The organism is Micromonospora sp. WMMD712 (assembly GCF_029581295.1).
Taxonomy (GTDB): Bacteria; Actinomycetota; Actinomycetes; order Mycobacteriales; family Micromonosporaceae; genus Micromonospora; species Micromonospora carbonacea.
Genome location: NZ_CP120743.1, coordinates 2,060,858 through 2,118,528, shown reverse-complemented (window position 1 = coordinate 2,118,528; position 57,671 = coordinate 2,060,858). Strand labels below are relative to the sequence as shown.

Annotated in this window: 49 protein-coding genes (2 of these 49 running past the window's edge); 29 read left to right on the top strand and 20 right to left on the bottom strand. The window is 73.1% G+C overall.

The window, feature by feature from the left end; genetic code table 11:
• Positions 1-803, top strand: the 3' portion of a protein-coding gene (locus O7633_RS08730) for an HAD-IIA family hydrolase (protein ID WP_278127880.1). The gene continues 82 nt to the left of window position 1, outside the view; the window shows 803 of its 885 coding nt (coding positions 83-885); its start codon lies beyond the left edge, outside the window; it ends in the stop codon at positions 801-803.
• 21 nt (positions 804-824) lie between these two features.
• Here O7633_RS08730 and O7633_RS08725 read toward each other — a convergent pair whose 3' ends face one another.
• Positions 825-1,619, bottom strand: a complete 795-nt coding sequence (locus O7633_RS08725) for a hypothetical protein (protein WP_278127878.1) — start codon at positions 1,617-1,619, stop codon at positions 825-827.
• Between the two features lie 209 nt (positions 1,620-1,828).
• On the opposite strand from O7633_RS08725, the gene O7633_RS08720 reads away from it, so the two are divergent.
• Positions 1,829-2,644 (top strand): DUF3097 domain-containing protein, encoded by an 816-nt coding sequence (locus tag O7633_RS08720; protein WP_282327268.1) that lies wholly within the window; start codon positions 1,829-1,831, stop codon positions 2,642-2,644.
• 124 nt (positions 2,645-2,768) lie between these two features.
• Here the strand turns inward: O7633_RS08720 and O7633_RS08715 are convergent, their stop codons facing one another.
• Entirely contained in the window at positions 2,769-4,088 is a 1,320-nt protein-coding gene (locus O7633_RS08715) for a serine hydrolase domain-containing protein (protein WP_282327266.1), read from the bottom strand.
• A gap of 112 nt (positions 4,089-4,200) precedes the next feature.
• Between O7633_RS08715 and O7633_RS08710 the strand changes: the two genes are divergently transcribed.
• From O7633_RS08710 to O7633_RS08700, 3 genes are all read left to right on the top strand, one after another.
• Positions 4,201-4,671 (top strand): NfeD family protein, encoded by a 471-nt coding sequence (locus tag O7633_RS08710; protein ID WP_178065711.1) that lies wholly within the window; start codon positions 4,201-4,203, stop codon positions 4,669-4,671.
• Between the two features lie 5 nt (positions 4,672-4,676).
• Positions 4,677-5,783, top strand: coding sequence for an SPFH domain-containing protein (locus O7633_RS08705; RefSeq protein ID WP_282327263.1), 1,107 nt, complete (start codon positions 4,677-4,679; stop codon positions 5,781-5,783).
• Positions 5,784-5,946: 163 nt separating this feature from the next.
• Positions 5,947-6,771, top strand: a complete 825-nt coding sequence (locus tag O7633_RS08700) for a hypothetical protein (protein WP_282327261.1) — start codon at positions 5,947-5,949, stop codon at positions 6,769-6,771.
• Positions 6,772-6,790: 19 nt separating this feature from the next.
• Here O7633_RS08700 and O7633_RS08695 read toward each other — a convergent pair whose 3' ends face one another.
• Positions 6,791-8,533, bottom strand: a complete 1,743-nt coding sequence (locus O7633_RS08695) for a ricin-type beta-trefoil lectin domain protein (RefSeq protein ID WP_282327260.1) — start codon at positions 8,531-8,533, stop codon at positions 6,791-6,793.
• 234 nt (positions 8,534-8,767) lie between these two features.
• On the opposite strand from O7633_RS08695, the gene O7633_RS08690 reads away from it, so the two are divergent.
• A complete protein-coding gene (locus tag O7633_RS08690) occupies positions 8,768-10,954 on the top strand; it encodes a transglycosylase domain-containing protein (protein ID WP_282327259.1) in 2,187 nt (728 codons plus the stop codon).
• 88 nt (positions 10,955-11,042) lie between these two features.
• Here O7633_RS08690 and O7633_RS08685 read toward each other — a convergent pair whose 3' ends face one another.
• On the bottom strand, positions 11,043-11,660 hold the full coding sequence (locus O7633_RS08685; protein ID WP_282327257.1) for a thymidylate kinase: 618 nt from the start codon (positions 11,658-11,660) through the stop codon (positions 11,043-11,045).
• A 136-nt stretch (positions 11,661-11,796) separates the two neighbouring features.
• Positions 11,797-13,644, bottom strand: coding sequence for a thiamine pyrophosphate-requiring protein (locus O7633_RS08680; protein WP_282327255.1), 1,848 nt, complete (start codon positions 13,642-13,644; stop codon positions 11,797-11,799).
• Positions 13,645-13,764: 120 nt separating this feature from the next.
• Between O7633_RS08680 and O7633_RS08675 the strand changes: the two genes are divergently transcribed.
• The 3 genes from O7633_RS08675 (at position 13,765) to O7633_RS08665 (ending at position 17,972) form a co-directional block, all read left to right on the top strand.
• Positions 13,765-14,583 carry an RNA methyltransferase gene (locus tag O7633_RS08675; RefSeq protein ID WP_282327254.1) on the top strand — a complete coding sequence of 273 codons (819 nt, stop codon included), beginning with the start codon at positions 13,765-13,767 and terminating at the stop codon, positions 14,581-14,583.
• Between the two features lie 78 nt (positions 14,584-14,661).
• The gene (argG, locus tag O7633_RS08670; RefSeq protein WP_074474275.1) at positions 14,662-16,113 is read left to right on the top strand and encodes an argininosuccinate synthase; all 1,452 of its coding nucleotides are present in this window, start codon (positions 14,662-14,664) and stop codon (positions 16,111-16,113) included.
• Between the two features lie 86 nt (positions 16,114-16,199).
• On the top strand, positions 16,200-17,972 hold the full coding sequence (locus O7633_RS08665) for a PucR family transcriptional regulator (RefSeq protein ID WP_282327251.1): 1,773 nt from the start codon (positions 16,200-16,202) through the stop codon (positions 17,970-17,972).
• Between the two features lie 13 nt (positions 17,973-17,985).
• Here O7633_RS08665 and O7633_RS08660 read toward each other — a convergent pair whose 3' ends face one another.
• Positions 17,986-19,332: a hypothetical protein gene (locus O7633_RS08660; protein WP_282327249.1), complete on the bottom strand. Its 1,347-nt coding sequence runs from the start codon at positions 19,330-19,332 to the stop codon at positions 17,986-17,988.
• Between the two features lie 48 nt (positions 19,333-19,380).
• Here O7633_RS08660 and murD point away from each other — a divergent pair, with 48 nt between their 5' ends.
• The 7 genes from murD (at position 19,381) to O7633_RS08625 (ending at position 26,788) form a co-directional block, all read left to right on the top strand.
• Complete coding sequence (gene murD, locus O7633_RS08655; protein ID WP_282327248.1) at positions 19,381-20,730, top strand: UDP-N-acetylmuramoyl-L-alanine--D-glutamate ligase; 1,350 nt, start codon at positions 19,381-19,383, stop codon at positions 20,728-20,730.
• A 79-nt stretch (positions 20,731-20,809) separates the two neighbouring features.
• Positions 20,810-21,589 (top strand): protein phosphatase 2C domain-containing protein, encoded by a 780-nt coding sequence (locus O7633_RS08650; protein ID WP_282327247.1) that lies wholly within the window; start codon positions 20,810-20,812, stop codon positions 21,587-21,589.
• A 170-nt stretch (positions 21,590-21,759) separates the two neighbouring features.
• On the top strand, positions 21,760-22,140 hold the full coding sequence (locus O7633_RS08645) for a hypothetical protein (RefSeq protein ID WP_282327246.1): 381 nt from the start codon (positions 21,760-21,762) through the stop codon (positions 22,138-22,140).
• Between the two features lie 60 nt (positions 22,141-22,200).
• A complete protein-coding gene (locus tag O7633_RS08640; RefSeq protein WP_282327245.1) occupies positions 22,201-23,214 on the top strand; it encodes a UDP-N-acetylmuramate dehydrogenase in 1,014 nt (337 codons plus the stop codon).
• Between the two features lie 346 nt (positions 23,215-23,560).
• Positions 23,561-23,908: a CATRA system-associated protein gene (locus tag O7633_RS08635; protein WP_282327244.1), complete on the top strand. Its 348-nt coding sequence runs from the start codon at positions 23,561-23,563 to the stop codon at positions 23,906-23,908.
• Complete coding sequence (locus tag O7633_RS08630) at positions 23,818-25,365, top strand: CATRA conflict system CASPASE/TPR repeat-associated protein (RefSeq protein ID WP_282327243.1); 1,548 nt, start codon at positions 23,818-23,820, stop codon at positions 25,363-25,365. The genes O7633_RS08635 and O7633_RS08630 overlap by 91 nt, the downstream gene beginning before the upstream one ends.
• A 40-nt stretch (positions 25,366-25,405) precedes the next feature.
• Positions 25,406-26,788 (top strand): hypothetical protein, encoded by a 1,383-nt coding sequence (locus O7633_RS08625; RefSeq protein ID WP_282327242.1) that lies wholly within the window; start codon positions 25,406-25,408, stop codon positions 26,786-26,788.
• On the opposite strand, the gene O7633_RS08620 is transcribed toward O7633_RS08625, so the two are convergent.
• Genes O7633_RS08620 through O7633_RS08610 form a run of 3 tightly spaced genes read right to left on the bottom strand, consistent with a single transcriptional unit; the run spans position 26,781 to position 31,089 of the window.
• Positions 26,781-29,090, bottom strand: a complete 2,310-nt coding sequence (locus O7633_RS08620; RefSeq protein WP_282327241.1) for a CHAT domain-containing protein — start codon at positions 29,088-29,090, stop codon at positions 26,781-26,783. The genes O7633_RS08625 and O7633_RS08620 overlap by 8 nt on opposite strands.
• Positions 29,087-30,247: a VWA domain-containing protein gene (locus tag O7633_RS08615; RefSeq protein ID WP_282327239.1), complete on the bottom strand. Its 1,161-nt coding sequence runs from the start codon at positions 30,245-30,247 to the stop codon at positions 29,087-29,089. Before O7633_RS08615 ends, O7633_RS08620 begins: the two co-directional genes overlap by 4 nt.
• Positions 30,244-31,089, bottom strand: a complete 846-nt coding sequence (locus tag O7633_RS08610; protein WP_282327237.1) for a MoxR family ATPase — start codon at positions 31,087-31,089, stop codon at positions 30,244-30,246. Before O7633_RS08610 ends, O7633_RS08615 begins: the two co-directional genes overlap by 4 nt.
• A gap of 336 nt (positions 31,090-31,425) precedes the next feature.
• Between O7633_RS08610 and O7633_RS08605 the strand changes: the two genes are divergently transcribed.
• Both O7633_RS08605 and O7633_RS08600 read left to right on the top strand, forming a co-directional pair.
• Entirely contained in the window at positions 31,426-32,409 is a 984-nt protein-coding gene (locus O7633_RS08605; protein ID WP_282327235.1) for a hypothetical protein, read from the top strand.
• Positions 32,406-33,404, top strand: coding sequence for a hypothetical protein (locus tag O7633_RS08600; RefSeq protein ID WP_282327233.1), 999 nt, complete (start codon positions 32,406-32,408; stop codon positions 33,402-33,404). Before O7633_RS08605 ends, O7633_RS08600 begins: the two co-directional genes overlap by 4 nt.
• A 182-nt stretch (positions 33,405-33,586) precedes the next feature.
• Here the strand turns inward: O7633_RS08600 and O7633_RS08595 are convergent, their stop codons facing one another.
• The 3 genes from O7633_RS08595 to O7633_RS08585 form a co-directional block, all read right to left on the bottom strand.
• On the bottom strand, positions 33,587-34,144 hold the full coding sequence (locus tag O7633_RS08595; protein WP_282327231.1) for a DUF6114 domain-containing protein: 558 nt from the start codon (positions 34,142-34,144) through the stop codon (positions 33,587-33,589).
• Between the two features lie 25 nt (positions 34,145-34,169).
• A complete protein-coding gene (locus O7633_RS08590) occupies positions 34,170-34,799 on the bottom strand; it encodes a DUF6230 family protein (protein WP_074474272.1) in 630 nt (209 codons plus the stop codon).
• Between the two features lie 234 nt (positions 34,800-35,033).
• Complete coding sequence (locus tag O7633_RS08585; RefSeq protein ID WP_278127852.1) at positions 35,034-35,846, bottom strand: TetR/AcrR family transcriptional regulator; 813 nt, start codon at positions 35,844-35,846, stop codon at positions 35,034-35,036.
• A 474-nt stretch (positions 35,847-36,320) separates the two neighbouring features.
• Here O7633_RS08585 and O7633_RS08580 point away from each other — a divergent pair, with 474 nt between their 5' ends.
• The gene (locus O7633_RS08580; RefSeq protein ID WP_278127851.1) at positions 36,321-36,992 is read left to right on the top strand and encodes a Tat pathway signal sequence domain protein; all 672 of its coding nucleotides are present in this window, start codon (positions 36,321-36,323) and stop codon (positions 36,990-36,992) included.
• A 69-nt stretch (positions 36,993-37,061) separates the two neighbouring features.
• On the opposite strand, the gene O7633_RS08575 is transcribed toward O7633_RS08580, so the two are convergent.
• Positions 37,062-38,105, bottom strand: coding sequence for a hypothetical protein (locus tag O7633_RS08575; RefSeq protein ID WP_282328497.1), 1,044 nt, complete (start codon positions 38,103-38,105; stop codon positions 37,062-37,064).
• Between the two features lie 220 nt (positions 38,106-38,325).
• Here O7633_RS08575 and O7633_RS08570 point away from each other — a divergent pair, with 220 nt between their 5' ends.
• Positions 38,326-39,630, top strand: coding sequence for an aminotransferase class III-fold pyridoxal phosphate-dependent enzyme (locus O7633_RS08570; protein ID WP_282327230.1), 1,305 nt, complete (start codon positions 38,326-38,328; stop codon positions 39,628-39,630).
• Positions 39,627-41,141 carry a CoA-acylating methylmalonate-semialdehyde dehydrogenase gene (locus O7633_RS08565; RefSeq protein WP_282327229.1) on the top strand — a complete coding sequence of 505 codons (1,515 nt, stop codon included), beginning with the start codon at positions 39,627-39,629 and terminating at the stop codon, positions 41,139-41,141. The genes O7633_RS08570 and O7633_RS08565 overlap by 4 nt, the downstream gene beginning before the upstream one ends.
• Here the strand turns inward: O7633_RS08565 and O7633_RS08560 are convergent.
• Complete coding sequence (locus O7633_RS08560) at positions 41,113-42,495, bottom strand: acyltransferase (protein ID WP_282327228.1); 1,383 nt, start codon at positions 42,493-42,495, stop codon at positions 41,113-41,115. The two genes, O7633_RS08565 and O7633_RS08560, sit on opposite strands and share 29 nt — an antisense overlap.
• A gap of 70 nt (positions 42,496-42,565) precedes the next feature.
• Entirely contained in the window at positions 42,566-43,555 is a 990-nt protein-coding gene (locus O7633_RS08555) for a BadF/BadG/BcrA/BcrD ATPase family protein (protein WP_282327227.1), read from the bottom strand.
• A 196-nt stretch (positions 43,556-43,751) separates the two neighbouring features.
• On the opposite strand from O7633_RS08555, the gene O7633_RS08550 reads away from it, so the two are divergent.
• From O7633_RS08550 to O7633_RS08520, 7 genes are all read left to right on the top strand, one after another.
• Positions 43,752-44,708 (top strand): MurR/RpiR family transcriptional regulator, encoded by a 957-nt coding sequence (locus tag O7633_RS08550; protein WP_278127839.1) that lies wholly within the window; start codon positions 43,752-43,754, stop codon positions 44,706-44,708.
• The gene (locus O7633_RS08545; protein ID WP_278127838.1) at positions 44,705-45,454 is read left to right on the top strand and encodes an SIS domain-containing protein; all 750 of its coding nucleotides are present in this window, start codon (positions 44,705-44,707) and stop codon (positions 45,452-45,454) included. The genes O7633_RS08550 and O7633_RS08545 overlap by 4 nt, the downstream gene beginning before the upstream one ends.
• A gap of 25 nt (positions 45,455-45,479) precedes the next feature.
• Entirely contained in the window at positions 45,480-46,892 is a 1,413-nt protein-coding gene (gene ngcE, locus O7633_RS08540) for an N-acetylglucosamine/diacetylchitobiose ABC transporter substrate-binding protein (RefSeq protein ID WP_278127837.1), read from the top strand.
• Between the two features lie 42 nt (positions 46,893-46,934).
• On the top strand, positions 46,935-47,876 hold the full coding sequence (locus O7633_RS08535) for a sugar ABC transporter permease (protein WP_074474262.1): 942 nt from the start codon (positions 46,935-46,937) through the stop codon (positions 47,874-47,876).
• A 168-nt stretch (positions 47,877-48,044) separates the two neighbouring features.
• Positions 48,045-48,848 (top strand): carbohydrate ABC transporter permease, encoded by an 804-nt coding sequence (locus O7633_RS08530; RefSeq protein ID WP_282328496.1) that lies wholly within the window; start codon positions 48,045-48,047, stop codon positions 48,846-48,848.
• A 43-nt stretch (positions 48,849-48,891) separates the two neighbouring features.
• Entirely contained in the window at positions 48,892-50,568 is a 1,677-nt protein-coding gene (locus tag O7633_RS08525) for a bifunctional 3'-5' exonuclease/DNA polymerase (protein ID WP_282327224.1), read from the top strand.
• 142 nt (positions 50,569-50,710) lie between these two features.
• On the top strand, positions 50,711-51,304 hold the full coding sequence (locus tag O7633_RS08520) for a nucleotidyltransferase family protein (RefSeq protein ID WP_282328495.1): 594 nt from the start codon (positions 50,711-50,713) through the stop codon (positions 51,302-51,304).
• Between the two features lie 471 nt (positions 51,305-51,775).
• Here the strand turns inward: O7633_RS08520 and O7633_RS08515 are convergent, their stop codons facing one another.
• Positions 51,776-52,228, bottom strand: a complete 453-nt coding sequence (locus tag O7633_RS08515) for a VOC family protein (RefSeq protein ID WP_282327222.1) — start codon at positions 52,226-52,228, stop codon at positions 51,776-51,778.
• Positions 52,229-52,312: 84 nt separating this feature from the next.
• Here O7633_RS08515 and O7633_RS08510 point away from each other — a divergent pair, with 84 nt between their 5' ends.
• Positions 52,313-52,525, top strand: coding sequence for a WYL domain-containing protein (locus O7633_RS08510; RefSeq protein WP_282327220.1), 213 nt, complete (start codon positions 52,313-52,315; stop codon positions 52,523-52,525).
• Between the two features lie 61 nt (positions 52,526-52,586).
• Here O7633_RS08510 and O7633_RS08505 read toward each other — a convergent pair whose 3' ends face one another.
• The 4 genes in view from O7633_RS08505 to O7633_RS08490 are tightly spaced (at most 5 nt apart) and all read right to left on the bottom strand, a layout consistent with a single transcriptional unit that may run on beyond the window.
• A complete protein-coding gene (locus tag O7633_RS08505; RefSeq protein ID WP_282328494.1) occupies positions 52,587-53,987 on the bottom strand; it encodes a GH1 family beta-glucosidase in 1,401 nt (466 codons plus the stop codon).
• A 5-nt stretch (positions 53,988-53,992) separates the two neighbouring features.
• Entirely contained in the window at positions 53,993-56,230 is a 2,238-nt protein-coding gene (gene yicI / locus O7633_RS08500; protein ID WP_282327218.1) for an alpha-xylosidase, read from the bottom strand.
• Positions 56,227-57,120 (bottom strand): carbohydrate ABC transporter permease, encoded by an 894-nt coding sequence (locus tag O7633_RS08495; protein WP_074474255.1) that lies wholly within the window; start codon positions 57,118-57,120, stop codon positions 56,227-56,229. Before O7633_RS08495 ends, yicI begins: the two co-directional genes overlap by 4 nt.
• A protein-coding gene (locus O7633_RS08490) for a sugar ABC transporter permease (protein WP_282327216.1) crosses the window boundary here: on the bottom strand, positions 57,120-57,671 show its 3' portion. 411 nt of this gene lie beyond the right edge of the window; the window shows 552 of its 963 coding nt (coding positions 412-963); the start codon falls outside the window, past its right edge — the gene reads right to left on this strand; it ends in the stop codon at positions 57,120-57,122. The genes O7633_RS08495 and O7633_RS08490 overlap by 1 nt, the downstream gene beginning before the upstream one ends.

Below are 57,671 nucleotides of genomic sequence, written 5' to 3'. Positions count from 1 at the left end.
GACACACCCCCTGGGACGACGAGATGCACGAACGCAAGCCGGTGCAGAGCTGGCTGACAGACATGGACGGCGTGCTGGTGCACGAGGGCCAGCCGGTGCCCGGCGCACCGGAGTTCATCAACAAGCTGCGCTCCTCCGGCAAGCCGTTCCTGATCCTGACCAACAACTCGATCTACACGCCGCGCGACCTCCAGGCCCGGCTGACCCGGATGGGCTTCGAGGTGCCCGAGCACGCGCTGTGGACGGCGGCGCTGGCCACCGCCCAGTTCCTCGCCGACCAGCGGCCGGGCGGCACCGCGTACGCGATCGGGGAGGCCGGGCTGACCACCGCCCTGCACGCCGTCGGGTACGTGCTGACCGACTTCGCCCCGGACTACGTGGTGCTGGGGGAGACCCGCACGTACAGCTTCGAGGCGATCACCAAGGCGGTCCGCCTGATCAACGACGGGGCCCGGTTCATCTGCACCAACCCGGACGTGACCGGCCCGTCGGTGGAGGGGGCGCTGCCGGCGGCCGGCTCGGTCGCGGCGATGATCTCGAAGGCGACCGGGGTCGAGCCGTACTTCGTCGGCAAGCCGAACCCGATGATGATGCGGTCGGCGCTGAACACCATCAACGCCCACTCCGAGTCGACCGCGATGATCGGCGACCGGATGGACACCGACGTCCTGTGCGGCCTGGAGGCGGGGCTGGAGACGATCCTCGTGCTGACCGGGATCAGCACCCGCACGGAGGCCGAGCGGTACCCGTACCGGCCGTCGCGGATCGTCGGCTCGGTGGCGGACCTGATGGACGAGATCTGACCCCACCCGGGGGCCCGACGGTCAGGGGCGCAGCGGGGCGTTGCAGGCGGCGACGAGGGCCTGCCGGCAGGCGGTGGTGAGCGGGCGCAGCGCCGCGTCGCGCTGCTGGGCCTCGTGGTTGTTGACCGCGCCGCCGGGCGCGCTGTGCCCGGCCAGCGCCAGCACCCGGTCGAGCACGGCGGCGCGGGCGAACAGTCGGCGCGCCCGCGGATCGAAGCCCGGCGGCAGGTCGGTGGTGCCGTCGGGGCGGCGCAGCGCCTCCAGCGCCCCGGCCAGCTCGGGCCGCCACTGGGCGACGTCGAGCCGGGTCAGCGCGGCGGTGGTCTCGGCGAGCGCGGTGGCCAGCTCGGCCTCGGCCTCGGCGGCGCCGGGCGAGCCGAGCGAGGCGGCGGGGGCGTCGGCGGGCAGCGGATAGCACCGCCACAGCACCGTCTCCCACGTCATCCCCGAGCCGGAGGTGTGCGTGCGGACCTCCGGGATCACCCCGATCGGCCCGGCGACGACCGCCTCGCCGGCGAGCAGCGCGGCGCCGCTGAACTCCCCCGGCCCGGGCAGCCCCCGGGGATCGCCCGGCACGGGCAGCACCAGCCGGATCTCGTCCGGCGAGAGCTTCGCCAGGGCGGGCAGCGCGTCGCGCAGCGGGACGTCGGTCCAGGTGCCGGGGGCGTCGGCGACGAGGTGCTCCTCGTCGCCGGCGATCTCCTCGGCGACCTCGTCGTACGGCACGAGCCCGGCGCGCCACGCGCGTATCCAGGCAACGAACCGGCTCGACCGGCGCGGCGCGACCGTGACCGCGCCCGTTGCGGGGAGGGACATGCAAGAGAGGGTACGTGGTGTGCGCCGTCCGTGTCTCGACTGCCGCTCGCCCGGCGTCGGCTGCCCCCGCCTACCCGCTACCGCCCGACCCGTCCCGCCGCCGTCGGGTCCGTCCGGTTCCGCTGCCCACCGCCATGGTCGGCGCGCCCCGCTGCATGATCGGCGCGGCTGCCGCGCGGCCGGGCGCGGCGGGGGCTAGCGTGGCGGGCATGGTGGGGCGCTACGGCGAGGACGTGTTGGCGGGCGACTGGCGGCGGCGCAGGGTCGTCCCCGAGGTGGACGCGGAGGCCGACCTCGTGGTCGAGGACGCCGACTCCGGGTTCTGCGGCGCGGTCGTCGGCTTCGAGTCCGGCGCGGTGGTGCTGGAGGACCGGCACGGCCGGCGGCGCAACTTCCCGCTGCTGCCGGCCGCGTTCCTGCTCGACGGGCAGCCGGTGACGCTGCGCCGCCCGGCCCGGTCGCCGGTGCCGGCCGCCCGGCGGCGCACCGCGTCGGGCTCGATCGCCGTGGCCGGCGTGCGGGCGCAGGTCGCCAAGGCCAGCCGGATCTGGGTCGAGGGCGTGCACGACGCCGCCCTGGTGGAGCGGATCTGGGGCGACGACCTGCGGATCGAGGGCGTGGTGGTGGAGCCGCTGGACGGCATCGACGACCTGGAGTCGCGGGTCCGCGACTTCGGGCCGGGGCCGACCCGGCGGCTCGGGGTGCTCGTCGACCACCTGGTGCCCGGCTCCAAGGAGAGCCGGATCGTGGCCCGGGTGACGTCTGCGCACGTGCTGGTCACCGGGCACCCCTACGTCGACGTGTGGCAGGCGGTGAAGCCGGCCGCGCTGGGCATCGCGGCGTGGCCGGTGGTGCCGCCGGGGCGGCCGTGGAAGGAGGGCGTCTGCGCCGCCCTCGGGGTGGCGTCGCCGGCCGAGATGTGGCGGCGCGTCCTGTCCCGGGTGGACAGCTTCGCCGACGTGGAGACCCCGCTGATCAACGCGATGGAACGCCTGATCGACTTCGTCACCGAACCGTCGGCCTGAGGCCAAGGCCACCGGCCCTTCGGCCTGAGCCCGCCCTTCGGCCTGAGCCCGCCCTTCGGCCTGAGCCCGCCCCTCGGCCTGAGCCCGCCCGTCGGCCGGGGCGGGCCCGGGCCGGTGCGCCGGGTCAGGGCTCCTCGTCGGGGGTGCGGGTGAGCAGGAACGTGGCCACGTCGAGGGCGACCGGCCGGCCCGCGTCGTCGCGGACCACGGTGAGCAGCTCGCCGTCCTGCTCGCCCGAGCGGCCCCGCCAGCGGTCCGGCCCCTCCGGGGTGAACCGCAGCACCGGCTCGTTCTCCGGCGGGCTGGCCCACAGGTCGCCGGTGGCCGGGTCGGCGCGGAACTCGAACTCCCCGCCCATCCACCACCAGCGGCCGGTCAGCTCCGCCACGTCGGCCGGGGGCGGGGCGTCGGCCGGCAGCCACGGCGCGACGGGCTCCGGCAGCGCGTCCAGCACGGTGGTCAGCACCTCCCGGGCGAGCGCGCCGAGGTGGCCGACGCGCAGCCCGTACGAGTTGGCGAAGCCGACCACGGCGGTGCGGGCGGGCCGGTGCACGGCGAGCGTGGCGACGTAGCCGGGCATGGAGCCGCCGTGCCCGACGTGCACCCGCTCGCCCACCCGGTACAGCTCCAGCCCGAGGCCGTGCCCGCTGGTCCAGCCCTGCGGGTCGCTCATCGTCACCGTCGCGCACATCTCGGTCAGCGTGTCCGGGTGCAGCAGCGCCGGGTCGGGGTCGGCCAGGAACGCCGCCCAGCGGCCGAGGTCGGTGACGGTGGACCAGAGCTGCCCGGCCGGCGCCATCGCCCCGGTGTCGGTACGCGGCTCCTCGCGCAGCGTGTCGTGCCACGGGTGCACCACGTACCCCCGGGCGAACGGCTCGACGGGGTCGTAGCTGGTGCGGGTCATGCCCAGCGGCTCCAGCAGCCGCGCCCGCAGCAGGTCGCGCCAGGGCGTGCCGGTGACCGCCTCCAGCGCGCCGCCGAGCAGCCCGTACGCCAGGTTGGAGTAGTGGTAGACCCGGTGCGGCGGGTACGCGATCTTGTGCCCGTCCACCCCGGCCAGCACGGTCGCCAGGTCGCCGACGTCGACCCGTTCCCACCATGCCCCGTCGGGCTCGCGTTGCAGGCCGCTGGCGTGGCCGAGGAGCTGGCGCAGGGTGAGCCGGCCGACGCCGGTGCCCGGCAGGTGCCGCTCCAGGGGGTCGTCGAGGGCGAGCGCGCCGGCGTCGCGCTGCTGCATGATCAGCACGGCGGTCATGGTCTTGGTGATCGAGCCGAGCCGGTACTGCCGGTCGGCGTCGGGGCGGGGCCGCTCCCCGGCGGCGGCGAGGTGGGCCAGTTCGCCGTCGCGCACCACGCCGAGCACGAGCGAGGGGGCGCGCCCCTCGGACTGGGCGCGGGCGACCCGGGCGTCGACGCGGCGGGCGGTCTCCGGTGGCAGCGACACGTGTTCCTCCAGCTCTCGGGGTGGTTCCGCCGGGGCCTCGCGGGGGTGGTCCCGCCGAGCCTACTGATCTTGCCGACGGGCCGCGCGTGCTTTGACGTGTCACCCTTGGGGGGTGGACGCGGTGTTCTGGGTCGTACTGGGCGTGGTGTTGGCGGTCGCCGAGATCTTCACGACGACGCTGTTCCTGATCATGTTCGCGGTCGGCGCGTTCGCCGCCGCGGGCGCGGCGGCCCTGGGCGCCCCGACCGCCGTGCAGGCCGTGGTCTTCGCGGTGGTGTCCGCGCTCACGGTGGCCGTGGCGCGGCCGGCGATCCGCCGGCACGCCCGCTCCACGTCCGACGGCGTCGAGCCGATCGGCCTGGCGGCGATCGAGGGCTCCACCGCGCTGGTGCTCGAACAGGTCGACACCGAGCAGGGCCTCGTCAAGATCGACGGCGAGCTGTGGAGCGCCCGGTCGTACGACGCGACGCAGAGCTTCGCCCCCGGCCGACGGGTACGGGTGATCAAGGTCCAGGGCGCGACGGCCCTGGTGTGGGATGACGACGTTTCCACCTCGGGCGAGCTGCCCGAAGCGAGAGGGTGAAGGGTATGGAGTTTGTGTCGGTGCTGTTGATCGCCGTGGCGTTGATCGCCATGGTGACCCTGATCAAGGCGGTGCGGATCGTGCCGCAGCAGCGCCAGGACGTGGTGGAGCGGCTCGGCCGGTACAAGCGCACCCTCAACCCGGGCCTGAACCTGCTGGTGCCGTTCATCGACGCCGTGCGCACCAAGGTCGACATGCGGGAGCAGGTGGTCAGCTTCCCGCCGCAGCCGGTGATCACCTCCGACAACCTGGTGGTCTCGATCGACACGGTGCTCTACTTCAAGGTCGTCGACTCGGTCCGGGCCACGTACGAGATCTCGAACTTCCTCCAGGCCATCGAGCAGCTCACCGTCACCACGCTGCGTAACGTGATCGGCTCGCTGGACCTGGAGCGGGCGCTGACCAGCCGGGAGGAGATCAACCGGCACCTGTCGGGCGTGCTGGACGAGACGACCGGCCGGTGGGGCATCAAGGTCACCCGGGTGGAGATCAAGGCGATCGAGCCGCCGCCGAGCATCCGCGACTCGATGGAGAAGCAGATGCGCGCCGAGCGGGACCGCCGGGCCGCGATCCTGAACGCCGAGGGGCACAAGCAGTCGCAGATCCTCACGGCCGAGGGCGAGAAGCAGGCGGCGGTCCTGCGCGCCGACGGTGACCGGCAGGCCCGCATCCTCCAGGCGGAGGGCCAGGCGAAGGCGATCCGCACGGTCTTCGACGCGATCCACCAGGCCAACCCGAGCCAGAAGGTGCTCGCCTACCAATACCTCCAGGCCCTCCCGCAGATCGCCAACGGCACGGCGAACAAGGTCTGGATCGTCCCGGCCGAGCTGACCAAGGCCCTGGAGGGGATGGGCGGCGCGCTGGGCGGGCTGAGCCAGATGGTCGGCGACGCGCCGTCACCGGAGGCCGCCGACGGGGCGAGCGCCGTGGAGCGCGAGGCCGCCGAGGCCGCGCAGGCGGCGGCCGCCGCCGCCCGGCAGATCCACGACGAGGTACGCGTCGCCGAGGCGCAGGCCACCGGCGGGAAGGCCCCGCAGGGCCTGCCAGCCCCGGAGCCGGTCTCCCCGGCCAGCCTGCTGACCGACCCGGCCGACCAGCGCGAACGGGGCTGACCTCCGGCGCTCGCGTCGCCCGTCCGCCCGCCGGACGGGAATGCGAATAATCCTCATGCGGCGCTCCGGTGCCTGACACGATCGGTCCGACAGGACGGGTCGTGACCAGGACCGGGGCGCCGCGGCGCGTCCCGCCCCGCCGACGAGCGCAGCGAGGTGTCGCATGAAGGATCCGCTGGACAAGTTCCTCTCCCCGCCGCCGGCGCCCGGCGCGCACGATCCCGCCGGCCCGCTCGGCACCCGCCGCACCGGCGGCGGGTTCGGCGTGCTGCCGTTCGTCACCGAGCCGGGACCGGCCGCCCCCGCCACCAACGCCACCTGGGCCTGGTCGCTGCGCCGCTTCGGTCGCGCGTCGGTCTGGCTCCTGCCGGCGTACGCGCTGCTCTACGGTGCCGTCGCGATGGCCAGCGACGGCGGCGTCGGCAACGACCCGTACCCGGCCGACGGGGGGCAGCTCTACCTCGTCGGCTGGGTCGCCGCCGTCTGGCTCGGCCTGCTGGCCCTGCTGGCCCTGACCGGGCTGCTCGCCGCCACCCGCAGCCGCCGGGTGGCCGCCGCGGGCCTGCTGGCCAGCATCGCCGGCACCGTGCTCATGCTGCCCTTCGCCGGGCTGGCCGAGCAGGCCCCCGTCTTCGGCACCACCGCCCGCACCCTGGTCCTGGTCGGGGCCACCTGCTACACGGTCGGGTGGTTCCTCACCGGGTGGGCGGTGGCCCGCTCGGGCATGTTCAGCCTCGGCGACGGCACGATGATGATGATCGCCGCACCGCTGCTGGGCATCGGCGGCGCGCTGGTCGGCTCGGTGCAGACCTTCGGGGCGGTCTTCGTGCTGGTCGCGGGGATCGGGATCGGCTACCGGTCCGGCCGGCTCGTGCCCGCCGCCATCGCCCGGGACGCGGCCAGCGCCAGCGTCGCGACCGCGACCGGCCCGGCGGGCGGCCCGGCCCCCGGCACCGGGTCGGCCGGCGGCCCGCTCGCCGCCGGCTGACCGGTCGTCGGCTGCCGGGCTAGCGCCAGCTCCACCGCTGGTTGTCGGCGGAGCCGCACGTCCAGAGGACGATCTTCGTGCCGTTCGCCGTGGCGGCTCCCGACGCGTCGACGCACAGGCTGGACTGCGCGCCCCGGATCGTCCCGTCGGCGTTGACGGTCCACTGCTGGTTGGCCTGGCCGTTGCAGTCCCAGATCACCACCCGCGTGCCGTTGGTGGTGCCCGCGTTGTACGCGTCCAGGCACTTGTTGCCGTAGACCCTGAGCTGCCGGGCGGAGGTGTACGTCCAGGTCTGGTTGCTCGCGCCGGTGCAGTCCCACAGCTGGGCCTGGGTGCCGTTGGTGGTGGCGAAGTTGTTGACGTCCAGGCAGCGGCCGGACTGCCGGCCGACCAGCCCCCCGGTGCGGGTGCCGCCGCCGGTGTCCTCGGTGCCGCTGACGACGAGCAGCACGGCCTCGCGGGCGGGGACGCTCGTGGCGTAGCTGGTCGTCCGGGAGCCCAGGTCGGTGGCGGTCCACACGTTGCGTACGCTCGCGGTGCCGCCCAGCCCGAGGTCGGCGAAGCGGGCCGTGACGGTGGCGGCCGACCCGGTGCGGTTGAGCAGCAGGACCGCCCGCTGGCCGCTGGTCGCGAGCACCTTGCTGTAGACCTGGAGCCCGGCGGAGTCCTCGGCGACCTTGACGCCCTGCCGGCTCAGCGGGTCCTGGTCGATGGCGATGACCTCCCGGTTGCCGAGGATGGCCCGGGTCTCGGCGGACATGGTGGCCAGGTTGTTGCCGGCGAGCAGCGGGGCGCCCGAGATCGCCCACAGGGCCAGGTGGGTGCGGTTCTGGGCCGCGTTGAACCCCGGCATGCCGGCGATCAGCATGTCCGGGTCGTTGTAGTGGCCGACGCTCTGCGCGGCGGGGTGCTGGGCGGAGTCGAAGTTGGCCAGCACGCGGTCCATGGACGCCTGCTGGCCGTAGTAGATGATGTCCCCGCTGGTGCGCCACATGGTGGACATGCCGGGCGCCCAGTCCCAGGGGCTCTGCACGCCCCAGTTGCAGACCGACAGCACCATCGGGCGGCCGGTCTGCGCGGTGGCGCGGGCGATGGAGTCGCTGATGGCCTGGTAGGTGGTCCGGGGGTTGAGCCCCTCGGCGGAGCCGCCGCACCAGTCGACCTTGACGAAGTCGAAGCCCCACTGGGAGAACGCGAGGAAGTCCTGGTCGTAGTGCCCCTCGCTGCCGGAGCCGGGGGCGGCCGGTCGGCCGGTCGGGTAGTAGTAGCCGCAGCCGTCGCGGCCGGCGTCGGTGTAGATGCCCGCCTTCAGGCCCTTGCTGTGGATGTAGTCGGCGATGGCCTTCATCCCGCCGGGCCACTCGGTGGTGTCGACGGTGATGTTGCCGGCGGCGTCCCGGGTGCCCTGCCACCAGCCCTCGTCGATGTTGACGTACTCGTAGCCGGCGTCCTTGAGGCCGCTGGAGACGAGGCTGTCGACCTGCGTCTTGATCACGTTGTAGTCGATCTTCGCGGCGAAGGTGTTCCACGACGCCCAGCCCATCGGCGGCCTGGTGACCACCTGGTTCGCGGCGGTCGCCGTCGGCGTCTCGTCCGCGGCCTCCGCCGACGTCGTGCCCGCCGCGGCGACCTCCGCCGGGGCTGCGGTGGCGGGCGCGCCCGCCCCGGCCGCGCCCGCGAGCGCCGCGACCAACGCGAGGGCCACGGCCGTCGCGCCGCGCCTGACCGGTGCCGTGCCGGCCGGCCCTGGAGCTGCTCTCATCTGGCCTTCCCTTCCGTTTCGGGGAGGTTGCCGCGCTCACCTGCCGGCAACCCGATTCATTGTTAGCGCTAACATTGTCGGAAGTCAATCTGTCGAGCCGCTCGGGCCGGAGTCGGACAGGGGTGTCGAGCAGGGGCGATGCGCGCCCAGAACGCCGGCGTCCGCCGGTGAAATAGCCGACAACCCGCCGCCGGGGGTGGTCGGATCGCGGCTTTCGTGGCAACCCTTGGCTGCATGCCGCCACCCCGGTCGCCGCTGTCGCGGCTGCTCACCGTGCTGCTCGCCGGACTGCTCGCCGGCCTCGCGCTGGCCGCCGCCGCGCTGCCGGCCAACCTGCTGCTCGGCTACGCCGCCACGTCGGCCGTCGGGTCCTACGCGGCGCTGCCCGAGGCGCTGCGCACCCCGACCACCCCGCAGCGGTCGTACCTGTACGCCAACGACGGCAAGACGCTGATCACCACGTTCTACGACGTCAACCGCACCGACGTGCCGCTGGCCGAGATCGCCCCGGTGATGCGCGAGGCCATCGTCGCCGCCGAGGACCGGCGCTTCTACTCCCACGGCGGCACCGACCTGCGCGGCATCGCCCGCGCCCTGGTCGCCAACGTCACCGGCGGCGGCACCGAGCAGGGCGGCTCCACGCTGACCATGCAGTACGTGCGCAACGTGCTCAAGACCGACCCGGACCGCACCGCCGAGGAGCGGGCCGCGGCCACCGAGCAGACCGTCGGGCGCAAGCTCCAGGAGATCCGCTACGCCACGGCGCTGGAGCAGCGGCTCAGCAAGGACGAGATCCTCAACCGCTACCTCAACATCGCCTACTTCGGCTCCGGCGCGTACGGCATCGCGGCGGCCAGCCAGCGCTACTTCGCCAAGTCCCCGGCCGAGCTGACCCTGCCCGAGGCGGCCCTGCTCGCCGGCCTGGTGCAGTCGCCCGACGCGTACAGCCCGATCGACGGCGACGCCGACGCGGCCCTGTCCCGGCGGGCGTACGTGCTCGACGCGATGGCCGCGACCGGCAAGATCACCGCCGGGCAGGCCGCCGCCGCGCAGGCCGAGGAGTTGACCCTGCGCCCCACCCAGCAGCCCAACGGCTGCACCGCCGTCGCCGAGGGCCACGACGACTGGGGCTTCTTCTGCGACTACCTGCGCCAGTGGTGGCTCACCCAGCCCGCGTTCGGCGAGACCGTCGCCGAGCGGGAGCAGGCGCTGCGCCGGGGCGGCTACACCGTCGTCACCTCCCTGGACCCGAAGCTCCAGCAGACCGCGCAGCAGCAGGCCACGGCCGTCTACGGGTACGACGACAAGCGGGCCCTGCCCATCGCGGCCGTGCAGCCCGGCACCGGCCGGGTGCTCGCCATGGCGGTCAACCGGCACTACAGCCTCGACGCCAACCCCGACGGGCAGACCAACCACCCCAACACCGTCAACCCGCTGATCTCCGGCGGCGGCAGCGTCGACGGGTACCAGGCGGGGTCGACGTTCAAGCTGTTCACCATGCTCGCCGCGCTGGAGAACGGCAGGCAGCTCGCGACCGGCTTCGACGCGCCCAGCCGGCTGCCCACCCGGTACGCCGCCGAGGGCGAGGCCAGCTGCGGCGGGAAGTGGTGCCCCGCCAACGCCAACCCGCAGTGGATGGACGGCTACCGCACCATGTGGGACGGCTTCGGCCGCTCGGTGAACACGTACTTCGTGTGGCTGTCGGAGCAGGTCGGCCCGGCGAAGGTGGTGGAGATGGCCCAGCGCCTCGGCATCACCTTCCGGGCCGAGGCCGATGCCGCCTTCGCCCGGGACAACGCCGCCAACTGGGGGTCGTTCACCCTCGGGGTGGCCGCCACCACCCCCCTCGACCTCGCCAACGCCTACGCCACCGTGGCCGCCGAGGGGACGTACTGCACGCCGTTGCCCGTGGTGTCGGTGACCGCCGCCGACGGCGACAAGGTCGACGTCGGCGAGCCGTCCTGCCGTCGGGTGCTCGACGCCGACGTGGCCCGCGCGGCCACCGACGCGGCCCGCTGCCCCGTCGGCCAGCAGACCACCTACGGCCAGTGCGACGGCGGCACCGCCACCGCCGTGGACACGATCGTCGGGCGTCCCGTCGCCGGCAAGACCGGCAGCTCGGAGCAGGCCGCCACGGAGACGTTCGTCGGCTTCACCCCGCAGGTCGCCGTCGCCGGCATCGCCGCCAACCCCGACGACCCGGGCGACGCGGTCGGCTCGGCCGTGCAGGCGAAGGTCATCGCCGCCGTGGCCCGGACGATCCGCGCCGCCGTGGACGGCCAGCCGGTGCGCGACTTCACCCCGCCCAGCCGCGAGCTGGCCGGCGAGGTGCGCCGCCCCGCCCCGCAGCCGACGTCCCCGCCCAGCCGGTCGGAGACGGTGCCGCCGGACGCGCTGCGCTGGCTCAACCGGCGCGGCTGAGGCGCAAGGAAGGGCCCCTGCTTAACGCATTCGGTAGAGCAGGGGCCCCTTCTTAACAGTCGTCGTGGCGCCGGAGCCGGTGGCTGTGTCAGCCCGGCGCGGCCTGTCCGCCGAGCAGCGGCGTGACGGCCCGGTCCAGTGCGGCGGCCACCTCGTCGGGGCCGTCGTCGCCGGGCACCACGACGAACCCGCCGAACTCCGGCAGCGCCCGGTAGGCGGCGTCCAGCGCGCGCAGGTGCGTCAGCTCCTCGGTGTCGATGCCCCGCGCCAGCACCCGCCGCTGCGCGACCTCCGGCGCGACGGCCAGGAAGCAGACCACCGTCGGCGCGGGGAACACCCGGTATGCCGCGCGCACCGCCCGCCGGCCCCGGTCGCCCCGGGCCCGCATGATCACATGCTGGCAGTACGTCCACCGGTCCAGCACCGCCGTGCGCCCGGTCGCCCACGACCAGAGCAGGGCGCGGGTCATGGCGGCCGCGCGCACCGTCGCCTCGACGACCGGATAGAGGGTACGGCCGAACAGCGCCACCCCGTCCGGCCGCCCGACCGAGCGGGCCAGCCTGTTCCACAGCGGTCGGCCGCCGGCGTTCTCGAAGTACGTGGCCGGGACGCCCCGCGCGGTCAGCCGTCGCGCCAGCGCCCGCGCCTGGGTGGTCTTGCCCGAGCCGTCGACGCCGACGAGCGCGATCAGCACCGGGCGTCCCATGGCCCGCCACCCTACCCCCGGCCCGCCACCCGCCCCGCCCGCCCCGCCCGGCGGCCCCGCCCGGCGGCCCCGGCCGCCCGGGCGTGCAAGAAGGGGACCCTTCTCTACCGGATGCGTTAAGCAGGGGCCCTTCCTTTCACCGCAGGCGGGGGCGCCAGGTGGAGACGGCGGCGGGCAGGCCGCGCCGGACGATGCCCGCCCGGTCGGGGTCGCGCAGCACCGCCGCCGCCGTCTTGCGCGCCTGCGCGGCGGTGAAGTGCGGCGGCAGCATCAGCTCGGCCGGGTCCACCATCGCGTTGATCACCGTCGGGCGGTCGGCGGCCAGGGCGCGCCGCCAGGCGTCCGGCACCTGGTCGGGGGAGTCGACCAGGATGCCGTGCAGGCCGAGCACCTCCGCCCACCGGTGGTACGCCACGTCGGGCAGGTCCTGGCTGGCCGGGAACATCGGGGTGCCCTCGCCGGAGCGCTGCTCCCAGCTCACGAACGCGAGGTCCCGGTTGTTGAGCACCAGCACCACGAACCGGGGGTCCGGCCAGTTCCGCCAGTGCTTCGCCACGGTGATCAGCTCGTTGACGCCGTTCATCTGCATCGCCCCGTCGCCGAGCAGGGCGACCAGCGGCCGGTCCGGGTGGGCGAGCTTCGCGGCGATCCCGTACGGCATGGCCCCGCCCATCGACAGCAGGGTGCCCGAGAGGCTGGCCAGCATCCCGGGGCGCAGCCGCAGGTGCCGGGCGTACCAGGCGGTGCAGGTGCCGCAGTCCACCGCGAGCATGACGTCACCGGGGAGCTGGTCGTCCAGCGCCGCGAACAGTGCCTGCGGGTTCACCGGGTCGGCGGGCTGGCCGGCGATCTCCCGCTGGGCGCGGTGCCAGCCGGCGGTGGCGTCGGCGATGCGCTGCCGCCAGGCGGTCGGGGCGGCGCCGGGGCCCAGCTCGCGCAGCAGCGCCCGCAGGGTGGGGCCGGCGTCGCCGGTGAGGTTGACCTCGGTGGGGTAGCGCAGCCCCAGCCGGGAGCCGTCCACGTCGATCTGCACGCCCCGGGCCTGCCCCTGCGGCGGGTAGAACTCCGAGTACGGCATGTTGCTGCCGACGATCAGCAGCCGGTCGCAGTCGCGCATGAGCTGCCAGCTCGGCCGGGTGCCGAGCAGCCCGATCGCGCCGGTGACCCACGGCTCGCGGTGGTCCACGGCGGTGAAGCCGAGCAGGGCGGTGGCCACGCCCGCGCCGAGTCGGTCGGCGACCTGCCGCACCTCGGCCTCCGCGCCCAGGGCGCCCTGGCCGACCAGCATCGCCACCCGCTCGCCGCCGCGCAGCACCTCCGCCGCCCGGCGGACGTCCGCCTCCGGCGGCACGGTCGTGGCGCTGCTCGGCACGGCGGAGGTGTGGTAGTAGCCGTGCGCGTGCGGCGGGTCCGGCACGGCCGGCTCGTCCTGCACGTCGGAGGGGAGCACCAGCGCGGTGACCGTGCGCCGGGCCAGCGCCGTCCGGCAGGCCCGGTCCACCAGGTGCCGCACCTGCGACGGGTCGTCGAGCTGGGCCAGGAACGCCGAGGCGACGTCCTTGTAGAGGGCGAGCAGGTCGACCTCCTGGTAGTAGCCGCCGCCCTCGGCGGTCAGCGCGGTGTGCCCCACCAGGGCCACCACCGGCTGGTGGTCGAGCTTCGCGTCGTACAGGCCGTTGAGCAGGTGGATCGCGCCGGGCCCGCTGGTGGCCAGGGCGCAGCCGAGCGGCCCGCCGCCGTACTTGACGTGCGCCGACGCGGCGAAGCCGGCGGTCTCCTCGTGGCGCACCTGGACGAACTCCGCCCGGTCGCCGGCGCGTTGCAGCGCCGAGGTCATGCCGTTGACGCCGTCGCCGGGGTAGCCGAAGTAGCGGCGCACGCCCCACTGGGCCAGCCGGGCCACGATGTGGTCGGCGACGGTGGCGTTCCTGGGCAGCCCGCCGTGCCCGTCCGGTGCCGGCTCGCCGGCCTGGTTCGCGCCCATCCGTGGGTCCCTCCGGTCGCGTCCGCTGTCCCGGAGCACCGTTCCCCGTCGTACGCCGGGAAAACGCCGACCGGGCGACCGGCGCTCGGGGCCGGCGGCCCGGTCCGGCAGAATCGCCGGATGCCCGTGCAGCAGATCACCGACCCCGACGACGAGCGGATCGCCGACTACCGCGCCCTCACCGACGTGGAGCTGCGCACCCGGTGGGAGCCGCCGCACGGCCTGTTCATCGCCGAGGGGGAGCTGGTGCTGCGCCGGGCGCTGCGGGCCGGCTATCCGGCCCGGTCGTTCCTGGTGGACGCCAAGCGGGTCGACCAGCTCGCCGACCTCGACACCGGCGACGCCCCGGTCTACGCGGCCACCCCGGACGTGCTGGAGAAGGCGACCGGCTTCCACGTGCACCGGGGGGTGCTCGCCTCGTTCCACCGCAGGCCGCTGCCGGACGTCGCCGGGATCCTCGCCGCCGCGCGGCGGGTGGCGATCCTGGAGGACGTCAACAACCACACCAACCTCGGCGCGATCTTCCGGGGGGCCGCCGCGCTCGGCGTCGACGCGGTGCTGCTGTCGCCCACCTGCGCCGATCCGCTCTACCGGCGCAGCGTGCGGGTCAGCATGGGCGAGGTCTTCGCGGTGCCGTACGCGAAGTTCGGGAGCTGGCCGGACGGCCTGGACCAGGTGCGCCAGGCGGGCTTCACGGTGCTGGCCCTGACGCCGGCGGTGGACGCGGTGCCGATCCAGCGGGTGACCCCGGCGCAGCGCGCGCGGGCGGCGCTGCTGCTGGGTGCGGAGGGGCCCGGCCTGACGGCGGCGGCCCAGGCCGCCAGCGACGTGCGGGTGGTCGTCCCGATGCGGCGCGGGGTGGACTCGTTGAACGTGGCCGCCGCGGCGGCGGTGGCGTTCTGGGAGCTGGGCCGCGACGACCCGCCGTTGCGCGGGTAGCCGCGGGCGGGGAGTGACGCCCGTCGCGTCGGGCGCGTCCGCTTGCATGACCATGCGGCGTGATGAATAATCTTCCCCGTGTCCAAGGTTCTCACCTCCCTGCCCATCGGCGAACGTGTCGGCATCGCCTTCTCCGGCGGCCTCGACACCTCGGTCGCGGTCGCGTGGATGCGCGACAAGGGCGCCGTCCCCTGCGCCTACACGGCCGACATCGGCCAGTACGACGAGCCCGACATCGCCTCGGTGCCCGGCCGCGCGCTCAGCTACGGCGCCGAGGTCGCCCGGCTGGTCGACTGCCGCGCCGCCCTCGTCGAGGAGGGCCTGGCGGCGCTGACCTGCGGCGCGTTCCACATCCGCTCGGGCGGGCGGGCCTACTTCAACACCACGCCGCTGGGCCGGGCCGTGACCGGGACCCTGCTGGTGCGGGCCATGATCTCCGACGACGTGCAGATCTGGGGCGACGGCTCGACGTTCAAGGGCAACGACATCGAGCGGTTCTACCGCTACGGCCTGCTGGCCAACCCGCAGCTGCGCATCTACAAGCCGTGGCTCGACACCGACTTCGTCACCGAGCTGGGCGGGCGCAAGGAGATGTCGGAGTGGCTGCTGGAGCGCGGCCTGCCCTACCGGGACAGCACCGAGAAGGCCTACTCCACCGACGCCAACATCTGGGGCGCCACGCACGAGGCCAAGACCCTCGAACACCTCGACACCGGCATCGAGACGGTCGAGCCGATCATGGGCGTGAAGTTCTGGGACCCGTCCGTGGAGATCCCCGCCGAGGACGTCACGATCGGCTTCGACCAGGGCCGCCCGGTGACCATCAACGGCAAGGAGTTCGGCAGCCCCGTCGACCTGGTGCTGGAGGCCAACGCCATCGGCGGCCGGCACGGCCTGGGCATGTCCGACCAGATCGAGAACCGGATCATCGAGGCCAAGAGCCGGGGCATCTACGAGGCCCCCGGCATGGCGCTGCTGCACGCCGCGTACGAGCGGCTCGTCAACGCCATCCACAACGAGGACACCCTGGCCAACTACCACAACGAGGGCCGCCGCCTCGGCCGGCTCATGTACGAGGGGCGCTGGCTGGACCCGCAGGCGCTGATGCTGCGCGAGTCGTTGCAGCGCTGGGTCGGCGCGGCGGTCACCGGCGAGGTGACCCTGCGGCTGCGCCGGGGCGAGGACTACTCGATCCTCGACACCACCGGCCCGGCGTTCAGCTACCACCCCGACAAGCTGTCGATGGAGCGCACCGAGGACTCGGCCTTCGGCCCGTCGGACCGCATCGGCCAGCTCACCATGCGCAACCTGGACATCGCCGACTCGCGGGCGAAGCTGGAGCAGTACGCCTCCCTCGGCCTGGTCGGCGGCGCGGCCCCGCAGCGGATGATCGGCGCGGCGCAGGCGGCCTCGACGGGGCTGATCGGCGCGATGCCGCAGGGCGGCGCGGAGGCCATCGCCTCCCGGGGCGTCCCCTCCGCCGACGACGCGGCGCTCGACCGCGCCGCGATGGAGCTCGGCGTCGACTGACGGGCCACGGCGGCCCGGCGCCCGAGCCACCCGGCGCGGGCGGCAGCCTGTTCAGGATCGGAGTCACGGACGGTAGCGTGTCGCGCGTGTTCCCTACCGTCCGTGAGATCCTCGCGCTCGACCCCATCCGCCACGGCGCGCCCCGCCTGGTGGCCGGGGAGTCCGGGCTGGACCGGCCGGTGCGCTGGGTGCACGTGGCGGAGGTGCCCGACATCGCCTCCCTGCTGCGCGGCGGCGAGCTGGTGCTCACCACCGGCATCGGGCTGCCCGGCGAGGACGCCGGGCTGCGCGCGTTCATCGGCGAGTTGGCCGACGTCGGGGTCTCCGGCCTCGTCGTCGAGCTGGGCCGCCGGTACGTCAGCGGCGTCCCCCGGGTGATGGCCGCCGCCGCGGCCCGGCGCGGGCTGCCCCTGGTCGAGCTGCGCCGGGCCACCCCGTTCGTGCGGGTCACCGAGGCCGTGCACGCACTGATCGTCGACGCGCAGCTCACCGAGCTGCGGGCGACCGAGGAGATCCACCAGCGGTTCACCGAGCTGTCGGTCGAGGGCGCCGGCCCGGCCGAGGTGGTCCGGCAGGCCGCCGAGCTGTCCGGCTGCCCGGTGGTGCTGGAGAACCTGTCGCGGCAGGTGCTCGCCTACGACCCGGCGGGGCAGAGCGCCGAGCTGCTGCTGGACGGCTGGGAGCAGCACTCCCGGCGGATCAGCCCGCCCGGGCGGACCGCGTACGACACCGACCGGGGCTGGCTGGTCACCACCGTCGGGGCCCGGGGGCAGGACTGGGGCCGGCTGCTGCTGCGCTGGCCGGGCGGCGGCGAACTGGCCGCCCCCGCGCCGCTGCCGGACCCGGCGGCGGAGCCCGCCGACGCCGCGCCGCGGCCGGTCACCCCGCCGACACGGCTGACGATCCTCGTCGAGCGGGCCGCCTCCACGCTGGCGCTGGGGCGGCTGATCCGGCGCGACGCCGAGGGGCTGGAGCGGCAGATCCACCGTACGCTGCTCACCGCCCTGCTGGACCACTCCCGCCCGGTGGACGAGGTGGCCCTGCGCGCCCGGGCCCTGGGGGTGGTGCTGGACCGCCGGCACCTGGTCGGCGTGGTGGTGCGCTGGCGCACCGACGACCCGGCCGCCGACGGGGCCCCGCCGGAGGAGCCCGGCCCGGCGGACCCGGAGGCGGGACCGGCCCGGCTGCGCGACCTGTCCGAGGCGGTCGGGCAGGCCCTGCGCGAGGCGAAGCTGACGGGGCTGAGCAGCGCCGTCGACGACCAGGCCGTCGGGGTGCTGCTCGCCCTGTCCGACCCGGCGGCCGAGGACCGGGCGCTGGCCGCGTTCGCCGCCGCGCTGCGCCGCAACCGGGTCGACGCCGCCGGGCCGAGGGCCGCCGAGCCCGCCCCGGCGCGGGCCACCGGGGCGGGCGCGGTGATCGTCGCCGCCGGCTCCGGGGTGGGCAGCCTCCGGGAGGCGCGCCGTTCGCTGGTGGAGGCGCGGCAGGTCGCCGACGCGGCCCGCCGGGACCGCCGGGACCTGCCGGTCTTCCGGCTGCCGCACGTCGGGCTGGCCGGCCTGCTGCACCTGCTGCGCGACGAGCCGCGCCTCCAGACGTTCGTCGAGCGCGAGCTGGGCGCCCTGCTGGCGTACGACGCCCGGCACCCCCGCGAGCAGCTGCTGGGCACCCTGCGGGCCTACCTGGAGCAGGGGCGCAACAAGTCGGCGGCGGCGGCCGCCGCGCACCTGTCCCGGCCGGCGTTCTACGAGCGGCTGGCCCGCATCGCCCGGATCCTCGACGCCGACCTCGACTCGGTGGAGGCGTGCCTGTCGCTGCACGTGGCCCTGCTGGCCCTGGACGCCGTCCGCACCCCCTGAGCCGCCGCCCGGCTCAGCCGGGCGAGAGGGCCTTCGCGTAGGCGGGCGGGACGAAGTGCGGGCCGCCGGGGGTGAAGACGTCCGAGGCGGCCGCCGCCGACCAGGCCGTCTCCGGCACCGCGTCGACCAGGGCGCGCACGACCGGCGCGTCGCGCCACTGCTCCTGCTCGGCGAGGATGCTCAACGCCACCACCGACTCCTCGACCTCGCCGACGCACTCGAACGGCTTGTGCCCGTCCACGCCGAGCAGCTCCCGGTAGCCGGGGAGCTGGGACCCGTCGGCCAGCAGGTCGCCGCCGAAGATCCGCACGACCCGCTCGCGCGGCATGAACGGCGCCATGGCCAGGAAGACGAACCGGCACTTCGGGCAGTCGCGGCACCAGCGTTCGCTCGCGTCGCGCAGCTTGAACGCGGCGTTGCAGCTCGTCACCACGTCGTCGTACCTGTCGATCTCGGCGAAGAGCCGGGCGATGTGCAGCTCGGACAGCGGGCGCAGCAGCGAGAAGTACGGCTCGGTGAGCCCGGCGTGCTCGGCCAGCGCCGCCCGCAGCAGTCCTTCGGCCTCCACGCCCTTGGACCACTGGTGGTTGATCTCGTGGCCGTTCCAGACCAGGTTCGGGTCGGACGCGGAGCGCTCGTTGGACATCACCACCGGGCCGAGCCCGTTGAGCACGGCCGTGGCGACCGCGATCAGCGAGTTGATGGCGGTGACCGGGATGTGCCCGTTGCGGGCCCCGGCGGCGTTGAGGTCGAACAGCACCGGGTCGATGCGCCGCCGGGCCGCGAGGGCGGCCAGCCCCGACGCCTCGTTGACCGCGACGATGACGTGGTTCGGGTTGACCGAGAACGGCACCGGGTCGAGGCCGGCGCGGCGCAGCGCCTCCAGGCTGACGATGGAGTCCTTGCCGCCGCCGACGGCCGACAGGGGGCGCAGGTCGGAGTTGTCGTACGCGCGCGCGGGCGGCACCGAGCCCGCCGGGACCTCGGGGACCAGCTCCAGCACGTGCGGGAGCTGGTTGCGGTAGGCGTACTCGGCGAGGCCCTTGGTGTAGACGGCCGTGACCAGCGCGGCGGCGGCCCCGCCCAGCGGCGTCGGCAGCACCAGCCGGCGGGGCGCGGCGGTCTTGTAGTAGCTGACGCCGGCGACCACGTGCAGCAGCTCCAGGACCCGGCCGAGGGTGGCCACCGTGGCGTCGGAGGGCGGCTGCGCGGGCAGCGGGAGGGTGATCGCCTCGGTGAACCGCTGCTCGCCGCCGGGGCCGGTGAGGGCGTAGTCGAACAACGCCTCGCCGGTGGCGAGGTCGATCGAGTAGGACGGGAAGGTGAAGGCGTCCATCCGCCGGAGCTGCTCGTTGGGCACACGCCATACTAGGCCGGAGCGGCTGGCAACCGAGTGAGGAGAACCTAGGTGCACCTGTCTGACCTGCGCGGACGCTCTGTGGCGATCTGGGGTACGGGACGTGAGGGTGTGGCCGTCGCCAGGGCCGTCGTCGCGCACGGCCCGGCTCGTCTCGTCGCCGTGGACGACCGGACCAACTTCCTGTCCCTGCCGTGGGAGGGCGCGTTGGCGCAAACGGCCCCGCTGGTCACCGGCGAGGAAGGGCTCTCTGCGCTCACCGCCGCCGATGTGGTGGTCCGTTCACCCGGAGTGCCGCAGACCCATCCGTGGATGATCGAACTCCGGCGCCGCGGAGTTCTCGTGACGCAGGGCACAGCCTTGTGGATGGCCGATCACGCCAACCGCACTATCGGGGTGACCGGAAGCAAGGGCAAGAGCACCACCTCCAGCTTGATCAGCCATCTGCTCACCGCCGTGCAGCGGCCAAACGTGTTCGGCGGTAACATCGGCGTGCCGACCCTGGATCTGCCCGAGGCGGAGCTGTACGTGCTGGAGCTCTCCAGCTACCAGTGCAGTGACCTGACTGACTCGCCGCGGGTCGCCGTGATCACTGCGCTGTTCCCGGAGCACCTGGACGCACACGGTGGCGAGCGGGATTACTACCGGGACAAGCTGAACCTACTCGCGCACGGTCCGCGCGCGGTGGTCGTCAACGGGGCGGATCCGCGGCTAGCCGTGGAACTGGGCGACCGAGCCGCAGTGCGGGCTGGTTCACCGGAAGCCACCCACGTGGCCACTGGCCCGGACGGTGCACCCTGGTTCCACCTGCGTGATACACCGTTGTTCCCGCGTGCGGCGCTGTCGCTGGTCGGCCGGCACAACGAGGGCAACCTATGCGTTGCTCTCGCCGTGCTCGACGTGCTTGGCGTTGACGTCGCGCAGTGCAGGGACACCCTGGCCGCGGCGGTCGCGGAGTTCGCCGGACTCGCCCATCGGCTCACCGAGATCCCCGACCCATCCGGGCTCACCTTCGTCGATGACACGCTCGCCACCAGCCCCTACGCAGCCATGCATGCCATCGACGCGTACGACGGGAAGCCGTTGACCGTGATCGTCGGCGGCAACGACCGGGGGGTGGACTACACCCCGCTGCGCGACCACCTGGCAGAGCGGGAGATCGCCGTGATCGGCATCCCGGACAGCGGTCCCCGGATCGTCCAGACGCTGGACGGGCTGCCCGGGGTGCGGTGTGAGATCGTCGACGATCTGACGGCCGCCGTACGGCAGGCGCGGAAGATCACCCCGACTGGCGGCGTCGTACTGTTGTCACCGGCCGCGCCCAGCTATGGTCGTTTCCGTAACTACGAGCACCGCTCGGAGGCGTTCCGCGAGGCCATCGCGGAGACCCTGGTCGGCTGACCGGTCAATGGGCCGCCGACCCTTCGACAGTAGCCGGGGCGCTTGGCAACCGGTTGCGCGGCACGGGTGAGGAACGGCCTTGGACTTCGCTTTCGCCACCGCGCCCGGATCGGAGCGGCCGAACGAGGACCACGTCGTCGTGTCTGCCGGTCAGGCGATCGTGCTGGACGGGGTCACCCAACTGCCCGGTCTCGACACCGGCTGTGTCCACAACCCTGCCTGGCTCGTGCGGGAGCTGGGCGACTGCCTGGCCCGCGCGTTGGCCGCCGGGCCCACGACGTCGTTGCAGCTGATCCTGGCCGCAGCCATCGACGAGTTGCGCACCCGGCACGCGGGCCGCTGCGACCTGTCGAACCCGCACAGCCCATCGTCCACCGTCGCCATCGTGCGGTCGCGGGGTGAGCAGGTGGATTATCTGGTGTTGTGCGACTCGTCGGTGGTCTACGAGAACGCGGACGGCGTCACCGTCGTTCGTGACGACCGCACGGACACCCTGCCGGCGTACGACCGGCACACCGTGGGTCGGCTCCGTAACCGGCCGGGTGGCTTCTGGGTGGCGTCGACCGATCCGGCAGCGGCGGCCGAGGCCGTGACCGGCAGCGTGGCGTGCTCCGGGCTGCGCCGGCTGTTGCTGTGCACCGACGGGATTTCGCGGCTGACCGAGTTCTTCAAGCTCGCATGGACCGATGTGTTCGGGATCGCCGAGCGGTCAGGTCCGCATGCCGTCATCGACGCCGTTCGGCGGTACGAGACCGACCAGCCGGATCTGCTGGCGCGCGTGGGACGCGGCCCGGTCAAACGGCATGACGACGCGACACTCGCCGTGCTGCGCCGCCGAACCGCCGATCGCCACAGGTGACGGAATCCCGACGATGCTGTTGCCCGGACAGGTAGGTGACGGTTCAATACTGCCGTTCTCACCACGGGAAGACCATCACACGAGCCACCCGCACCGATTCCATGAGCGATCCTTTCTGAAAGTCGTGGCATCGGGAGCGTCGGGGGCCGGTTCGACGGGATGTGCCAGCTGTGATCGAAGATTCGGGCAGTCCGATATCCCCTGACGACCTGTACCGGGTGGCGGCCCTGGATGCCAAACTACTGCAGGACAGGATTCTGGCGGCGGCTGGCAGCGCGATCGACGTCAGCGACGGTCGGGTGGCAGCCCAGGCGCTCGCGGAGGCCCTTCTCTCCGTGGTCCAGGACTACCTCGCGCGAACCTCGGAGGAGTACGACGTGGAGTTGTTCTTCGAGGTGAACGGCCGGCGACCAGATGACATCACGTCATGGCCGGTGAACATTCTGGCGGGCCTCCGACACCGGCGGACTCCGGCGGCCGATCGTCACGCGATATGTGAGAGCGCCGTCCAGATTGCGGCCCGGCGGCTCCGCTCATCGCCAGGGGCCTGACGGCCGATTGCCCGTGAGGATGTCGTCAGCCTCGCTGGAGTCGATCAGTAGGCTGGCGCGGTGACAACCACGTTTGCTGACCTGACCACGATGCGGGTCGGCGGTCCGATCCAGCGTCTGTGCGTTCCGGCGACGACCCCCGATGCGGTGGAGCTGCTGCGCCAGAGCAGCGCCGCCGGTGATCCCCTGCTCGTCATGGGAGGTGGGTCGAACCTGGTGGTGGGCGACGTCGGCTGGGACGGAACCGTCATCAGGATGGCGACCTCCGAGTTTGGCATCGACGGAGAGCTGCTGACCGCCGCTGCCGGCGTGGAGTGGGATCGGGTGGTCGAGACCGCCGTCGACGAAGGGCTCTCCGGCCTGGAGGCACTCTCCGGCATCCCGGGTCTGGTGGGAGGCACTCCCGTGCAGAACGTCGGCGCGTTCGGCACCGTGACCTCGGACGTGCTGGATTCGCTGACCGTCTACGACCGGCAGACCGGGCGTGTCGAGCGGTGGACGCCGGACCGCTGCGGATTCGGCAGCCACCGGCAGTCCGTCTTCAAACACAGTGACCGGTGGGTCGTCCTGGAGGTGACGTATCGCCTGCGCCGAAGCGGCCAGTCGCGGCCGATCGAGTACGCGGAACTCGCCAGGAGGCTGGACATCGAGGTCGGTGGTACGGCGGCCCCGGCCGACGTACGCGAGGCGGTGCTCGCCCTGCGTCGCAGCCGGGCCATGGTTCTCGACCCGGAGGACCACGACACCTGGAGCGTCGGATCCTTCTTCATCAACCCCGTCCTCGCCAAGGTGCCGGAGAGCGTCCGAGATTGTCCCCGGTATCCAGATGTCAAGGGCACCAAGTTGCCGGCGGCGTGGTTGATCGAGCGGGCCGGTTTTCCCCGCGGGTACGGTCTGCAGTGGGGAGACGGCACGGTGGCGCTGTCTAGTCGACACGCGCTCGCGGTGACCAATCGCGGTGGTGCCACCACCTCGAATGTCATGAAGTTCGCGGCGCACATCCGAGCGGGCGTCGAAGCGCGCTTCGGTATCCGGCTGGGGCCCGAATGCGATCTCGTCAACTGCTCCTTCTGACCCCTCGATCGCTCCCTTCGCAAGAGCGGAGGCGCATCCCGCCGGCCGTTGTCGGTTAGCCGACAACGGGTGTGCGGATGATGCGAATGGCGGGCTTCTGGCGGTTGTGGCGGCCGTGGGAATCCCATCCATGTCTGCCCGCTATTCGCGCCTTGCCGGGGCGGACGCCGTTTGGCCTGGGCCTATGGGTGTCGGCCCGGTAGGTGACGGCAGGCCCGCCGGAATCGTCGGAGGTTGCTCGTCCGAGTTCGGTGGACGAATGGTGATCCGTGGGCAGCCGTTCCGATGTCTATGCGCCTCCGACGGGCGACTTCTGTCTTTGTCTCGTCCGCTATCGTGAGTGCCGATGAACGACTTCGGTGCGCCTGAGATGGCGGAGATACTCCAATATGCCATCGATGCTGTGAACGCTGTCCGCCGGTCCGCCCTGACACCGGAGAACTGGGAGGAATTCGGCCACTACCTGTCGCTGATGGATTCGGCCCTCGACCGTGACGACCTGGCCGAGATTCAGCGTTGCCGACAAGAGGTCGAGGCGCTTCAACCTCTGCAGTCGAACAAAACGGTGGAACTCCCCGAGGTGCAGAAGACGAGGCAACCATCGTGGATCAGAGCGCAGTCCGAGCATCTGACCGGGCGCATGGCACAGGCCAAGGCGGAGCAGACGCCGCCGGCTACGGATCCGCGCCGGTAGGGCTGCACGCGTACGCGCTGCACGTCTACACCTACTTCGACGGCATCCGGCACAGCGAGGTCGCCGAAAGGATCACCGCTGCCTGCAGGACGGTCGGCATGGTGGAGCGCGGCAATGTGCCGTTCGTGGGCACCGGCGGCATCCGGACCACGCAACTTCTCTCTGCCCCACGAGAGGGAATCTGGCAGGCGCTGCGCTACGCGTCCCCACGGCTCGATGCCTTCCTGGTCTGCCTGTCGCCGGAGGACGGCTCGGCGGACTGGCCGAAACTCGATCGGGAATGGCGCCGGGCGATGGGTCCGGGGGCGGACGAGGACTGCATCGGCCGGGTGCGGCTGTTCTACGCGCTGTATGACGGCGACGCCGGGGCGGATCAGCTCGCGACCGTCGTGGCGGCCGTGCTGCCGGCCGGGTTGGAGGTCCGGCCGACAGCCCCTACCGAGCCGCGCCCCGGCTTCTACCTGTGGGAGCTTGCCGAGTCCGACGACGACCGGCTGGAACGGACCGTCGTGCTGGTGGCGCCCACGGCTCAGGAGGCCGTCAGCGACGCCTGGGTGTGGCCGACCGAGGGGGACCTTAGGCCACTGCCCGGCTACCTCTGGCAGATGGCCAAGGCGCGCCACGAGGCCCGCCGGTTTGCGGAGCACCGTTCGCAGGACGGATCGGCCAGGTTGTACGAGCTGGCATCGCGCTTCGAGCGCTATGAGCAGACCGATCCGGAACCGGGCCGGAATCGGGAGCGGATGCTCCGGCGCCTCCAACGGGAGACGGCGCTGGCCGCCGCCGGTGAGGCTCGGCTCCGCGCGATGTGTCGGACGATCGAGGCCGCGGCCCACGAAGCCCGGATCTGGTTGGAGTACTGGGCCGAGGACATGCCGGTGCATGACAAATCCGGCTGGGTCGAGGGCTTGGGCGGGCCGGTCGGAAGAGACCAGGAGTACGTCGCCTGGCTGGCCACCGAGGTCAACGATGCCGCGGAGCTGGGGCGGAACACGGTGGCCTACGCCCAACCCATGGCCCAGATCGGTTCGGTCGACATCGAGCAGCGGCTCCGCGAGATCGGCGAGCGCAGTGAGTCCCGGACCGCGTTGTACACCTCGGTGATCGCGTCGGTCAGCCTGCTGTTGGCGGCGGTGCAGTCGCTCAACTACGAACCACCGATGTACGCCTCGCTGCGGTCCCCGCTCGTCGCCTCGGTGGCCGCCGGTGGGCTGTTCCTGTCGCTGGCCGCGGCGCTCCGCTCGACAACCCGGCTCCGGCGGCGGATCTGGGTCGGCTTCGCCGCCGCCGGGTTCGCCGCGTCGGTGACCTGGTCCGTCGGGACCTGGCTGGTCCGTTGGCAGACCGCGCAACTGCCTTCTGCCCCGGTCAGCATCGCCGCGTCGGCCGCCGCCGCCGCGGTGACGTTCGGCGCCTGGCTCGGATGGCGGGCCAGGAGATCACGACACGAGCTGTGACGACCTGTCTCGACCATTGCCGCCAACCGGAGGAGTGTCTGTGAACGTCATGAACGCCGCGCGTCTCGAGGAGCTATGCCTCGCCCTTCGTCGACTAAGGACCGCGTGCGACGACAAACTCGTCAGCGCCATCGAGGCCGATGTCGCGGCCTACGAGCGTGACCCGAAGCCCCAGTTGCCGCCTGACGACGTCGCCGAGCTGCTGCCGTTGATGGGCTGGCTGATGTACGAGGCGACCTGGGCGGCCGTGAGACTCATCCGGGACGGGTACCGGGAGCGCGGCGGCGTTACCCACGTGGAGGCTCGGGCGCACCACGAGCGGATCCTGCGCATCGCTCATGCCGCCCAGAAGCTGCCCTGGCCGGAGTACGCCCCCCGGGCTCTGGGGGCGCTCCGGGCCCTGGCGCTGGCGGAGTCGAAGGAGGACACGCGTGAGTCGTTCGATCGCGCGCGGTTCGCCCACCAGGAGGCGCGCAGGCGGCACACCGACCATCTCACGTACCACCGGAAGCCGACGTCTCCCCAGCTCGACTCGATCGAGCTCCATCTCGACGAGATCCTGCTCCAGTTGGACCTGGCCGAGACCGGCACCGCCTGCCGGATCGCCGAGCGGATGATCGATCGGTGGGCCGAGGAGTTCGCGGCCGGCAGTGAGGACGCAGACCGGCCGCACCGCGAGAAGCACGTTCAGCTGATCTTCAGCGACCTGTCGGAAGGTGCCACCCTGGGGGAGCAGGCCTTGGACGCGGCCGAGCGCGTCAAGAAGCACAATTTCGTCGACGAGCCGACGAAGGAGCGCCTCGCGCTGCCGACCAGCTTCGTCAACCCGGGGATCATGACCGCGCGGGCCGTCCTGCTCATGCTGGGGCTGTCCCCGGAGATGCAGCGGCTCGGCTACTTCCCGCTCGGTGACGACGACTCCTGGGACGACAGCCGAAGCAAGCTGCGCGCCCGCTTCGACGCGGCATACGAGTATGTGGAACGACCGATCACGAACAGCAAGGGCGAACCGCAGGAGTTGCGGGACGATCTCAAGCTCGCGGTCGTCCAGATCCGGCTGGCCGCCGCCCTGCTGATGCCGGGCCGCCGGCTGCGCAGCTCGCTGACGTTCGCGCCGTGCCTGTCGCACGAGGTTCTCGACGACGCTGCGGTGGAGGCCATGTCCGCCTGGTTGACCGAGACGATCGTCGACGGGAAGGGACAGGAACGGCAGCGCAGCATGTTCCGCGGATTCGGCGGTGCCCTCATGCCCAACTTCTTCGACGGTGTCGAGGCGTGCCGGGTGGCGTTCGGCGGCGCGCCGGGATACCGCGCATGGCGCGCACGCTGGTTCGTCCTCGACAAGTACGCCGACGAGCCGGGCCGGGCCGAGCGGGTGTCGGCCGTCGTCGGCCGGCCGGTGACTCGGAGCCGCCCTATCTGACGTACGCGTTGAACAGCGCCCAGTTGGCCACCCGCTCGTGCATGAAGGACAGCTGGGCGAGGCGGAGCGCATGGTCCAGGCGGATACCGGACTGCTGGACGAGCTGCACGAGCCGCGCGGCCATCCGGCCGGTCGGGAGGTTCGCCACCTTCTCGATCGCCGCCGCGACGCTTCGTCCGCCACCGGTCAGCACGGCCACGACCAGACCGACCGGCTCGGTGTCCTCCGCGTTGGTGACCGCGCCGACCTGGCAGGAGACCATCAGTGTCGACTCCGGCCAGTGCAGCGCCAGCGCGAACCCGGCGGACAGCCGGCCGGCGGTGTCGGTCTCCTCGGGGAGCGCCAGGTGTTGGTCGAGGCCGTGGCCGTGGCCGTGCGCCGTGATGTGGATCAGCCCGCAGTCCGTCCGGTCCCGCAGGAGCGCGCTGATGCGGGGGGATCCGGGCAGGTCGAGCTGCTGCCCGTCGAGTGTGCGGCGACTCAGCGGGACCCTCTCGTCCTCGGACAGTTCCAGGCCCCAGGCCCGAAGCTCCGATTCGATCGAGACGCCCTGCTCGGCCAGCGACACTAGCCGGATCAGCGCCGGGCCGGACACGGCGGGTGGCGGTGAATCAGACAGGCAGGTCAGCACCGGGGTCTGGGCGAGCACCGCCCGGCACACCAGTCGCGTTCCTGCGGTGTCGATCACCAGGGCCGCCCAGGGCAGCAGGCACAACTCCCGATGCGCCGACACCACCAACTCCAGCGGTTCCGCCAGGGTGGCGGCGGCGAGGCGGCGGCGCAGTTCGCCGGGCAGAACGGCGTCGCCCAGCTGGTGCCAGTCCGGGGAGCCGAGGTCGAGGTCGACCCTGTCCCCGGATTCTCGGCCGCGTCGGCCGTCGACGTAGTGGGTCAGAGCCGCCCCCGGGTCGAACGGCTCGAACATGACAACGCTGTCCGGGGCGGTCAGCGTGCGGAACCAGTTGGTCCGGCGGCCAAGCGTGTCCGGCAGGGCGGTGAAGTCCAGCGCGTGCCGGTCGCCGATCGCCCGGAGCAGCGCGGCCAGGCTCGTCGGAGTGGGCAGTGTCATCTCCGCGAGGATCGGGTTGACACGCTTCTCGATCTGCCGGTGCAGCTCAGCGAGCCTCTCTTCCTGCTCGTCCCGCAGCCGGCGTGCCGCATCCGCATCCGCGCCCTGCTCGCGCTGGTCGATTCGTTCGGCTCGGAGTACCTGGTCAACCAGACCTTGGAGCTGCGTCGGCAACAGGGACGCCTCGGCCCGCATCTGAGTGGCCAACCCGGTCTGCTTGGCCGCAAGGCACACCCGCAGTCCGAGCTCGGCGGCCTTGGGGCCGCGCAGTCTCGACGCCAGCAGCGCGATGTCGCCGTACACCCGTCGGAACGCCTCCGACAGGGGCGTGCGGGCCCGGGCGGCCACGCCCCACCGGCCGCGCACCCGCTCGGCGATGGCCAGTGCCTGCTCGGCAAGTCCGACCGCCTGTCCGCTTCCGTCCGCTGACAGCTCCGCCAGGGTCAGGGTCAGCGACAGCTCGTACACATCGTGTCGGATGTCGGCGATGCGGAACCCGGTCAGGTGGTCCAGTGCCTGGGTCATCCGGGTGACGGCGCGCCGGGTGTGGTCGGTCGCTCGATCGGCCAGCGCGAGGACGAAGCTGTGGCGGTGCCGGGTGGAGTAGTGCCGGGCCTCGGTCGACTCCCAGTAGGTCTGTGTCAACTCACCCAGCGCAGCGTGCACCTGACCGGCTTGGCCCAGTTCTAGCAGACTGGCACCGATCTCGAAGTCGAGGTCACCGGCGCGGGGTTCGGCACCGGTGCCGTAGAAGAACTCGCGGCGGTCCAGGGCTGCCGCCAGCGCCAGGGATTCCGCAGCCTGCCCTGCGGCCCGGAGGCTGCGTATCCGTCGGCACGTGATGGTGACGGCGGCCGAGCCGTCGCGCACCGTTCCATCGGTCGGGAGGAGTTCGGCGAGCGCGGCCTCGTACAGCCCCTCGATGTCCGGGGCCGAGGGCAGGGGGTGCCCCAGGTAGTCACAGAACCGCAGGATGGTGGCGGCGTTCGCGTAGCCGCCACTACGAAACGACCAGTCACGGTCGACATCCCCGGTCCACGGGCGATGGGTGGTTGCCATCACCATGTGGCGCTCGACGGCGTTCTGGAGCAGCTCCTGCTCGTTGTCGTACATTCGCGCGACGTGGTCGTCCTTCCGCACGATGGTCATTGCCTCTTCGGCGTCGAGCGCGAGCTGCAGCATGGTGTCGCGGGCCAGCGCGCGGGGCACGGTGTCGTCGAGGGCGTGGGTCACGTCGGAGCACTCCACTTCCTGAGTTCGCGGTGACGCCGGCAGCGCGGCCCACAGACGGGGCAGCCCAGCAGGCTAGCTAGTGAGCGCAGGGCCGCGGCGTCGGGCGTGGCGACCAGGGGGGCGTACGGCAGGCTGCCCAGCAGCGCCGGGGCGGACGGTGTGAAACCCGGCTCCCCGGCCATCGGGTTGGCCCAGACCACCCGGTGTGCCAATCGGGACAGCCGACTGACCTGTGCGACCAGGGGCGCCGGATCGCCCAACTCCCAGCCGTCGGAAATGATCACCAGGTTCGCCGACCGCACCATGCGGTGTCCGCCCCAGACCTGGCTGAAATCGGTGATCGTGGCCCTGAGCCGGGTCCCACCGTCCCAGTCCGAGTGGCGGGCGGCCAACGTGTGCATCGCCGCCTGCGGATCGGTTGACCGCAACTGCCGGGTGATCCGGTCGAGGCGGGTGCCGATCGTGAACACCTCGGTAGCCGTGGGCGCTGCGGCGACTGCGGCGTAGCCGAACCGCAGCAACAAGGCCCGGTAGGCACGCATGGAATAGCTGACGTCCACCAGGAGGACCAGGCGACGTCGAGCGTGGAGGCGCCGGTGGTACCACAGGTGGGCCGGCTCACCCGCGTAGCGCATCATCGTCCGCGCCGTCCGCGACACGTCGACGATCCGCCGCCCGCCGGTAGCGCGGCGCATCGTCCGGTGCAGCGGCACCGCCCTGATGAAGGCCTCCACGAACGACGCGACCTCGGCGCGATCGCTGTCGCTCAGCGTCCACGGTGGCACCGTCGCCAACCGTTCGGCGAACCCGGCCCGGGAAGTCGTCCCTTCGATGTCGGCGTCCTCGCCCTCGTCCTCTGGGGCGTCCGTCGGTTCACCGCTCTCCGCCGTGATCGGCAGCAGTGCGGGGCCGAGGGCGGTAGTCGGCCCGTTGCCGAACCAGGCGGCGAACGCGGCGTCGAAGGTCGGCAGATCCTCGTGCCGTGCACACAAGGCCAGCCGGGTGGCCCAGTAGACGTCCTCGGGGTCAAGCCGTTCGAACGCGCCGAGCGCGCGCAACGCGGTGGCCACCCGCGTGACCTCGACGTGGAGCCCGTCGGTGCGCAGCCGGTGGGCGAACCCCACCAGATCCATGATCGGGTCGGCGGCGGAGGTCACCGGGTGGACCGGAGGACGCCTCGGACGGCGTCCTCGTCCTCGTGCTGCTTGACCAGCACCCCGAGCGCGTCGTCGGCGGCCGCGGCGACGGTGCGGTGGCCGAGCGCGACCGCCGCGCGGGCGAAGGCGATCGACTCGGCGACGCCGGGGGGCCGGACCAGCGGAAGTTGCCGCAGCTGGGCCATGGCGGCCGCGATCTGCGGGGCTAGCGGGGTGTCCGCCACTTCCGGAACGTTCAGGCGGATGATTTCCGCCTCGTTTTCTCGGGTCGGATGGTCGATCCAGTGGTAGATGCACCGCCGCTTGAGGGCCCCGTGCACTTCCCGGGTGCCGTTCGAGGTGAGGACGACGAACGGCGGCTCCTCGATGACTATCTTCCCATAGTCGGGAATGCTCAGGGTGTGGCCTTCGAGGACTTCGAGCAGGAACGCCTCGAACTCGTCGTCGGCACGGTCGATCTCGTCGATGAGCAGCACCGACGGGTGCTGTTCCACGGCCTGCAGAATCGGCCGGGGGATCAGGAACTCCCTGCGGTAGATCGACGCGATGTCAAATGTACTGCGCAGGTGTAGCAGCTGGCGGGCAAAATCCCACTCGTAGAGGGCCTGGGAGCGGTCGATGCCGCTGTAGCACTGCAACCGGATCGGCTCGCTGCCCAGCATCAGGCCGACCTGCCTGGCCAGCGCCGTCTTACCCACGCCGGGATCGCCCTCAAGGAACAGCGGCAGCTTCAGCTTCCTGGCGAGGAAGATCGCGGCCGCGAGTCCGCGGTCGGCCAGGTAATTCAGCTTGGCGAGCTCATCCGCGATTCGTTCCGGGGTCGAGAAGGAAGCATTCGACATCGATCGAGATTCGGTCACATCCGTGTGTCTGTCGATCCTATGAACGGATGACCCGTGGTTACTGATCGACCGAGCGGACTGTCGTGCCCGGCCCGCCGACCTCGTGCGGTGCACCGTTCGACACGGCGTGCCAAGCGATGCCGACGGCACCTCTGCGCCTTTCGACCCAACCGAGTACGCGGTATCGGCAGCCCGATGAGTCCACTCTGACCGGCCATGATGTGATTCCTCGCCTCGGCTTCGGCGCGGACCGACGTACGTCATCTTCGTCTAGAGTGACGAGACGTGGTCGGAACTCCTCGGACCGGCACGCCACGAGCTCAGTGAAGGAGAATCATGGTCAGCTTCACTGCTGTCGCCCTTCCGACTTGCGAGTCGGTCTTTCGTCCGCAGGCGACGGTTGAGGAGATTCTCGGCTGGATCTCATCGCCGCCGATGCGTGCGCTGGTCGAGGAATACGGCGGCAGATTGCCGTCGGCGGACGTCCGCGAGCTTCTGGCCTGGCTCGACGCATTCTCCGACCGCCACTGGAACTTCCGCAAGCGGGGCAATGTGGAGCGTGACCAGGTGACGGCGCCGACGTTCGACCCGGCCAGGACAGCACTCGTGATCGCCGTGGCGACGGCGCTGGGTCTCGTGGACCCAACCGATCCGCCTCGGGCCACCTATGACCATCTGCTGGTCCTGGGCGGCCTCGGTCGGGCGTGTCTGCAACGTAGTGAGTATGCCGCCCGACTCGTTCGCGACGGTGTCGTCGAGGTCGGTGATGTGGCGGCGCTCGGCAGTTTCCGACCGTTGACCGAGGCGGAGAGCGCACTGCCCGGCCTGGCCGGCAGCCGGTTCGAGATGGACGCGATGGACTTCGGCGTGCGCAGCGCGTTCGAGCTCGCGGAGCCGGTGCGGTGCGAGTCGTCCGACGGGACCGTGACACACCGGTCCTGGCAGGTGCGAACGTACCAGGCCGCCGGCTCCCCGCCGGTGCACGTGCTCGCCGCGCCCTCCAGTGAACCGGAGCAGCGTCGCGCGAACACCCCCGACACGTACGAATTCTGGGCCCAGCGGTCCAGTCTCCGGTCGACGGATCGGATCCTGGTCGTCACCTCCCCGATCTACGTGCCGTTCCAGCACAGCGACGCGATCCGCATGCTGGCGGCGCGGTACGGATGCGGAATCGACACCATCGGCTTCGATCCGGCGCGGGCCACCCTGCCGCTCGCACCGGGTGCCACCAACCCCGACCGCTATCTCCAGGAGATTCGGTCCGGGATCCTGTCGATGCAGCGGTTGTGCGGAGCGCTGGCCGGGAGCCTGACCGCGTGACAGCGGCGGTCTTCCCCCCGGTGCCACTACCCACCGGCCCGGCGATCGGTGAGCAGATCGCGGCCGGCGCCGGGCCGGTCTTGCCCGACCGGGCCGGGCTCATCGACGGCATCGCCTCCTGGATCGACTCGTCGGCCATGACAGCTCTGCTGGGCGAGTTCGGTGGGTGGCCGCGGTCGACCGGCTCCCTTGCCGACCGGCTACGAGCGCTGGAGGAGTTCTCCGCAGCCTGTTGGGACTATCGAAAGGGGCAGTTGGAGCGCGATCAGGCCGTGGGGGAGAGCTTCACGGCCCTGACCGACGCGCGCATCCGGTCGGCCGCGAGGTCGCTGGGGCTGGCTGGTCGGGCGATGCCGCGAAACCGGCGGTTCGACCACGTCTTGGTGCTCGGCGGAGGTGTCCGCACGATGATGGCGCGTGCCCACCTGGCCGCTACGATCCTGCGCCAGGGCGTGCAGGCCACCTCGGTCGCCGGGTTGGGCAGCCTGCGGCCGATACCCGAGCAGAACGTGATCGCCGAGCAGTTCGGGCTGGGCGACGTGGCGACCGAGGGCGACGCGGTCGCCGCGGCCCTGCGGCATGCGTTCGGCGCGGCACCGGCGAGCGAGCAGCGTTCCGGTACGACCGAAGCCGGTCAGGGCTGGTGGGTACGGTCCCACGTGGACGTTCGGCCTCCGGTGCACGTGCTGGCTGCGCCATCGACCCGGCCGGGTCAGCGGGCCAACACGGCGGACACGCTGATCGGCTGGGCGGAACTGTTGCGGCCGGCGTCGGCCGGGGCGCGACTGCTGGTGGTGACCACCGACATCTTCGTTCCGTTCCAGCACTGTGACGCGGTCCGACTCCTGGGCCTGCCGTACGGCTGCGAGGTGGAGACGGTGGGCTTCGACAGCAGCGCGAGTCCCTGGGTTTCCCCGCCGTCGACCTCCGCCATCCTTCAGGAGATCCGGTCTGCCATCCGCTCGATGCAGGCGCTGTGCGAGGCGCTCGGCTGACGGATGGCGACGACGCTTGGCGCCCCCGACAGGCGGGGGACGGGTCGCGGACGCCTCGCCGGGGCGCGCCGAGCTATGGCCGGTTGCGCAACTTCGAGCACTGGTCCGAGGTCTTCGTCGAATGGACGCGGGATACCGCTTCCCACCCGGCCGTGGGATAACCGCGCAGGGCTGGAAGCGGGTCATGCCTGGTCGGTCATCCGCCGGCGCCGTCCGTCCCCGGCGTCGGGCGGTGTGCCGCGGTGAGGCGGCGACGAGGCCACCCATTCCGCCTGTGAAGGGGGACCTTTCCTGGTGCGGCATCTGCGTCGAGGGTCGAACCCTGGGCCGTCGGCCGGGCGGCGGCCCGCCCCGGCCGGCGTCCAGGCGAACGCGAGGCAGCCGCCGACCAGCGCGAGCAGCATCCCGACGAAGAAGCCGCCCAGGTTGGACGTGAGCCAGGAGACCAGAGCGAGCACCAGGGAGACCAGCGCGTAGAAGAGCCGCTGCGGCGGGTGGGCCAGCAGCAGCACGCCGCACAGCAGCAGGATGACCGGCACCAGGTAGCCGGCCAGCCCCTGCGGCCCGACGTGCAGGATCACCGGCAGCGGCGCGCGCAGGGTGGCGAGGATCTCGACGCCGCCGAGGGCGACGAGCAGGCCGCCCCAGAAGGGACGGCTGCGCCGCCAGGCCCGCCACCGCCCGGCCCCGCCGGAGGCCGACCTCCCGGCGGCCCGGGGCGTCGCGTCACCGTCAGCCATGGGCGTCGCGTCACCCTCGGTCATCTCAGCAGCCTTCGGAGGAGAAGCTCATCCGCAGGTTCGGCAGGGTGAACACCGCGGCCGTGGTGGCGTAGTTGTTCTGCCTCAGCCCCGTGATGGTCACCTTGTCGGCCTGCTGGCCGAAGACGCCCGGGTTGCCGCGCACCCCGGGGACCTTGTCCAGCGTGCTGGCGTCCTGGCCGATGTCGATCGACTGGAACGACGCGTTGCCGGAGATCTCGTCGGAGTCGACGACCATGGTGCGGGCGGTCACCGGCTTGCTGCCGGTGCCGGCGGTGAGCTTCATGTACATGCCGCCGAGGTTGATGCTCTGGCACAGGTTGGTCAGCTCGGCCCTGTCGATCGCCGAGACGAGCACGACGACCTGGCCGCCGGTGTCGCCCTGGTTGGGACTGTCCTCGATCATCTGGTCGAGCGTGGCGAACTGCTCGAACCCGGTCCCGTCGAGCTTGTCGGCGGTGACGACGAAGGGCATTCCGGAGATCGCGAACTGCGCGCCGAGCACTCCCTGCGCGGTGAGCAGCACCATTCCGGCGGCGCCTGCCCCGGCGACGGCCAGGCTGGCCGCGAACCGCCGCCAGCGCACGCCGCCGGAGGGCGGGACCGGCTCGGTGGATACGGTGTCGTCCGACATGACGGCTCCTCTTCGAGATCGATTCGTCCGCGCCGGTGCGGGGGCCGTGGCGCGGAGCGGGGCGATGATCTGAATTGGTTCGCGTACGGCGTGTCGAGTCCGTCGCAGAGCGAAGTTACCGCTGAGTAAAGGGCCGGTCAAGATTGATGCCCAATGGAGTCGGTCGATCTGCGAAAAATTGCCGATAGTGAGAAACCGCGACGGTTTCTGACCGCGCGGGAGCCGTCGGCGCGCTCAGCCGTCCCCCCGGGCGGGGCGCGCCGGGTCGACCGCGCAGGGGGCCGTGACGCCCGGGACGCCCGCGTCGGTCGCCCGCGCCGCCCGGCCGCCGGCCGTGGGGCCGAGGAACGGGGCGGTCATCGCGTACGTCAGGACCGGCAGCAGCCGGGGCAGCTCTGCCGTGCGGCCCTGGCTCACCCGCAGGCGCAGGGTGCCGTAGATGCCGGCGACCACCGTGGTCACCAGCAGGTCGTCCTCCTCGGCCGACAGCGGGGACCGGGGCCGGGCGGGCTGGAAGAACCGGTGGAACCGCGACAGCAGCAGGTCCCGCTCGGCGCGGGCCGCCGGGCCGGCGGCGTCGATCTCCACGAGCGCCATCCGGGCGAACGCGGGCACGCTCGCCAGCACCTCCAGCAGCATCCGCAGGGCGGCCCGGGCAGCGGCGGTCCAGTCCGGCCCCGCCCCGGCGTACGCGTCGTCCATCAGGCGCAGCAGGACCGCCGTGCCGTGCCGGTAGGTGGCCAGGAAGGCGTCCTCCTTGCCGGCGAAGAGCGCGTAGAAGGCGGGGCGGGTCACGCCGGCCGCGCCGCAGATGTCGGTGACCCGGGCGTTGTCGTAGCCCTTGGCCGCCACCTCGTGCACGAGCCCGTCGAAGAGCCGGTCGCGCTGGGTCGCCGCGACCTCCTCGGCCGACTGGCGGCGCGGGCCGCGCTTGATCGCCCGCTCGGGGTCGCGCCCGGGCCGGGCCCCCGGCAGGGGCGGGGCGGCGGGCTCGGCCGACGGGGGTGCGGACCCGGTTGCCGGGTGGGGCGCCGGCGACATTGACATCGACCTCCATGAATCGACGATTGACTTTGCGACCCTCCGGGGTTTATAACTTCACCACGTTGGGTTCCGGTCGGGTCACTGATGGTCATCTTCGCCGGATGGCCGCACCGAGCAGCGCCGAAGGAGGGCTCGATGGTCGCCATTATCGCCGACCGCGCGGGTGCCCCCAAGGCCGGAAGGGTGCGGGTGACGCGGCTGCGCCGCAGTGCCCCACCCGGCGCCGGCCGCTGACCGGCCGGATCCCGAGGGTCGCCCCGCCGGGCCACCGGTGACCGACCCGCACACCCCGCCCCGCCGCCGCCCGGCGGCACCCGTCCCCCGCCGCCGCCGACCGTCCACCGGCGGCGGGCCCACGGCCACGGCGTGTCTCCGTGGCCACCTCCGCGGCCGCCCGGCCGCGCCCGGCCCGCCGGGCGCGGCGACCCGCCGGTCCGGCCGCCGCCGTCGCACCACCACCCGTCGAAAGGACCCACCATGCCCAGGTACGGACGCGCCGCCGTCGGCCTCGCCGCCGTCGCGCTGCTCGGCTCCCTCGTCGCGGCGGCCCCCGCCTCCGCCGCCGGCCCGGCCGCCCTCGCCAACACGGTGCTCACCACCGGCAGCGCCGGCGGGACCGCCGTCGCGGTGGGCGACACCCTCCAGGCCAGCCTCAAGACCGGGACCACCGCCAACTTCTACTCGTCGGCCACCGGCACGACCGGCGTCAAGTGCGCCGCGTCCACCTTCACCGCCAAGGCGGTCACCAACCCGGTCGCCCCGGGCACCGCCACCGAGAGCCTCACCGGGCAGACCTTCACCAGCTGCACCAGCAACGTGGTCGGCACCCTCGGGGTCAACAGCGTGACGGTCGACAACCTGCCCTACGCCGTCACCGTCACCAGCGCCGGCGCGGTCACCCTCACCGGGTCGATCCAGAGCACCGTCTCGCTGCGCACCCTGCTGGGCAACGTCACCTGCGTCTACAAGGCCAACGGCGGCGTCGTGCGGGGGACGGCGTCCAACGCCACCACCTCCATCGCCTTCGTCAACCAGCCGTTCACCAAGTCCTCCGGGCCGGGCACCTGCTTCTCCTCGGCGTACTTCAGCGCGACGTACGCCCCCGTCCGGGACACCACCCAGGGCGGCGCGACGGTCTACGTGAACTGACCCCGCGCCGGCCCGGCCGGCGGCCGATCTCCCCGTCGGACGCCGGCCGGGCCCTCGGTCGCCGGCCGCTCAGCGGGCCGCTCGACCGGTCGTGACGGCGGCGTGCAGGGCCCGCATCGACCGGATCGCCGAGCGGATCTCCTGGAGGTAGCGCCCCGGCGTCGGGGCCGGCTCGGGCAGCCGCGCCAGGCCGGGCAGGGCCGGGTCGACGCCGACGGTCTCGATCCCGCACCCGTACGGCACGGCGAGCGTGCGCAACGCGTCGCAGTGCTGGAACGGTACGTAGACCGGCGCGGTGACCACCAGCACCGGATCGCCCGGCGCGAGCCGGACGTGCTCGGCCCAGAACCGCTGCGTGTCGGCGGTGTGCGCCCGCCGCCGCCCGGGATCGCCGGACGGGGCGGCGAGCACCCGCACCGGGGGCGACTCCGCCGGCCGCCAGGTGCGCGAGGACCAGGACCGGTGCGGGTCCCCGGCGTCCACGCCGTCCGCCTCGGCCGGCCCGGCCACCCCGAAGGCGAGCCGGACCGCCGCGTCGAGGGCGTCCACCTCGGTGTCGCCGGCCGTGACGCCCGCGTCGGCCAGTGTCCGGCGCTCCGCCACCGACAGCGGTCGGAAACTGCCCAGCACGGCCACCTCGCCGGCCACCGCCGTGCCCGAGCGCACCAGGTGCGCGGCGTACGCCACCCGGCGTAGGCAGGCGTGCGCGAGCCCGCCGAGGACGACCAGGTGCGCGTACGCCCGGCGGGCCGGCGGGACCGGGCGGACCAGGCCCAGCGCGGACGCCGCGGCGAGCACCTGCCCCGCCGTGCGGGGATCGAACGCGGGCTCGGCGGCCTCGGGGCGTTCCCGGCCGCCCCGGAAGTCCCAGTGCCGGGCGGAGAAGTCGTCCAGCCAGGCCAGCGCCGCCGCCAGATCGCCGGAGAGCGGGTCGCCGGAGAGCGGGTCGCGGGCAAGCCGGTCGCCGGAGGCCGGATCGCCCGGGGGCGCGTCGCCGCCGAACCGTGCGACGAGGCCGCGCAGCGGCGGCGAGGTCACCCAGGCGTGCAGCCCGGCGACGATCCGGGCCGGGGGAGCACCCGCCGCCCCGTCGGGCAGCGGCACGTCCCGCATGATCCGCACGCTGCGGATCGTACCGTGCGGATCACGTCGCCTCCGGAGGCCGGCACGACGGGAAACGCGCGTCGGCCGCGCCGGACGCCCCGGAAACCGCAGCCGATCGGTTGACGTGCTGTCAGCCGAAGGCCGGCGGTCCGCTACACAGTGGCAGTTGTCCCCGCCGCCGGTGGGTGGGAGCGTGCGGTGACCGCCAACGCGCTGGAGGGTGCGACGAATGACCGACGACCTGCTGGCCCGGCACCGGGCCGTGCTGCCGTCCTGGATGCCGCTCTACTACGCCGAGCCGATCGAGCTGGTCTCCGGCGCCGGTCGCCGGGTCACCGACGCGCAGGGCCGCACCTACCTGGACTTCTTCGGCGGCGTGCTGACCAACATGATCGGCTACGACATCCCCGAGATCCGCGAGGCGGTGCAGCGGCAGCTCGCCACGGGCCTCGTGCACACCTCGACGCTCTACCTGATCCGCCAGCAGGTCGAGCTGGCCGAGAAGATCGTCCGGCACTCCGGCATCCCCGACGCCCGGGTCTTCTTCACCAACTCCGGCACCGAGGCCAACGAGGCCGCCCTGCTGGCCGCCACCAACCACCGCCGCTCCCACCAGATCCTCGCCGTGCGCAACAGCTACCACGGGCGCACCTACGCGACGATGGGCGTCACCGGCAACCGGGGCTGGTCGGCCAGCGCCCTCAACCCGCTCCAGGTGGCCTGGCTGCACTCGGGCGAGCGGCTGCGCGGCCTGCTGTCCCGCCTCGACCCCGCCGACCGCCTCGACGCGGCGGTCGAGGACCTGCGCGAGGTCCTCGCCACCCAGACCGCCGGCGACGTCGCCTGCCTGATCGCCGAGCCGGTCCAGGGCGTCGGCGGCTTCGTGCACGGCCCCGACGGGCTCCTCGCCGCCTGGCAGAAGGTCCTCGACGAGCACGGCATCCTGCTGATCTCCGACGAGGTGCAGACCGGCTGGGGGCGCACCGGCGAGCACTTCTGGGGCTACCAGGCGCACGGCGTCACCCCGGACCTGCTCACCTTCGCCAAGGGCATCGGCAACGGCTTCGCCCTCGCCGGGGTCGTCGGCCGGGCCGAGGTCATGGAGTCGGTGCCGGCGATCAGCTTCTCCACCTTCGGCGGCAACCCGCTCGCCACGGCCGCCGGCAACGCCGTCCTGGACTACCTGCTCGACCACGACCTCCAGGCCAACGCCGCCCGCGTCGGCGCGATCCTCGTCGACGGGCTGCGGGCCGCCGTGGCCGACCTCGACTGCGTCGCCGAGGTACGCGGCAAGGGGCTGATGCTCGGCGTCGAGTTCGTCCACCCGGGCACCGTCGAGCCCGACCCGGCCCTGACCACCCGCGTCTTCGAGGCGTGCCGGGCCGGCGGGCTGCTCGTCGGCAAGGGCGGCCTCTACGGCAACGTGCTGCGGATGGGCCCGCCGCTGACCCTCACCGAGGAGGAGGCCCGCGAGGGGCTGGCCATCCTGGTCGACGCCGTCCGCTCCTGCGCCGACGGCGGGGTGGCGGCGTGACTCCGGCCGGGCACCCCGGCGCGGACCTCATCGGCCACTTCGTCGACGGCTTGCGGGTCGACGGCGCGTCCGGCCGGCGCGGGGACGTGTTCGACCCGGCCACGGGGCGACGTACCGGGCAGGTGGCGCTGGCCTCCGCCGCGGACGTGGCGGACGCGGTCGCCGCCGCCGGCCGCGCCGCGCGGGCCTGGCGCGACGCCTCCCTGGCCAAGCGCACGGCCGTGCTGTTCGCGTTCCGCGAGCTGGTCAACGCCCGCCGCGACCGGCTCGCCGAGGTGATCACCGCCGAGCACGGCAAGGTGCTCGCCGACGCCGCCGGGGAGGTGCAGCGCGGCCTGGAGGTCGTCGAGTACGCCTGCGGCATCCCCTCGGCCCTGCGCGGCGGGTTCAGCGAGAACGTGTCCACCGAGGTCGACTCGTACAGCCTGCGCCAGCCGCTCGGGGTGGTCGCGGTGATCTCCCCGTTCAACTTCCCGGTGATGGTGCCCCTGTGGTTCGTCCCGGTCGCGGTGGCCTGCGGCAACGCGGTGGTGCTCAAGCCCAGCGAGAAGGACCCGAGCGCGGCGCTGCTGCTGGCCGAGTGGTTCGCCGAGGCCGGCCTGCCCGACGGGGTGCTCAACGTGGTCAACGGCGACGCCGAGGCGGTCGACGCGCTGCTCGACCACCCGGGGGTGCAGGCGGTGTCGTTCGTCGGCTCCACCCCGGTCGCCCGGCACGTGCACCAGCGCGGCACCGCCGCCGGCAAGCGGGTGCAGGCCCTCGGCGGGGCGAAGAACCACATGGTCGTGCTCCCCGACGCCGACCTGGACCTGGCCGCCGACGCAGCGGTCAACGCGGGCTTCGGCTCGGCGGGGGAGCGGTGCATGGCGATCTCCGCGCTGGTCGCGGTGGAGCCGGTCGCCGACGCCCTGGTCGCCCGGATCGCCGAGCGGATGGGCCGGCTGCGCACCGGCGACGGCCGGCGCGGCTGCGACATGGGTCCCCTGGTCACCGCCGCGCACGCCGCGAAGGTCCGCGAGTACGTCGACGCCGGGGTGGCCGCCGGGGCGGTGCCCGTGGTCGACGGGCGCGACGTCGTCCCGGACGGGGACCCGGACGGCTTCTGGCTGGGCCCGACCCTGTTCGACCGGGTCACCCCGGACATGTCGATCTACACCGACGAGATCTTCGGGCCGGTGCTCTGCGTGCTGCGGGTCGGCTCGTACGACGAGGCGGTGGACCTCGTGAACGCCAACCCGTACGGCAACGGCACGGCGATCTTCACCAACGACGGCGGGGCGGCCCGGCGCTACCAGCACGAGGTGGAGGCCGGCATGGTCGGCATCAACGTGCCGATCCCGGTGCCGATGGCGTACTACTCGTTCGGCGGCTGGAAGGCGTCCCTCTTCGGCGACCTGCACGCCCACGGCGCCGACGGGGTGGCGTTCTACACCCGGGGCAAGGTGGTGACCAGCCGGTGGCTGGACCCCCGCCACGGCGGGGTCAACCTCGGCTTCCCCACCCAGACCTGAGCCCCCGCAGCAGCCCCGCCCCGGCCAGGTACGCCACCAGCGCCGGGGCGGGCAGCCCCAGCGGGGCGGGGGTGTCCTTCGGGGCGACGGTGTTGACCAGCAGCCCCGCGATCACGGCGGCGTACCCGGCGACCACCAGGCCGGTGCGGACCGTTCGGCGGCGACGCGCACCCTCCCCGGCGCGCCGCCGCCGGCCGGCCCGCGCCTCGACCGGCCCGAAGACGGCCACGAGCCCGGCCAGCACCACGGCGAGCAGCAGCAGCCAGGGCACCCGCCAGGCCAGCCACGCGGCGGTCCCCACCGCCGGGGTGGGCAGCCGGCCGAGCGCGTCCAGCGCGCCGACCAGCAGCAGGGCCGCCGTGAGGTGCCAGAGGAACACGGTCAGCACCACCGAGTTGACCGCGATCACCGCCTGCCACGGGCCGGGCCGGCGCAGCCACCGCTCGGCGGGTCCGCGCAGCAGCAGGATCAGCCCGAGCTGGGCGGTGGCCAGGGCGAGCAGCGCCAGGCTCGGCGGACTGGCGTTGTCGAGCCGCTCGCCGGGCACGTGCAGCATCGCCACCGGGTACGGCCCCACGCCGGTGAGTAGCAGCAGCACGCCGAGGCCGCCGGCGAGCAGCGCCACCGCCGCCGGCCGGGACGTCGGCAGCGGGTGCCGGGTGTCGCCGGCCGCGCCGCCGCTCCGGGGGCTGCCGGCCGCGGCGTGCGCGTCGTACCAGGCGAAGCCGGCCTGGTGCACGGCGAGCCAGCCGGCCAGGTAGCTGCCGTACGCCAGCGGCGCGGGCCCGGCCAGCCGGCCCAGGTCACCGAGGGCCACCACGCCCACCAGGGCCACGGGCACGGCGAGCCCGAAGCGGCGGTGCAGGGCGTGCATCGGCGGCGTGAGCGCGACGGCGGCCAGGTAGGGCACGAGGAACCACAGCGGGATGGTGGCGAACCACACCACCGTGCGGATCCGCGCCTCCCCGGCGCCCCACAGGTACGCCCCGCCCGCGCCGGCGGCCAGCACCAGCAGCAGGACGGTGGTCGGCGGCACCAGCCGGGCGCTGCGCCCCAGCAGCCAGCCGGTCGCGTCGCCGCCTGAGGCCCGGTTCGCGGTCAGCGAGGCGGCGTTGGCGAACCCGCCGACGAGGAAGAACACCGGCAGCACCTGCCCCACCCAGGTCAGCGGGTACGCCCACGGCAGGTCGCCGAGCGCCGAGTGGCCGGTGGGCCGGCCGGCGGCGTCGCGGCCGACGACGGTGACGCCCCAGTGCCCGGCGACGACCATGCAGATGGCGACGGCGCGCAGCAGGTCGACGTAGCGTTCCCGCCCGGCCGGGGTGCGCTCGGCGAGCTGCCGCAGGCGGCGCATCACCCCAGGCTAGGCCAGGCCGGGCGGCCCGGTGGCCGGATCGGTCACGCCGACCGGGGCGGGAGGGCCGTCAGGGCGTCGCCGGCACCAGCAGCGGGTGCAGGGCGGCCGGGTCGGCGACCCCGGGCAGGTCGCGGGCGGCGAGCCAGGCCGCCCCGGCGGCCCCGTCGCCGGCGGTGGTCAGCGGCGCGTCCGGCCACCGCCGGGCCAGCTCCGCCCCGACGGCGGCGGCCAGCGGGGTGTCGCCGGTGAGCAGCCCGCCGCCGAGGACCACCGGGTCCACCGCGCCGGCCGGGCGGATCCGCGCGGCGCTGTCGGCGAGGTGGCCGGCGGCCGCCCCGATCAGCCCCGCCGCGACCGGTTCGGCCGCGACGGCGGCGGCCACCACCAGCGGCGCGAGGCGGGACAGCTCGACCGGCGGCCGGCGGGTGACGGCCTGCACCACGGCGTCGACGGTGTCGCGGGGTCGGTCGGCGACCCGCTCGTCGCCGAGCAGCTCGGCGAGCACCCGGCGGCCCAGCGGCCCCGGGGCGCGCCCCGCGTCCAGGTCGGCCAGGAGCCGGCGGACGGCCTCGCGGCCGAGCCAGAACCCGGAGCCGGCGTCGCCGAGCAGCCAGCCGTGGCCGTCGGCGACCCGGTTCAGCCGCAGGTCCCGCACCTGCGCGGCGATCGCGCCGGTGCCGGCGATCAGCACCGTGCCGTGCGCGCTGGGCGTGCCGGAGGCGTACGCCACGAGGGCGTCGCCGTGCACCGCGTAGGGGCAGCGCAGGCCGGCGTCGCGCCACGCCCCGTCGAACGCGGCCCGCCCGGCGGGGTCGGCGAGCAGCCGTCCCGCCCCGGCCAGCCCGATCGTGCCGGCCCGCACCCGGGCCGGGTCCACGCCGGACAGGGCGGCGCGCAGGGCGGTCAGGAGCTCCGCGGCGGCCCGTTCGGCCCCGTGGCTGGTCGGGTTGCCGCCGCCGGCCCGGCCGGTGCCGAGGCGCTCCCCGGCCAGCGTCACGGCGAGCGCCCGGGTGGACGTACCCCCGACGTCGAGGCCGACCACGACGGTGTCGGACATCCGGTGCGCCTCCCGGGTCGGCGGTGCGGGCGGATTCATGCTGGTCGGCCGGGCCGCGCGGGGCAAGATCCCGGGCGTGCCGGGGTGGGCGCGTCAGGTAACAGTTTGAAAACTTCGACCACGGTCTTGACACGGAGGGCCCTTCAGTAAGAACTTTTACCACTAACAGTTAACACTCTTTTCCGAAAGGCGTCGCATGGTGGATCACGAGGTCGACACCCCCCGGGTCGCCGCCGTGGTCGACGCCGACCCGGCCGACCGGCGGGCCGGCCTGCCCACCGACGGCGTGCTCGCCCGCGTCCGGGCCGGCGCGGGCGAGCTCACCGGCGCGCTGCGCCGCGTCGCCGAGCACGTGCTCAGCGACCCGGAGGCCGCCGCGCGGGCCACCATCGTCGAGCTGGCCGAGCGCAGCGGCACCTCCCCGGCCACCATCACCCGGTTCTGCCGTGCGATGGGCTTCGAGGGCTACGCCGACCTGCGCCTCGGCATCGCCGCCGAGACCGGCCGGGCCCGCTCCGCCGGCTGGACCGTCGACATCGGCCGGGAGATCCAGCCCGGCGACCCCCTGGAGCGGGTGCTCGGTCAGATCATGGCCGCCGACACCCGGGCCATGCACGACACCGCCGCGCTGCTCGACCTCGCCCAGGTGGAACGGGCGGCCGTGGCCATCGCCGGGGCCAGCCGGGTCAACATCTTCGGCGCGTCCGGCAGCGCGCTGGTCGGCGAGGAGATGCAGTTCAGCCTGCACCGCATCGGGGTGGCCGCCTGGGCCTGGAGCGACGTGCACGAGGGGCTGGCCAGCGCCGCGCTGCTCGGCCCCGGCGACGTGGCGCTCGGCATCTCGCACACCGGGCAGACCCGGGAGACCATCGAGCTGCTCGCCGAGGCCGGCAGCCGGGGCGCGACCACCGTCGCGCTCACCGGCTTCCCCCGCTCGCCGCTGGCCGAGCTGGCCGACCTGGTGCTGCTCACCGCCAGCCAGGCCACCACGTTCCGCCCCGACGCGCTGTCGGCCCGGCACCCGCAGCTCGTCGTGCTCGACCTGCTCTACATCGCCGTCGCCCAGCGCACCCACGACCGCGCCCACGCGGCCTTCCGGCGCACCGCCCAGGCCGTCGACGGGCACAAGGCCGCGAAGGGGGCCACCTCATGATCAGCGCACAGGGGTACGCCGAGGCCGTCCGGCCCGTCCTCGACCGGGTCGTCGACTCGCAGGCCGGGGCGGTCGGCCGCGCCGCCGACCTGATCGCCGCCGGGCTGCGCGCCGGCGGAGTGCTCCAGGCGTTCGGCGCCGGCCACTCCGAGGCGTTCGCCGCCGAACTGGTCGCCCGGGCCGGCGGGCTGGTCCCCACCAACCGGATCTCCCTGCACGACCTCGTGCTGCACGGCGACGCGCCCCGCACCGTGCTCGCCGACCCCAAGCTGGAACGCGACCCGGCCGTCGCCCACCAGCTCTACGCCCTCGCCGCCCCGCAGCCGGGCGACGTCTTCCTGATCGCGTCCCAGTCCGGCATCAACGGCTCGGTGGTCGAGCTGGCGACGCTGGTCACCGGGCGCGGCCACCCGCTGATCGCGGTCACCTCGGTCGAGCACACCTCGCGGGTCGCCCCCCGGCACCCGTCGGGGCACCGGCTCGTCGACCTCGCCGACGTCGTGCTGGACAACGGCGCGCCGTACGGTGACGCACTGCTGCCGCTCTCCGGCGGCGGCGCGGTCTGTGCGGTCTCCTCGGTCACCGCCGCGCTGCTGGCGCAGTTGGTGACCGCGGAGGTCGTACGACGGTTCCACCAGGCCGGGGAGGTACCCCCTATCTACCTCTCCGCCAACGTCCCCGGTGGGGACGAGCACAACCTCGCCCTCGAGTCGCGGTACGCCGGGCGTCTCCGGCGCACCGCCTGATTCGACACCTCAAGGAGAGACAACGATGTCGGTTACCCCCGAGCACCCGGCCGATCTGAGCCGCCGGACCCTGCTGCGCCGTGCCGCCGCGGCGGGCCTGCTCGTCACCCCCGCCGCGGGCCTGCTCAGCGCCTGCGCCGGCAGCGAGCCGAGCAAGTCCGACGACACCGGCGCCGCCAAGAGCAAGGACAACCCGTTCGGCGTCAAGGACGGCAGCGCCGTCAAGGTCGTCATCTTCAACGGCGGCCTCGGCGACCAGTGGGCCAACGAGGACAAGGCCGTCTTCAGCGCCAAGCACGCGGGCGTGACGGTCAACATGAGCTCCACCCAGAAGATCAAGACCGAAGAACAGCCGAAGATGGCGACGCAGCCGAGCGACCTCGTCATGAACTCGGGCGCCGACATGATGGACATCAGCACCCTGGTCAACGAGGGCGCGATCGAGCCCCTGGACGACCTGCTCACCGCCCCGGCGTGGGACAGCGAGGGCACCGTCGCCGACACGCTGCTGCCCGGCACGGTCGAGGACGGCACCTTCCAGGGCAAGTTCTACGTCGTCAACGTGGCCTTCACCGTGTGGGGCAACTGGTACAACGGGGCGCTGTTCGCCAAGGAGAACTGGCAGCCGCCGACGACGTTCGACGAGTTCTTCGCCCTCGCGCCGAAGATCAAGGCCAAGGGCATCGCCCCGTACGTGCACGACGCCGTGCACGGCTACTACCCGCGCTGGGCGCTGATGGCGACGATCTGGAAGTCCGCCGGCCGGCAGGCGGTCGTCGACATCGACAACCTGAAGGAGAACGCCTGGAAGGCCGACGGGGTGCTGCCCGCGCTCCAGGCGTGGGAGAAGCTGGTCAAGGACCGGCTGCTGCTGCCGGGCAACCTCAACCACACCCAGTCCCAGCAGGCGTGGCTCGACGGCAAGGCGGCGTTCATCCAGGTCGGCACCTGGCTGAAGAACGAGATGGCGGCGACGATCCCGCCGGGCTTCGAGATGAAGCTGTCGGACTACTGGGGCCTCGGGGCCACCGACAAGGCGCCCAAGGACGTCTTCGCCGGCGCGGGCGAGGGCCTCGTGGTGCCGAGCAAGGCCCCGAACAAGGCGGCGGCGAAGGAGTTCCTGCGGGCCGTGCTGTCGAAGTCCGGCTCCACCAAGTTCGCCGAGCTGACCAAGTCGCTGGCCTCCACCAAGGGCTCCGGCGACGGCGTGCAGGACACGGCCCTGGCCAGCGCCAACGAGCTGATGCGCAACGCGCCGAAGGACCTGATCAAGACCAAGCTCTTCGACTTCTACGCCGACCTGGACAAGGAGAGCCAGAACCTCTCCGAGGAGCTGATGGCCGGCCGGCTCACCGCGCAGCAGTTCGTCGACAAGATGCAGGCGGCCGCCGACAAGGTCGCCAAGGACTCGTCGGTCAAGAAGCAGACCCGCGCCTGATCCCGGTGGCGGCCCACTGATCCGTTCGAGAGAGTGAGTGGAATGCGGCACGGTGTCGCGCGCTTCGTCACGGGCTTCCTGGCCCTCCCCGTCGCGCTGTACCTCTTCTACGTGGTGTGGCCCTTCGCCCAGGCGGCCGGATACTCGCTGACCAACTGGGGCGGCTACTCCGACAAGCAGGAGTTCGTCGGGCTGGACAACTACGTCCGGCTGTTCTCCGACGAGCTGATCAGGAAGGCGTTCTGGCACAACGTGTTCTTCCTGGTCACCGTGCCGCTGTTCACGATCGCGCTGGCCCTGTTCCTCGCGTTCCTGCTCAACGTGGGCGGACGCGAGGACAGGGCCGGCATCCGGGGGGTGTTCGGCTCCGGGCTCTACAAGGTCATCTTCTTCTTCCCGCAGGTCCTGTCGCTCGTGGTGATCGCCGTGATGTGGCAGCAGATCTACCGGTCGGACAACCAGGGCCTGATCAACGGCCTGCTGATGAAGATCGGGCTGGTCGACGCCGACAACCCGATCGGGTTCACCGCCGACCCCGAGCCGTTCCTCGGCGTGCCCGCCGTGCTGTGGTGGCTGCTGTTCATCGCCGTGTGGAGCGGCGCCGGCTTCTACATGGTGCTCTTCTCGGCGGCGATGCAGTCGATCCCGAAGGACATCTACGAGGCGGCCCTCCTCGACGGCGCCGGCCGCTTCGACACGTTCTTCCGGATCACCCTGCCGCTGCTGCGGGACACCATCTCGGTGGCCTGGGTCTACCTGGGCTTCATCGCGCTGGACATGTACGCCCTGGTCTTCGTCATGACCCCGAGCCAGGGCGGGCCGAACCACGCCAGCGAGATCTTCGCGTCGGTGCTCAACTTCACCGCGTTCCAGAAGGGGCAGTTCGGCTACGCCTGCGCGATGGGCGTGGCGCTGGCCATCTTCACGATCCTGCTGGCCGCTCTCCAGCTCCGGATCACCCGCCGTGAGCGGATCGAGTACTGAGGAGACCCGACGATGAGCACGGTGACCCACCCGTCCGGCGAGCGGGCCCGCCCCGGGCGTCCGGCTCCCCGCCCCGCGCCGAGCCGGGGCCTCGTCAGCCGCGGCCGGGAGCTGGGCGGGCGCTTCTTCAACGGCTTCTCGCACCTGTTCCTGGTGGTCTGGGCCGTGATGGTGATCTACCCGCTGCTGTGGGTGGTGATGTCGGCGTTCAAGGACGACTCGGAGGTCATCCGCGAGCCGCTGTCGCTGATCCCCGACGAGCTGCACTGGGACAACTTCACCCGCGCCTGGGGCGAGGGGCACCTCGGCGCGTTCTTCCTCAACACGCTGCTGGTCCTGGTCGGCAGCGTCTTCCTGACCATGCTGCTCGGCTCGATGGCCGCGTACGTGCTGGCGCGCTACGAGTTCCCCGGCAACCGGCTGATCTACTACATGTTCCTGTCCGGCCTGACCCTGCCCATCTACCTCGCCGCCGTGCCGCTGTTCAAGGGCGTCTACAACACGGGGATCGTCCTGCCCCTGCTGGGCCCGAACCGGCACCTCATGCTGATCCTCGTCTACGTCGCCTGGTCGCTGTCGTTCACGGTCTTCTTCATGCACTCGTTCTTCCGCACGCTGCCCGACTCGATCGCCGAGGCCGCGATGGTCGACGGGGCCTCGCACAGCCGGCTGTTCTTCAGCATCATGCTGCCGATGGCCAAGCCGGGCCTGATCAGCATCGGCATCTTCAACGTCCTCGGCCAGTGGAACCAGTGGTACCTGCCGACGCTGCTGATGCAGTCGGTCGCCGGGGAGCCGAAGAACCAGGTGATCGCCCAGGGGCTCATCGAGCTCTCGGTCAACCAGGGCTACAAGTCCGACTGGAGCGGGCTGTTCGCCGGGGTGACCATGGCGATGCTGCCGGTGCTCATCGTCTACATCGTGTTCCAGCGTCAGGTGCAGTCCGGCCTGACCGCCGGCGTGAGCAAGTAGCCGCCGCGCGGGAGCGTCGTACGGTCGAGGCAGAATCGCGTCCGTGCTGGTGGCGGTGGAGGCGGACGACCGGGGTGGGGGAGCGCTGCTGCCCCTCGACCCCGCCGGCCGCCCCACCGGCCCGGCCGAGCGGGTCGCCGACCTCGCCGCCGCCGTCGCCGCCCGGGAGGCCGTCGCCCACCCCCGCTGGGTCTGGGGCAGCGGCGCAGGCATCTACCCGGCGCTGCTGCGCGCCGGGGTCCGGCTCGACCGCTGCCACGACGTCGAGCTGACCGAGTCGCTGCTGCTCGGGCACGCCGGCCGCTGGGGCGAGCCCCGCTCGCCGGCCGCCGCGTGGGCCCGGCTGACCGGCGCGCCGGTGCCGCCGGATCCGCCGCCCCGCGCGGCCGAGCCGCCCGGCCACGGCCAGGGCGCGCTCTTCGACACCCTGCCCGGCCCGCCGGGCCCCGCCGTCGAGGCCCTGGCCCGGGTGTACGCCGACCAGCTCGACCGGATCGCCGCCACCGCCCATCCCGGCCGGTTCCGGCTGCTGGTGGCCGCCGAGTCGGCCGGCGCGCTGGTCGCGGCGGAGATGGGGGCGGCCGGCCTGCCCTGGCGGGCCGAGGTGCACGACGAGCTCCTCACCGGGCTGCTCGGCGGGCCGTCCCCGGTCGGCGGCCCGCCCCGCCGGCTGGCCGAGCTGGCCGCCCGCATCGCCGAGGCGTTCGGCCTGCGCCAGGTGCACGCCGACTCCCCGGCCGAGCTGCTGCGGGCGTTCGCCCGCGCCGGGGTGGAGCTGCCCAACACCCGGGCCTGGGCGCTGCGCGGGGTCGACCATCCGGCGGTGCCGCTGGTGCTGGAGCACAAGGAGCTCTACCGGATCTGGACGGCGCACGGCTGGGCCTGGCGCGACGCCTGGGTGCGCGACGGCCGGTTCCACCCGGAGTACGTCCCCGGCGGCGTCGTCTCCGGGCGGTGGGCCACCCGGGGCGGCGGGGCGTTGCAGATCCCCAAGGTGATCCGGCGGGCGGTGGTGGCCGACCCGGGCTGGCGGCTCGTCGTCGCCGACGCCGGCCAGCTGGAGCCGAGGGTGCTCGCGGCGGTCTCCGGCGACGCCCGGCTGGCCGCGGCCGGCGGGGCGGGCGACCTCTACGCCGCCCTGGCCCGGGACTCCTTCGGCGGCGACCGGCCCCGGGCCAAGGTGGCCCTGCTCGGCGCCATGTACGGGCAGACCGGCGGGATGGCGGTCCCCGCCCTCGCGGTGCTGCGCCGCAACTATCCGACGGCCTTCGCCTACGTGGAGGCGGCGGCCCGCACCGGTGAGGCCGGCGGCCTGGTGCGCTCCTGGCTGGGGCGCACCTGCCCGCCCGGCGCGACGGGCTTCGCCGACGGCGACGACGCGGGCGTCGACCCGGAGGCGGCGGCCGACCCGCAGGGGCCCCGGGCGCGGGCGGCCCGCTCCCGGGGCCGGTTCACCCGCAACTTCGTCATCCAGGCCACCGCCGCCGAGTGGGCCTCCACGCTGCTGGCCACGCTGCGCACGGCGTTGGCCGGCAGCGACGCCGAGCTGGTCTTCTTCCAGCACGACGAGGTGATCGTGCACTGCCCGGCCGGGCAGGCCGACGCGGTGGCCGAGGCGGTCCGCGCCAGCGGCGAGCGGGCCACCGCGCTGCTGTTCGGCGACACCCCGGTCCGCTTCCCGCTGGACCTGTCGGTGGTGGACTGCTACGCGGACGCCTGACCTGCCCGCAGGCGGCGGCCCGGCGGCCCGGGGCGGGCCGGTCCGGGCCGCCCGGCACGGCACCCCGAGTGCGGCAAATATCCGTTTCGCCCCGACACTCATCCCGGGGGTGCTCGTTGCACCCGGTGTGCGTATCGCAGGAATGATCATCGCGGCGAGCGGCGGACGCCGCCTCGGCGGCCCCGAGGCGTTGCTCCACCAGGGCGATCAGCCCCTGGTGGACCGCATGATCGACACGATGACCGAGGCGGGCTGCGCGCAGATCGTGGTGGTGCTGGGCGCGGCGGCGGACCAGGTGCGCCAGGCCGCCGACCTGACCCGGGCCACGGTGGTGGTCAACCGCGCCTGGGGCACCGGCGTCGGCTCGTCGATCCGGGCCGGCCTCGCGGCGCTGACCGACCAGCGGATCGAGGCGGTGGTCGTGGTCCCGGTGGACATGCCGGGGCTCACCCCGGCGGCCGTGCGTCGGGTGGCCGCGCTGCCGTACCCCGACGCGCTGGTCTGCGCCACCTACGACGGGCTGCGCGGCTACCCGATGCTGTTCGGCCGCCGGCACTGGTCCGGCATCGCCACCCTGGCCAGCGCCGACGTCGGGGCCCGGCCGTACCTGCTGGCGCACAAGGACCAGATCGTCGACATCTCCTGCGACTCGGTGGCCGACGGCAGCCGCGTCGACACCCCGGAGTTGATGGCCCTGTACGGCTTGACCGTCCCGCCCCAGCGCGTCGGCGCGTAGCGCGTTCCCGCGATCGATCGTTGGACGGTTCCTGCTCGCCCGGAACAGGAACCGTCCAAGATTCAGGGGGAACCGCGGTGCCGGTCGGGGCGTAGGTGGGCGTGGGCGGAGGGCGACGCCGTCTCCGCCTGCGGCACCTGATCGCAGCAGCGTCACTCAACGCAGTCACACTCGCCCGCGCCATTCCTCCGCGCCACCCTTTGCTCTGCACCCACATGCGCAACAGGCACGCAACGTAGTCGGACGCCGGATCCGCCGCTCCAGTCGGATCCTTGAATGTCACCACTCCATACCCGGTGTTGCGCATCTGGGTGCAGAGCAAAGGGTGGGCGAGATGTCGAGTGGGGTCGAGAGAGCGTTACGAAGAGTCACGCCGCCGGGCCTGCGCCCGACAGCCAGCGCGATCACCACGCAGCGTGGTCGAGCTGCGGGTGGCGCGGCCGGCTCGGTCGGCCCGCCCGGTCGGGGTGCTCAGTCGAGGCAGAACTCGTTGCCCTCGGGGTCGGCCATGACGAGGTGCCCCGCGTCGAGCGGTGCGGCGGGCTCGTGGCGGCGCAGCCGGGTCGCGCCGAGCGAGACGAGCCGCTCGGCAGCCGCCTCCAGGGCCGCCATCCGCGCGTCGCCGGCCAGCCCCGGGGCGGCCCGCACGTCGAGGTGCACCCGGTTCTTGACCCGCTTGGGCTCCGGCACCCGCTGAAAGAACAGCCGCGGCGCGGTGCCGGCGGGGTCGACCACCGCCGAGGCGGAGTCGCGGCGCTCGGGCGGCACGCCCATCGCCTCCAGCGCCTGCTCCCACGACTCGAAGCCGGGTGGCGGGGCCTGCACCTGATGGCCGAGGGCCGCGGCCCAGAAGGCCGCCAGCGCGGCCGGGTCGGCGCAGTCGAACGTGATCTGAACGTCGGTCATGGCGTCAGCCTCCGGCATATCGCGGACAGGGGCGTTCCTAGATCTGTGCAACGATCGACGGGTGACCGTCGAGGCGACGACCGAGCGGGTGCTGCGGCTGACGTGCTGCGGGAGCTGGCGCCGCCGCAGGTGGGGCGGGTCGAGGACGACCGCGACGGCTGGTGCGTGCTCGTCGTCGGTGGGTACGACCTCGACTGGCTGGCCCTGCACGTGGCCCGGCTCGGCTTCGAGGCGGAGGTGCTGGAGCCGGCGGAGCTGCGACAGGCCCTCGCCCGGCTCGCCCGCCGCCTCGCGGCGATGGCCGGCCCCGGCTGACGGAACGCGCGCCGGAGCCGCTCGCCGCCGGGCGGACGAACGGCTCCGGCGTGCGGGCCGGTCAGGCGGGGGCCGGCGGCTCCAGCCGGCCCGTGGTGGCCAGGCCCCGGTACCAGTGGGCGCTGTCCTTCCAGATCCGCTCCTGCGTGTCGTAGTCGACGCGGATGATGCCGAAGCGCCGGTCGTAGCCCCACGCCCACTCGAAGTTGTCCAGCAGCGACCAGACGAAGTAGCCGCGCACGTCCGCGCCCGCGTCCATGGCCGCGCCGACCGCGTCGACGTGCCGGTACAGGTAGTCCAGCCGCCGGTCGTCGTGGACCCGGCCGTCGGGGGTGACCACGTCGTCGAACGCCGCGCCGTTCTCGGTGATCATCAGCGGCAGCCCGGGGTGCTCCCGGTGCAGCCGCAGCAGCAGCTCGGTCAGGCCGGCGGGCTCGATGTTCCAGCCCATCGCCGTGTACGGGCCCGGCTGCGGCAGGAAGTCCACGTCGTCCGCGCCGATCCACGGGGTGTGCGCCGAGCTGCCGTGCCCGTCGTTGTCCGAGCGGGCCGACACGCCGTCCCAGGCCCGCACCAGGGTGGTCGAGTAGTAGTTGACGCCGAGCACGTCCAGCGGCACCGCGATCGTCCGCTCGTCGCCGTCGCGCACGAACGACCAGTCGGTCACCTTCGCGGTGTCGGCGAGCAGGTCCGCCGGGTACGCCCCGTCGAGCAGCGGCCCGAGGAACGCCCGGTTGGCCAGCGCGTCGATGCGGCGCACCGCGTCGGCGTCGGCCGCCGAGCCCGACGCCGGCCGCACCACGTGCAGGTTGAGCGTCACCGACAGCTCCGCCGCCGGCGCCAGCTCGCGCACCACCCGGCCGGCGAGGCCATGGGCGAGGTTGAGATGGTGCACGGCGGCCAGCGCCCCGGCCGGCTCGGTGCGGCCCGGCGCGTGCACCCCGGAGCCGTAGCCGAGGTACGCCGAGCACCACGGCTCGTTGAACGTCGTCCAGGTGTGCACCCGGTCGCCGAGCGCCTCGACGATGCCGGCCGCGTAGTCCCTGAACCGCAGCGCGGTGTCCCGCGCCGGCCAGCCGCCGGCGTCCTCCAGCTCCTGCGGGAGGTCCCAGTGGTACATGGTGGCCACCGGCCGCACGCCCCGCTCCAGCAGCCCGTCGACGAGCCGGGAGTAGAAGTCCAGCCCGGCCCGGTTGAACGCACCGGAGCCGCCGGGCTGCACCCGGGGCCAGGAGATCGAGAACCGGTAGGCCGCCAGCCCCAGCTCGGCGATGTGCCCCAGATCCTCGGCCCAGCGGTGGTAGTGGTCGGCGGCCACGTCGCCGGTGTCGCCGTTGAGGGTGCGGCCGGGGGTGTGGCTGTAGGTGTCCCAGATCGACGGGCCCCGCCCGTCCTCGGTCGCCGCGCCCTCGATCTGGTACGACGCCGTCGCCGAGCCCCACACGAAGCCCTCGGGAAACATTCGCGTCACCGGTTCGCCTCCGTCCCCACCACGTCGCAGTCGTAGCCGGACGACGCGCCGGCCACCACGTCCACGGCGGCCGTCCCGCCGTCGTACCGTACCTCGAACTCGGCCCCCGGCCCGCCGCCGGGCGACGGGATGCGCACCCGGGTCCGCTGGCCCTCGACGGGCGCGAACAGCCGCAGCCGCACGCCGTCGGCCCACTCGTAGTCGGGCCGGTCGTGCGTCGCGCCGAACGCGATCACCGCACCGGGGCGGGCCAGCACCGGCAGGCTGTCGTAGCCGTGCTTCTCGGTCACCCACGCCGGCCCGGTGAGCTGCGCGCCGCTGACCAGGTTGGTCCAGGTGCCGGCGGGCACGTAGTACGTGACCTCCCCGTCGGCGCTCATCACGGGCGCGACCAGCACGTCGGGGCCGAGCATGTACTGCCGGTCGAGGTAGGCGGCCATCGGGTCGTCGGGGAACTCCACGATCATCGGCCGCATCACCGGCACCCCGTCGCGGTGCGCCTCCTCGGCCGCCGCCGCCAGGTAGGGCATCAGGCTCAGCTTGAGCCGGGTGAAGTGGCGCAGCACCTCCACGGCCTCGTCGTCGTACGCCCACGGCACCCGGTACGAGCCGGAGCCGTGCAGCCGCGAGTGCGAGGAGAGCAGCCCGAACGCGATCCACCGCTTGAACACGGCCGGGTCGGGGGTGCCCTCGAAGCCGCCGATGTCATGGCTCCAGTAGCCGAACCCGGACGCCGACAGCGACAGCCCGCCGCGCAACGACTCGGCCATCGCCACGAACGTCGACTCGCAGTCGCCGCCCCAGTGCACCGGGAACTGCTGCCCGCCGGCCGTGGCCGAGCGGGCGAACACGACCGCCTCGCCGACGCCGCGCTCGGCCTCCAGCAGCTCGAAGACGGCCTTGTTGTAGAGGTAGGCGTAGTAGTTGTGCATCCGCTGCGGGTCGGACCCGTCGTGCCAGACCACCTCGGTGGGGATGCGCTCGCCGAAGTCGGTCTTGAAGCAGTCGACGCCCATGTCGAGCAGCACCTTGAGCTTGCTGTTGAACCAGGCCACCGCGTCGGGGTTGGTGAAGTCGACGAGCGCCATGCCGGCCTGCCACTTGTCCCACTGCCAGACCGACCCGTCGGGGTTGCGCACCAGGTAGCCGGCCTGCCGGCCCTCCTCGAACAGGTACGACCGCTGGGCGATGTACGGGTTGATCCACACGCACACCTTCAGGCCGCGCTCGTGCAGCCGGCGCAGCATCCCCTCCGGGTCGGGGAAGGTCGCCGGGTCCCACACGAAGTCGACCCAGTGGAACTGCCGCATCCAGAAGCAGTCGAAGTGGAACACCGACAGCGGCAGGTCCCGCTCGGCCATCCCGTCGATGAACTCGGTGACGGTCTTCTCGTCGTACGACGTGGTGAACGACGTCGACAGCCACAGCCCGTACGACCAGGCCGGGACGCGGGCCGGGCGGCCGGTGAGGGCGGTGTAGCGGCGCAGCACGTCCTTCGGGGTGGGCCCGTCGATCAGGTAGTAGGTCAGCGACTGCCCCTCGACGCTGAACTGGGCCTGCGAGACGACCTCCGAGCCGACCTCGAACGACACGTGCTCGGGGTGGTCGACGAAGAGGCCGTAGCCGGCGCTGCTGAGATAGAACGGCACGTTCTTGTACGCCTGCTCGCTGGCGGTGCCGCCGTCGGCGTTCCAGATGTCGACGGTCTGGCCGTTCTTGACGAACGGGCCGAACCGCTCGCCGAGGCCGTAGATCGTCTCCCCGACGCCCAGCGCCAGCCGGTCGTGGACGAAGTGCCGGCCCTCGCCGTCGGTGACGACGCCGACGCTGCGCTCGGTGGACGAGGTGACCAGCCGGTCGCCGCGCAGGAAGTCGACCCGCCACCGGTCGACGAGCGTGACGCGGGCGGTCAGCTCGCCGGTGGTCAGGGCGGCGCTGACGCCGGTGACCTCGACGGTGACGGGGTGGTCGTCGCCGGCCGCGAGGGCGAAGCGCGGCTGCTTCGGCAGCCCGCCGCTGTGGTGCCCGACGGTCACGCCGATCACGCCGGGGGCGGGGGAGAAGAACTGCACGGTGACGACCGGGCGGTTGAGGGTGTCGCCCCGCCCGGTGATCTGACCGGTCGGCGCGAAGACGGTGAAGCCGCGTTCGTCCGGCTCCACCGATTCGACTGTGCCGGGGCGCAGCACGGTGACCCCCGGACGCAGTTGCCAGTACCCGTCGGTGAACTTCACTTCTCGGCTCCTACCGTGATGCCGCGGCTCAGCGTGCGCTGGAAGATGAGGAAGAACACGATCGCCGGGACGAGGCTGATCAGCGCCCCGGCGTTGGTGGTGGGGGCGTCCATCAGCCGGTCGCCCTGCAACGACGCGAGGGCCACCGGGATGGTCTGGGTCTGGTTGTCGATGAGCATCACCAGCGGGATCAGGAACTCGTTCCAGGTCCAGATGAAGAAGAAGACCAGCAGCACGGCGAGGGTGGGCCGGACGTTGGGCAGGACGACCCGCCACAGGATCGTCCACTTGCCGGACCCGTCCAGCGCCGCCGCCTCCAGCAGGCTCTTGGGGAACGTGCCGAGCACCGAGGCCAGCAGGTACGTGCCGAACGCGCTCTGGATGACCGTGAAGATGATGATCACGACGAGCCGGGTGTTGTAGAGGCCCACCTCCTTGGCGAAGTAGTAGAGCGGGTAGACCAGGGACTCCTGCGGCAGCATGTTGGCCAGCAGGAACGCCCCGACGATCCACAGCCGGCCCCGGACCCGGCCGATGCCCAGCGCGTACGCGTTGAGCAGCGACACGACGACCGCGAGCACCGCGACCGAGCCGGCGATGAGCGCGGAGTTCCACAGCTTCTGCGGGAAGTCGACCTGCGTCCAGTAGGTGCGCAGGCCCTGGGTGTAGAACTCCGACGGCCAGCTCAGCGGCCCGTCCGTGGAGTATTGCCCGGGCGTCTTGAACGCGTTGAGCAGCATGAACACGAACGGCACCAGCATGAGCACCGCGCCGGCGGTGACCACGGCCAGCACGATCCAGCGGCCGACGCCCCGGTGGTGCCGGTCGGGCACCCGGGCGGCCCGGCCGGTCTTCGCGGGGGCCTCGGCGGGGGTGAGGGTGACGGACATCAGGCGCTCCCGTCCCGTCGCTCGGCGCGGTGCTGCGCGCGGATGAACAGCAGCGCCACCACCACGATGATCAGCGTCAGCACGGTCGAGATCGCCGACCCGTACCCGACCTGGAGTTTCTTGAAGAACGTGTAGTACGCGAAGTACGACGGCACGTTGGTGGCGTTCTCCGGGCCGCCCCGGGTCAGCGCGTAGATCGGGCCGAACACCTTCATCGCGGCGATGGTGCAGGTGAGGGCGACGACGAACGTCTCCGGTCGGATCTGCGGCAGGGTGATCGCCCGGAACCGGCGGGCCCAGCCCGCGCCGTCGATCTCCGCCGCCTCGTACAGCTCGGGGTCGACCCGCTGCAACGCGGCCATGAACACGACCACCGGGTAGCCGATCTGCACCCAGATCATCACGCCCATCACCGCCGGCAGGGCGGTGTCGGGGTCGCCGAGCCAGTCGTGCGTCAGCGCGCCCAGCCCGACGGCGTCGAGCAGCCCGTTGAGGGCCCCGTCGGGGCGCAGGATCCAGCCCCACACGATGCCGGCCACCACGACCGGCAG

Bases quoted from the DNA above. Each gene is read 5' to 3' on its own strand.
- O7633_RS08560 (WP_282327228.1), bottom strand. From the start codon at position 42,495: ATGCGCCGCCTGCGGCAGCTCGCCGAGCGCACCCCGGCCGGGCGGGAA.
- O7633_RS08605 (WP_282327235.1), top strand. From the start codon at position 31,426: ATGGTCAGCTTCACTGCTGTCGCCCTTCCGACTTGCGAGTCGGTCTTT.
- O7633_RS08520 (WP_282328495.1), top strand. From the start codon at position 50,711: ATGATCATCGCGGCGAGCGGCGGACGCCGCCTCGGCGGCCCCGAGGCG.
- O7633_RS08725 (WP_278127878.1), bottom strand. From the start codon at position 1,619: ATGTCCCTCCCCGCAACGGGCGCGGTCACGGTCGCGCCGCGCCGGTCG.
- O7633_RS08695 (WP_282327260.1), bottom strand. From the start codon at position 8,533: ATGAGAGCAGCTCCAGGGCCGGCCGGCACGGCACCGGTCAGGCGCGGC.
- ngcE (WP_278127837.1), top strand. From the start codon at position 45,480: ATGTCGGTTACCCCCGAGCACCCGGCCGATCTGAGCCGCCGGACCCTG.
- O7633_RS08690 (WP_282327259.1), top strand. From the start codon at position 8,768: ATGCCGCCACCCCGGTCGCCGCTGTCGCGGCTGCTCACCGTGCTGCTC.
- O7633_RS08580 (WP_278127851.1), top strand. From the start codon at position 36,321: ATGCCCAGGTACGGACGCGCCGCCGTCGGCCTCGCCGCCGTCGCGCTG.
- O7633_RS08550 (WP_278127839.1), top strand. From the start codon at position 43,752: ATGGTGGATCACGAGGTCGACACCCCCCGGGTCGCCGCCGTGGTCGAC.
- O7633_RS08610 (WP_282327237.1), bottom strand. From the start codon at position 31,089: ATGTCGAATGCTTCCTTCTCGACCCCGGAACGAATCGCGGATGAGCTC.
- O7633_RS08505 (WP_282328494.1), bottom strand. From the start codon at position 53,987: ATGTTTCCCGAGGGCTTCGTGTGGGGCTCGGCGACGGCGTCGTACCAG.
- O7633_RS08495 (WP_074474255.1), bottom strand. From the start codon at position 57,120: ATGTCCGTCACCCTCACCCCCGCCGAGGCCCCCGCGAAGACCGGCCGG.
- O7633_RS08595 (WP_282327231.1), bottom strand. From the start codon at position 34,144: ATGGCTGACGGTGACGCGACGCCCCGGGCCGCCGGGAGGTCGGCCTCC.
- O7633_RS08590 (WP_074474272.1), bottom strand. From the start codon at position 34,799: ATGTCGGACGACACCGTATCCACCGAGCCGGTCCCGCCCTCCGGCGGC.
- O7633_RS08635 (WP_282327244.1), top strand. From the start codon at position 23,561: ATGAACGACTTCGGTGCGCCTGAGATGGCGGAGATACTCCAATATGCC.
- O7633_RS08700 (WP_282327261.1), top strand. From the start codon at position 5,947: ATGAAGGATCCGCTGGACAAGTTCCTCTCCCCGCCGCCGGCGCCCGGC.
- O7633_RS08575 (WP_282328497.1), bottom strand. From the start codon at position 38,105: ATGCGGGACGTGCCGCTGCCCGACGGGGCGGCGGGTGCTCCCCCGGCC.
- O7633_RS08685 (WP_282327257.1), bottom strand. From the start codon at position 11,660: ATGGGACGCCCGGTGCTGATCGCGCTCGTCGGCGTCGACGGCTCGGGC.
- O7633_RS08570 (WP_282327230.1), top strand. From the start codon at position 38,326: ATGACCGACGACCTGCTGGCCCGGCACCGGGCCGTGCTGCCGTCCTGG.
- O7633_RS08545 (WP_278127838.1), top strand. From the start codon at position 44,705: ATGATCAGCGCACAGGGGTACGCCGAGGCCGTCCGGCCCGTCCTCGAC.
- O7633_RS08585 (WP_278127852.1), bottom strand. From the start codon at position 35,846: ATGTCAATGTCGCCGGCGCCCCACCCGGCAACCGGGTCCGCACCCCCG.
- O7633_RS08515 (WP_282327222.1), bottom strand. From the start codon at position 52,228: ATGCCGGAGGCTGACGCCATGACCGACGTTCAGATCACGTTCGACTGC.
- O7633_RS08535 (WP_074474262.1), top strand. From the start codon at position 46,935: ATGCGGCACGGTGTCGCGCGCTTCGTCACGGGCTTCCTGGCCCTCCCC.
- O7633_RS08705 (WP_282327263.1), top strand. From the start codon at position 4,677: ATGGAGTTTGTGTCGGTGCTGTTGATCGCCGTGGCGTTGATCGCCATG.
- O7633_RS08530 (WP_282328496.1), top strand. From the start codon at position 48,045: ATGGTGATCTACCCGCTGCTGTGGGTGGTGATGTCGGCGTTCAAGGAC.
- O7633_RS08720 (WP_282327268.1), top strand. From the start codon at position 1,829: ATGGTGGGGCGCTACGGCGAGGACGTGTTGGCGGGCGACTGGCGGCGG.
- O7633_RS08675 (WP_282327254.1), top strand. From the start codon at position 13,765: ATGCCCGTGCAGCAGATCACCGACCCCGACGACGAGCGGATCGCCGAC.
- O7633_RS08680 (WP_282327255.1), bottom strand. From the start codon at position 13,644: ATGGGCGCGAACCAGGCCGGCGAGCCGGCACCGGACGGGCACGGCGGG.
- O7633_RS08555 (WP_282327227.1), bottom strand. From the start codon at position 43,555: ATGTCCGACACCGTCGTGGTCGGCCTCGACGTCGGGGGTACGTCCACC.